The sequence below is a fragment of the Halobacillus sp. Cin3 genome, from assembly GCF_947311855.1.
GTDB lineage: Bacteria > Bacillota > Bacilli > Bacillales > Halobacillaceae > Halobacillus > Halobacillus kuroshimensis.
The window spans coordinates 1-57671 of the sequence record NZ_CAMZMV010000004.1 but is presented as its reverse complement, the minus strand read 5'-3'; the positions used below and the strand labels follow the sequence as shown (position 1 = coordinate 57671).

Genomic DNA, 57671 nt, shown 5'->3' with positions numbered 1-57671 from the left:
CGTTATTATGGTCTTTTCCATAACATCACCTCAACCATCAGTGTATAAGTATATGCTTATATTTGCAACATAAAATTACCCTCTTTCCTTTTCTTTATACTTCCATGGACGCCACAGATCCTCCATATACTTCGACCGTACAGGCCTTTCTGCGAAGCGCAGCAGCCAATAACCTCCAATCAGAATAGACCATAAAAACAACAGAGAATAAAAAGGAATCATCATGACCTCTCCATCCCATATCCCTTACAAGATTTTTGAGTAACCATACCCCCCCGAAATAGTTATATAAGTATATACTTATAAGTTAATGAGAATATGATAACTCAAATTAAATAGAAAGTAAATATTGAGTTAAGGAAAAGCTTCCATATAAAAAACCCCTTCGGCATTCATTATGTGCCGAAGGGATTGGTTTAGAACAAAAAAACATTCAAGGGAGCTGCTGCCTGGCGGTCGAAACTTTTTCTTCACTTTCCGGAAAAGTAACGGGAAGAGGTTCCGGAGGTCCGAAGATAGTATGAATCTTACAAATTATTTAGAAACCGTTCCCGCATCCGGCGCATGAACACCGTGACGGTAAAAGTCAGCATCGATCGGTTCAAGAGGCTGACGACCACGAATGAGATCCGCCGCTTTTTCTGCGAGCATCAATACAGGAGCGTGGATATTTCCGTTGGTCACATAAGGCATCGCAGAAGCATCCACAACCCGAAGGTTCTCCAGTCCATGTACTTTCATCGTGTCTGGATCAACAACAGCCATTGGATCGGATTCAGGACCCATTTTTGCCGTACAGGACGGGTGCAGCGCTGTTTCCGCGTCCTCCCTGACCCACTCGAGAATCTCTTCATCAGTCTGAACGGTCGGGCCCGGGGAGATTTCTCCAGCATTGTAAGGCTTCATTGCCGGCTGCGACATGATCTTACGGGTAACCCGGATCGCCTCCACCCATTCCCGCTTGTCCTGCTCCGTAGAAAGGTAGTTGTACACCATACTCGGGTGTTCTTTTGGATCTTTCGAGCGGATTTTCAGTGAGCCGCGGGCATCGGAATACATTGGTCCAATGTGTACCTGGAAGCCGTGATCTGTCGGTGCTTTCTGACCATCGTAACGGACGGCAAGCGGCAGGAAGTGGAACATCAGGTTCGGATATTCCACTTCATCATTGGAACGGACGAACCCTCCGCCCTCAAAATGGTTCGTTGCTGCCGGGCCTGTCCGACCCATCATCCACTGAAGGCCAATCCAAGGCATACGGGCCTTGTTCAAGTTTGGCTGCTGGGAAACGGGCTGAGGGCACGCGTGCTGCACGTACACTTCAAGGTGATCCTGAAGATTCTCTCCCACTCCCGGCAGGTTAACGACCGGCTTAATTCCGAGTGAGCGCAGGTGTTTTTCTTCCCCTACTCCTGATAACTGCAGAAGCTGTGGAGTATTGATCGCCCCACCGGACAAAACAATTTCTCCGGCCTCCACCTGATGGGTTTTGCCATTCCGCTGATACGTCAATCCTTTGGCTTTTGTTCCTTCGAAATTGATGTGTTTCACAAATGCGCGGGTTTTGATCGTTAAATTTTCACGATCGGATACCGGGTGAAGATACGCACGGGAGGCGGACATCCGCTGCCCCTTATAGACATGCTTGTCAAAAGGTCCAAAGCCCTCCTGACGGAAACCATTCACGTCCGGTGTACGGGAGTATCCAGCCTGGGCGCCGGAGTTAAAGAACGCCTGGAACAATGGATTCTCAGCCGGACCACGTTCCAGCTTAATGGGACCATCATGCCCGCGAAGATCATCATCCGGGGAACCAATAGCATTCTCCAGACGTTTGAAGTACGGAAGACAATGGGCAAAGTTCCACTTCTCCATTCCTTCGTCCGCTCCCCAGCGCTCATAGTCCATCGGATTTCCACGCTGATAAATCATCCCATTGATGGAACTTGATCCTCCAAGCACTTTTCCACGCGCATGCTTGATGCGGCGGCCGTTCATATGCGGTTCAGGATCGGATTCATACTTCCAGTCATACAAACTCTTTCCCGCTGGGAACGGCAGGGCTGCCGGCATTTGAATCAAAAGGTCCCAGGAGTAATCACTGCGTCCAGCCTCTAAAATCAACACACTTTTCTTTCCGTCTTCACTGAGGCGGTTTCCAAGTACAGATCCCGCACTTCCTCCACCGACAATGACAATATCATAGTATTCACTCATCGATTGTTCCTCCTCTATCTATCTGTTCTATAAAATTAAAAGGTATGATCAAAACCAGTGGATGGGTTCAGGCTTCAAGTTATGGAAAATATGCTTCGTTTCGGTATACTCTTCCAATCCTGGTCTGCCCAGTTCACGCCCGATACCGGACTGCTTGAATCCTCCCCATGGTGCGTGAGGGAAATAAAGGTTGAAATCGTTGATCCAGACCGTTCCCATACGCATTCTCGCCGCGCAGCGCTCTGCTTTTGCAATATCCATCGTCCAGACACCGCCGGCAAGGCCGTAAATCGAATCATTGGCAAGGGTGACCGCTTCTTTTTCACTGCGGAATTTCTCTACAGTTATAACAGGACCGAAGCCTTCCTCCTGAACGACTGTCATATCTGTCGTACAATTTGTGAAAATAGTAGGCAGGTAGAAAAAGCCCTGCTGAAGTTCCGGATCTTCCGGACGCCGTCCTCCGACAACGAGGGAAGCTCCTTCTTTCACGCCCGCTTCCACGTAAGCTTCAACTTTAGACAAGTGTTCAGCTGAGATGAGCGGCCCCATCTGAGTATCTTGTTCAAAACCGCTTCCAAGCTTAAAGTTTTTCACCCGCTCGACAAGCGCATTTACAAAATCGTCATGAATCGCTTCATCGACAATTAAACGCGTACCAGCTGAGCAGATCTGCCCGGCATGGAAAAACACCCCATTCAAAGCCTGGTCGACAGCTGTTTCAAAATCAGCATCAGCAAAAATGATATTCGGATTCTTGCCGCCCAGCTCCAAAGCCAGGTTTTTCACGTTGCCGCTGGCGGACTGCATAATTTTCTTCCCTGTGGCAATCCCGCCGGTAAAGGAAATGAGATCTACATCATCATGACTGGAAAGCTCAGCACCGACCGTTGCTCCTGACCCCAGGACAAGGTTGACGACGCTGGCAGGTATGCCCACTTCTTCCATCAGTTCAAATACTTTGATTGTGGTCAGCGGTGTGATCTCACTCGGCTTCATCACGAGAGTGTTTCCAGCAGCAAGCGCCGGGGCAAGCTTCCAGGACGCCTGTAAAAGAGGATAATTCCACGGCGTAATCTGACCGCAGACTCCTACGGGCTCGCGGACGACTTTGCTGATGGAATCCTTCACAGGCGCATCGATCAATTCTCCACCTTCTTTATCCGCAAGCTCTCCGTAATAGCGGAAGACTCCTGCAATATCCTCCATATCTCCGCGGCTCTCTTCCATCGTCTTTCCTGTATCCAGTGACTCGAGGTAAGCCAGTTCCTCTTGATCCCGTTCTATAAGATGACCAATTTTCGTAACCAGCTCTCCGCGCTCGGAAGCAGGCGTCCACGACCAGTCTCCTTCATCAAACGCTTCTCTTGCTGCAGCGATTGCGGCGCGGGCATCCTTCTCATCCCCTTCCGGAACCTCTGCAATGACCTCCTGATTGTACGGATTGATGATGCTGCGTTTCTTACCGGACTGTGCATCCACCCATTCTCCATTGATGTATTGCTGTTGTTTTAGATTCATATTGATTCACTCCATTTTCGGAAGTAAGTTAACTTTATTAAAAATTTATTTAACAAACTTAACGCTAACATTGTTCTTCTGAGGTGTCAAAACTCCACCAGAATAATATTGATAAAATTCCCCTAATACGTCTATAACTATAGAAGGGACAGACTTTCGGACAAATGTGAGCGTCCCAGTGCATTTGACATTTCAACTGAAGCCGTTAACATGAAGTTCATAAAGAAAATTTGATAAATATTTAACACGATTTACTTTAGAACGAAGGAGCGACCCGATGAGTGAATCAACGGATGGACCAAAACTTAAAATAGAAGAAGCCAAAGGGAAAGTGATCGGTGCTATTGCCGAAACGATGGATTTATACGGGGTGACCCCGGCTGCAGCAAACTTATATGCGACGATGTACTTCAAGGATCAAATGACCCTTGATGAAATGCGTACAGAACTTGGGATGAGCAAACCGAGCATGAGTACGAGTGTCCGTAAGCTCCAGGACATCGATATGGTGAAAAAAACCTTCACCAGAGGGTCCAGGAAGCATACGTATGCGGCTGAAAAAAACTTCTTCCGCTCGTTTATGTCGTTTTACTGCCAGATGTGGGAGCGGGAGGTCAAAATGAACCTCGACGCTATTGAAGAAGCGCAGGAAGACTTTATCAATGTCATCAAAGATGCCGCAAGCACCCCCGATATCGTAGCGGAAGCCAAGCAGTTCTATGATCAATTGGAGGAATCCAAAGCGTACTACCACTGGCTGAATGATTTGGTTGATAGTATTCGAAATGGGGAAATTTTCGAGTTTCTCCCGAAGGATAAAAAAGAATAATAAAGCAGGCAGTTGAAATTCAGACTGCCTGCTCCTATACATACCTCTCTTCAAAGAGGTCATTTGTTTCGTCTTTTTGTTAAATAAATTCTTAACAAATTTAATTAAGCGTATATTGGAATTCATATACAATACTTAAAAGAGGAGTTTTTAACATGAAAATGTGGACAAAGGGATTAAGTTTATTAGGCACCATGCTCTTCATTGCCTTCCTTTCTGCTTGCGGAAGTGCAGATGGAGAATCGACGGACAGCAGTGATCAGGAGATTTCCATCGGTCAGATCAACTGGGCGGAAAATATTGCTGTGACCAACATGTGGAAGGTGATTCTGGAGGACGAGGGCTATCAAGTTAAACTCAACAACCTGAACATGGGCAGTACAATGAAAGCATTGGAAAGCGGCGACCTTGATGCAAGCCTTGAAATCTGGCTGCCCGTCCAGGATGCGAACTACCTGGAAAAGTATAAAGATGATGTGAACTTTTCTGAAGCTGCATGGTTTGACAATGCGAAAGTTGGGCTCGTTGTTCCGAGTTATATGGAAGAAGTGAATAGTGTAGAGGACCTGAACGAACATAAAGACTTATTCAACAGCCAGATTACAGGCTTCGGACCGGGTGCAGGGACGATGGAAGTGACGGAACAGTTGATTGAAGACTATGATTTGAATTATGAACTACTGCCAAGCTCTGAATCTGCCATGCTCGCAGAAATCGGGAATGCCGTGAAAGAAGAAGAACCGATTGTCGCTCCGCTATGGAGCCCCCACTGGATTTTCTCCGAATATGATCTGAAGTTCCTTGAAGATCCTAAAAACACGTATGGCGGTGTTGAAAAAATCCACCATGCGACACGACTTGCATTTGATGAGGATTATCCGGAAGTGAGCGGATGGCTGAAAAACTGGAAAATGAATGACCAGCAGATCGGCAAGTTGATCACTTACGTGGAAGACAGCGAAGAACCTGCTGATGGAGCTGAAAAATGGGTGGAAGAAAACCAGGATTTGATTGATAAATGGATAAAATAAAACATACAAAAGCCGGTCTGCTGCTGCAAAGGCCGGCTTTTTTTTATGTATACACACTCTCCTCCTTTTCCTACTATGATGAAAACCATCAGACATCTCTATTAAAAATCTTCCTATTGTAACTCCATAGGAATGGTGATATCATACTATTCATAAATAGTATGACACATTAACTTAATTATGCTCATTAGTGTGTCATATTAAGTCGCAATCCTGAAAAGAACAGCGAAATAACTCCTACATCCACGGATACTGCGGCCATTAACCAAGCAGGGAGAGGTTTTGTGACTAAACAAATAACGGTATACATTGTCTCTGACTCCGCGGGGGAATCCGCCGATCTTATGATTAAGACAGTCATGAGTCAATTTACTGGGCAGGATATCATCATGAAACATTTTTCCTATGTGCAGAATCAGCAGGAAATGAATAATGTCATCACATTAGCCAAGTACAATCCTTCCATCATCGCCTATACGATCGTCACGCCCACTCTCAAACATTATCTTGACCAGCGTGCGGAAGAAGAAGGAATTACGGCTGTAGATATGATGAATCCGCTCATGGGTGTGTTTTCTCAAAAGTTTCAAATGGAACCCACCTGTGAACCAGGACAGATCAGAAAGCTGGACGAAGACTACTTCAAGAGAATTGAAGCGATTGAATTCGCTGTGAAATACGATGACGGGCAGGAAGCTAGAGGCCTGAACCAGGCAGACCTTGTTCTCGTCGGCGTTTCCCGGACATCCAAGACTCCTCTATCGATGTATTTAGCCAATAAGAAAATTAAAACGGCCAATGTCCCGCTGATTCCGGAGATTCCGCCACCACCAGAACTTTTTTCAATTCCGGGAATCAAATGCATCGGCCTGATCATTACTCCTGAGAAGTTGAACGACATCCGTAAAGAACGCTTGAAAAACCTCGGACTTACCGGTCCTGCTAATTATGCGTCTCTGAACCGGATCCTGACTGAACTGGAATACGCTCAAAATATTATGAAACGTATCGGCTGCCCAATTATCGATGTGTCTAATAAAGCCATCGAAGAAACGGCTGATATTATTTTAGATCTCTATAACAAGAGGGGGAGTTTTGCGTGATAGATAAGACGTTTGTTTTCATGTTCGATCAGCTTAAACATGCAGGGAAAGAGTTACTGGGAGGAAAAGGAGCCAATTTGGCCGAAATGACGAAGATCGGTCTGCCAGTGCCCTACGGGTTTACAATCACGACGGATACATGCCGCTCCTACTACGACTCCGGCCAGCAGCTCCCTGAAGAAGTCGAGGGACAGGTGCTTGATGCGCTGAAAAAACTGGAGGAGACCACAGGTAAGGAGTTGGGCAGTCCATCAAATCCCCTTCTCGTGTCTGTCCGTTCCGGCGCGGTTCATTCAATGCCCGGGATGATGGACACCGTTTTGAACCTGGGCATGAATGATGACACGGTCAAAGGGATGGCCGAACTGACCGGAAACCCCCGTTTCGCCTATGACTCTTACCGCCGCTTCATTCAAATGTTCAGTAATGTTGTGTTAAAAGTGGATCACTATCATTTTGAGCAGCGTCTCGAAAACGCACGGACTGAAAATGGATACACATCCGATACGCAAATCACTGCAGAGGATTGGAAAGGCATCATCGAAGATTTTAAATCCATCGTCAGCGCCCAGACCGACCGGACATTCCCGGAGGACCCGAAGGAACAGTTGTTTTTCACTATCCGGGCTGTCTTTGATTCCTGGAACAATCAGCGTGCCGTTTTATACCGCCGTCTTAACCAAATCCCAGGCCACCTCGGAACAGCCGTCAATGTCCAGAGTATGGTTTTCGGTAACATGGGCGAAGATTCCGGTACAGGTGTAGCGTTCACCCGCAATCCGTCCACCGGCGAAGCGAAGTTATACGGAGAATACCTGATAAATGCCCAGGGTGAAGACGTCGTTGCCGGCATCCGTACCCCTCAGCCCATCGCCAGCCTGGAAGACGACATGCCGGAGGTCTATCAACAGCTGGAGGACACGTGTAATCTGTTAGAAAATCACTATAAAGATATGCAGGATATCGAATTCACGGTGGAACGCGGAAATCTATATATTCTGCAGACCCGCACAGGAAAACGCACAGCTCAAGCCGCCATCCGGATTGCCGTTGAGATGGTACGGGAGCAGATTATGGACAACCGCGAGGCCCTGCTGCGCGTAGATCCGGATCAGCTTCACCAGCTCCTCCACCACCGCATTGACCCAGGACACGGGCGTCCTCAAATCGCTACAGGACTGCCGGCCTCCCCGGGTGCTGCCTCCGGACAGGTCGTTTTTGATGCGGATGAAGCCGAAGAACTGGCCGGAAAAGGAAAGAAGGTCATCCTCGTCCGCCCGGACACGACACCGGATGATATTCACGGAATTGTAGCAGCACAAGCTGTCGTCACAAGCCGCGGCGGAATGACAAGTCATGCGGCCGTTGTCGCCAGAGGCATGGGGAAAGCATGCATCTGCGGCTGTGATTCCATCAAGATTGATCTGGAAACCGAACAGTTCACCACAGGATCTGTAACGATCAAGCACGGCGATCTGATCACGATCGACGGAGGCACTGGTGAAATTTTCGACGGGGCCATCCCAATGATTGAGCCCGAACTATCCGATGAATTCCAGCTTCTCCTCCAATGGGCGGACGAGGAAGCTCAGATGGGGGTGCGGGCCAACGCCGACAATCCAGTCGATGCTGCCAAAGCCTTGGAGTTCGGGGCCGACGGAATCGGGTTGTGCCGGACCGAGCACATGTTCATGGATGCCTCCCGGCTGCCGACGGTGCAGGATATGATTTTGTCTGAAACGAACATGGAACGGAAAGAAGCATTGGATAAGCTGCTGCCGATGCAGCAGGAAGATTACGAGAAAATCTTTGAAGTGATGCAGGGACATCCAATTACGATCCGCTTGTTGGATCCACCGCTCCACGAATTCCTCCCTGATAAGGAAGAGCTGCTCGTAGATGTCACAAGACTTTCCTGCACGGACCCTGATGCAGAGGAACTGCAGACGAAGAAAAACATGCTGCGGAAAGTGCGGCTTCTGGAGGAATCCAATCCAATGCTCGGCCACCGCGGCTGTCGTCTTGGCATGATCCACCCTGAAATCTATGAAATGCAGGTCAGAGCCGTCTTCCAAGCTGCGGCCAATGTTATGAAAAAAGGAATCACGGTCACCCCCGAAATCATGATTCCTTTAGTAAGCCACGTCAACGAACTGAAAGACATGCGCCGACTCGTCCTGAACATCAGCCGGCAGGTGGAAGAGCAGGAAGGAGAGAAATTTCAATTCTTGATCGGAACAATGATTGAAACTCCGAGAGCCGCGTTAACGGCCGACCAGGTCGCACAAGAAGCCGACTTTTTCTCCTTTGGAACGAACGACTTGACCCAGACCACATTCGGGTTCAGCCGGGATGACGCAGAAGGGAAATTCCTTCACCATTACGTCGAAAACGATGTCCTTCCACAAAATCCGTTCGTATCACTGGATCAGGATGGCGTCGGAAAATTGGTAGAAAGCGGAGTGAAGCTGGGCCGGCAGACGAAGCCGTCTTTAAAAACCGGCATCTGCGGAGAACACGGTGGCGAAAAGACATCCATCCAGTTCTGCTTTAACCTGGGGATGGATTATGTAAGCTGCTCACCTTTCCGGGTCCCTTCCGCCCGGCTGGCAGCTGCTCAAGCATCCGTTCGTCATACACTCCAAGTTCCGCAGTATCAGTAATAGAAGAAACAGGATTTCCCCCACAAAAAAAGGACGCTGAACCGACCTCCAAGGTTTGTTCAGCGTCCTTTTTTCTATGAAATTACCAGGATACCTTTTTTCCGCTCAGCTTCTTCACGCCGATTTCTTTGGTTTGTTTTTTCTTCTGCTTGCTGAGCCAGTACTGCTCGATTTCTTCGAGCGTCTTCCCTTTCGTTTCCGGTACAAGCTTCCAGACGAAAGCAAAGGATAGCACACACATCAGGCCGTAGAGACCGTATGTGAAACCTGCTCCCATTTCAAGAAGCGTCGGGAACGTCGTTGAGACGAGCAGGTTACTTCCCCAGTTCACCGCCACAGTCAATGCCATGACCTGACCACGGATTTTATTCGGGAACAGTTCTGATGCGAGCACCCATGTAAGCGGACCGAAAGACAAGTTATAGAAGGCTACGAAGACAAGGATGGAAATCAGCGCACCAACGCCCATCGAGCCGGCGAAAGCTAAAGCAGCAATCCCGAACATCCCTACCGCCATTCCGACAGAACCGATGAGAAGCAGTCGTTTTCGTCCAACCTTTTCAACGAATAAAAGAGCGATCAGAACAAAAATGAAATTCACGACCCCGATCAAGATTGTCTGCAGCATGGAACTGTCCGTAGAGGCGCCCATATTAGAGAAAATCCGCGGTGCATAATATTGAATCACATTAATACCCACAAATTGCTGAGCGATTGCGAGCAACAGCCCTATCGACACGACCATTTTCCCATAGGAGAAAATGCTCGTTTTCGTTTTATCCATCTTGTCGACAGCCTGTCTGATATTTTTATAGATATCCTTGGCTGCCTTTTCCGAGCCATTCACTTTCTCAAGGATATTCATCGCTTTTTTATCCTTATTTTTCATGACCAGATAACGCGGAGTCTCTGGCACGAGGAATAACAGTCCGAAGAACAGCAGAGCCGGGATGGCTTCTGAAGCAAACATATACCTCCACCCAATATCGTTGATCCAGCTCATGCTTTGTCCCGAGACAATTCTCCAATTAATAATGTATACGACCAGCATCCCGAAAATAATAGCCAGGTTATATAAGGTTACCAATTTTCCTCGGATTTTCGCCGGAGCCGTCTCACTGATATATAACGGTCCCAGTCCGGATGCAAGCCCTACGCCGATACCACCAATAATTCTATAAATATTGAACATAATGAAAAGACCCATGGTCGGTTCACCTTTAGTAAAGAATAGAAACTCCGGTGAACTGGAAAGGAGTGCGGAAATGAAAAACAATACAGCTGCGACGATCAGCGAATTCCTTCGTCCAATCCGGTCGGACAGCATCCCGCTGATCAACCCACCTGCGATACAGCCAATCAACGCGCTGGAAACCGTCAACCCTTGAAATAATTTACTCAATCCTAAACTATCTATGAAGTAGACTTCCAGAGATTGTTCTGCACCAGAAATAACAGCTGTATCATAGCCGAACAGCAGCCCTCCCAATGCCGCAATGACTGATAAGAATATAATATACGTCCGACTTCGTTTCATCTGCTTGGAACATCCTCTCTTAAATTCGATGACTATAAAAGTCCGTTGCTTGAATGATATGGAATGCATTCCATATCGATTACCTCCTGAAAGCTTCTGCTCCCTCCTTCAGCCTTTGAACTTCTATAAATAGGTAAATGTGAAATCTTAGCTATACATTTCTCTGAATCCTGACTTTTAAAACATCACCCTCAAAATGAAAAGGTTTACAAAAGTATTCACTATACGCTGAATGTGCCCCACGCCTGGGATAGGCGATACTTAGAAAAAATTTACTATTGATTGTTATTTTGAAGTTTATAATAAGTTTATAACATTTATAAAAAGTTTAGTTCTTTATGGAGAACGAACGATTGTATGCGGTTACATAAATAAAAAAAGACGAACTCCCTTTGATTAGGAATCCGTCTTTTTTTCAGCTTTTGCATAGGTGGGAATCATAAGTGACCCTATGATGAACACAGCGTAGGAAAGGATCCGGATAACATCATAATAGTCTCCTGACTTGAAGTATACCAAGTTGATTATCATTGCGGCTGCGCTTGCCACGACAAATAGGATTCCCCATTTTTGTTTGGTCATAATCCCTCTCACTCCAATCATTTTCTACACCTTTCATTTTACCAAATTACGGTAGTCCAATTTCTTATTTACGGAGATTCACAAAATAAAATATGTGATCATGATTTCATGCTGGAATGTGTGCTTCGTTTACCGTTATCCCCCCAATCTCTATTGATCAAATTGTAATCAATACGAATTAACCTCATATTTCTATCATATACTTTTCTTGTATCTAGTATTGACAAAGTCTATGAAATTCCGGTTAATAGTATATGTGTATAATCGAAATCATTACGATTTATAAACCGAAATGTAAAGGAGGACTTTATTTGTACCAGGATCATTCTCCGCCATCCAGTATGATTTATTTTTTATTAGTGATTTTTTTCGCTCTTTTTTTATTTGGTGATACCATTCCTTTTGAAAACATGTTTTCCATCCCACCCTCTTTATTAGATTTAAACACGATGTTCATCAGCATTGTATTGGAAGCCATCCCCTTCGTACTTCTTGGTGTATTTATATCTGCAGTAATTCAAACATTTTTGAAAGAAGAAACACTTAAAAAATACATACCCGCCAACCCTTATCTGGCTCTGTTCCCTGCCGTTGCCATTGGCGCTGTCTTTCCGGTATGTGAATGCGCGATTGTTCCGATTGTACGAAGACTAATCCAAAAAGGGATGCCGCTTCATGTAGGGATTGTCATCCTTGTCTCTGCCCCTGTCCTTAATCCCATCGTCTTTTTGTCGACGTTTTATGCCTTTCAGACCGACCTCAGTATTGCCTGGGCAAGAATGGGACTGGCCTTCATCGTTTCCTTGCTTGTGGGGGCTGTCATTTATCAATTTTTCGGCAATCGCTGGCAGCTGAATAAAAAAACAACAGAAGCCGCGAAGCACCAGCATACCCATGACAACGACAACGATCGGTCAGGTAAAATTGCCGAAACGTTCCAGCATGCCAGTGATGAATTTTTCGATATGGGGAAGTTTCTCATAATTGGAGCCTTATTCGCCGGAATTGTTCAAACTTATGTTGCACGGGAAACATTAATGGATATTGGGAATGGAGCACTGGCCGGACCAGCGGTGATGATGGGACTTGCCTACATTCTATCCTTGTGCTCAGAGGCTGATGCCTTTGTCGCTTCTTCTTTTAAAGGACTCTTTTCTTCGACCTCTATTCTTGCCTTTCTCGTTTATGGACCCATGACCGACTTAAAAAACACGATTTTAATGCTGGCTTATTTCAAAAAAAGGTTTGTTCTTGCCTTTTTAGTGATCGTAACGGTTGTCGTATACGCCGTGAGCCTTTGGTATGACGCATTCTTTATATAAAGGAGGAGGATCATGAACCGACCTTCCCATCAATTTTTGAGAAGCATCATTTTATTCGGATTTGTATTATTTCTTATTAAGCTTATGATTTCAGGAGATATCCAAAAGTTTATTGCTCCCCGCATGATGCCTTACATGTATTTCACCTTAATCGTATTGGGGGTTCTCGGGAGTATTCAATTCTTTAAAAGTGGGTTTGAAGAGCAGGATCATGACTGTGGATGCGGGCACGACCATGATTACTCCAAATCCAGACTCCGATCCACTGTTATTTACTTATTATTCATTATCCCTGTGATGACCGGGATGATGTTTTCCGACCATGTGATTGGAAGTTCAGCAGCTTCCAATAAAGGATTCAAATATGAGATGCGCACAGCCGCTGATCCGTCCGATATGAATGATCCTTCTTCTATGAATGATACTGGCGAAGGAGAGGGTTTAAATCAGGAAGGTACAGGCGGAGAGGTTGAAAACGCGGCCATCCTGACTCCTGAGAAAAGATATCCCGAGTTATTTAAGGAGCTGCAGGAAACGAACCATCTTCACATGACTGCCGACAACTACATCGGAACAATTACATTGATGGAAGACGGCATGGACGATTACGTGGGGAAAAAACTGACGACCCATGGGTTTGTATTCCGGGATGACAAGTTCCCGGATGACCAGATTGTCGTAGGGCGGTTCGGAATCAGCTGCTGTGTAGCTGATGCAGGGATTTACGGCATTCTTGTTCAAGGGGAGGACCTTGGTCAGTACAAAAATGATACATGGGTGGAAGTGACAGGAACGCTTGAAAAAGTACAGATGAACCGATGGGAGCTTCCTCTCATTCAACCGGAAGCGATCAAACCAATTGAGACACCTCCGGAACCCTACGTCTATGAAGACTTAGAATTTGGCGGATAACAAAAAGTCACAGCCTCTGACGGCTGTGACTTTTTATATCAGGCAGACGTTACAATCCGCTCCGCTGATTTTCTCGCACCCGCTATATTTCTCGCTGCCGGTCCGATTTCCAGTTCTGCAAGAGCTCCTGCTACATATAACCCATTCTTCCATTCCAATGTAGTTGAAACAACAGGAAACCCGCAGGGCGCGCACGGCAGACCGACCTGTTCAATGAGGGGCTCCATCCATGCCTTACCCGGAAGGCACGTTTCCGCTCCGGTAGCCAGAACGATAGAGTCAGCGGATACAAGCTTTCCATCTTTTAATTGAAGGCCGACGCCGTTTTCCACCGTCACCGCTTTCTCCACTTCCCCTGTATGAATGTCCAGCCTGGAGGCGCGCATCTGCCGTTTCAGCTGCACATGCAGCTCTCTCGTAATAGAGCCTCTATGCCTCGCCTGATGAATAACCCGCCGGCGTTGGTCATAGCAGGTCAGTTTCTCATAGCCTTTTAAGAACTTCGGACCCAGCCACCCAGGGTCGCTGTCAAAATCCTCCACTCGGAATGGGTGGCGCTTCACTAAAGAAACCGATGAGATACCGTTTTTGTTCGACAACGTATGAGCAAGATGAGCCGCCGTCATGCCTCCTCCAACAACGATAACACGGCCTTCGTCAGGCACAGGGGTCTGCATATCAAATACATGGCTGACAGGCATCTCCTTTTTATTTGCCCACTCTGGATAATGGGGAATATGATTAACCCCCACAGCCAGGACGACCCTCTCACTTTGGACCTCAGTCCCGCCCTCAAGAGAGATGTTCCAATGATTGTGTCCTTTAGTCATTCCATTGACCGTTCCCTGCTTCCAGCTTTCCTCGAGATTTACTTCATCCATGACATCCAGGCTGTGTCGATTAAACAAATCCAATTGAGGTCTGGCATACTTCCCTCGGAAAGGCTGGGCAAAATCGTGTCCTTTGGAGTATTTACTCAGACTATAAGGATCTATATCCAGGTGATGGACAGAGGGGGATCGTAAATGAGACATCCCGATCTTTTTCGTTAACGTCTGCCACACGTGCATAGGTCCTGGAAATGGATCAATAATTAATAAATCTTCATTCCCTGCTTTCTCTTGAAGAAGCCGCCTCGCCACGCAGCACCCCTGTACACCACCGCCAATAATCACCCATTTGTACATAACCTTCAAGCTCCTTTATCTTACCAGCTGGATTTTTTCATGCCCAAGGACTGCTGGTGTTGATGTTGAATAACAACAGCCCCCCATCTTCTGACTTTAATTTATATATAAATAGCACCAAGAACAAAAAGTAATGATTACTATTTATTGAAGGGTGAATTTTTTTGATCCACCCTTTGATTCGCATTTATGCTTAAACCGTCCACTAGTTAAATAGTAATCGTTACTATTTAATGGTTTATTGATATTAAATCACAGGTTCAAAACGTTGGCAAGAAGAAAATGCAGGTTGGGTGCTCCCTACTCTTAATCAGTCCATACAAAAAGACCCGGTTATAAAAATAACCAGGTCTTTATTCATTTCCTCCGAATACCGATCGTACGACCGGCCTGCTTCGGATGCTCCTGATCCGCATGCATCTGAGAGACAGAACGAATTTTCTGCTCCACATCATCAGGAAAAGCAGACGGGCGGCCTGTCCTTTGATCCATACCCATCAGCATTTCTTCAAGCGTGGCAGTTATTTCACCATGTTGATTCTTCATCGTTAAAAACAAATGAATACGTTTGGAATCATAGTCCAGAACACGGGCGGTGATTTCAAATGGCTCGTCCTCATGCATTTCCTTCAGATAGCAGATATGCGTTTCCAATGTGAAGATCGTATACGCGTATTTGTCTCTCGCCGTTTCGTCCAGTCCGATATAATCGATAATTGCATCTGTCGCTAAGCTGAAGGCGCGGTTGTATTCAGCATCGTTCATGTGCCCGTTATAGTCCACCCACTCCGGCAGCACGCGGTCTTTATAATGAAAGGATTGTTCCATAAATCCTCCTCCTTTACCGTTTGACAGCGGTCTGTTCTTTCGGCCGGTATTCCTGTACAAGATCATACAGCTTCACTAAAAATTCGTTGCGGTTCTGATCCAGTTCAGACATCGACATGCCATTGGACTGATGCTCACACCCGGACACGACTTTGTCATACAATTCGTCCGTAAGTTCCGGTGCCTCAAGCTTCGTCCACGGCTTTTTCAAGGCTGGGCCGAACTGCTTCAGCATGTGACGCATACCACCTTCGCCTCCCGCCAGGTGGAACGTCAGGAATGGACCGTACTGGGCATAGCGCATGCCCGCACCGTGGGTGAAGGCTTTGTCGACTTCTTCCGTTGTCGCAATTCCTTCATTAACGATATGAAGAGACTCTCTCCAAATCGCTTCAATCAGGCGGTCTGCAATATGACCTTCAATTTCATGACGGACGAGCAGGACGCTCATATTCAAGCTTTCATAAAAAGCCTTCGCTTTATCTACATTCTCGCTTGTCGTCTGTTTTCCTGCTACTACTTCTACAAGAGGCAGGATATACACAGGATGGAACGGGTGTGCCACGACAAATCGTTCCGGATGCAGTAGATTCTCTTGAAGTTCAGAAGGCATAATGCCCGACGTACTTGAACCAATAATCGCATCCGGCTTGGCGTGTTTGTCAATCGTCTGCAGCACAGACTGCTTCAGTTCCTCCACTTCAGGCACATTTTCTTGAATAAAGTCCGCGTTTTTCACCGCTTCCTCTGTATCTTTTACGAATGTTAAACGATCTTTGGAAGCCCCCTCAGCAAGACCGAGTGCTTCCACATAAGGCCAGGACTGCTCAACAGCCCGGCGCATCCGTTCTTCTGCTCCTTCTGCTGGATCTGCTGCGATCACATCATATCCTTGAGCAAGCATACGAACGATCCAGCCGTTTCCGATAACTCCTGTTCCGACAATGGCAGCTTGTTTTATAGACAACATTATTTCCCTCCATGTGGGTTTCTTAGATTGAGATATTCACGCGCTTCCTGCGGGCTCATCGGCTCAAGATCCAGGCCGCGGAGCATACCTACAGCCTTGTCGACCAGCTGTTCATTCGTTGCAGGAACGCCTTTGGAAAGATAAATATTATCTTCCAGGCCGACACGGACGTTTCCACCGAGCATCGCTGATTGAGAAGCCATCGGCATCTGCATACGCCCGATTCCAAACGCTGACCAATGGGCATTCTCCGGAATACGGTTCTTCATATACATCATCGTTTCTGCATCAGCCGCCGCTCCCCACGGAATCCCAAGACAGAATTGGTACATCGGATCGCCGTCGATTAACCCTTCTTGCACCAATTGATTGGCAAAACGAATATGACCGGTATCAAAGCATTCCAGTTCCGGCTTCACACCACTCTCCTGGATCAATTCCGCCTGTTCACGAAGCCATTCTGTCGGACTCATATAAATCATGTCTCCGAAGTTCGTGCTGCCGCAGTCGAGCGTACACATTTCAGGAAGCAGTTCACCGACAGGCGCATGACGCTCAGACGGCGTCTGGATATCTGTACCGTCTCCGCCCGCGGCAGGTGTGCTCAAGCTCGGGATGAAATCCCCGCCTCCACCGGACGTAATATTGATAATGACATCCGTTTCTGATTCACGAATCCGGTCGACGATTTCACGATAGTGGTCCACATCATGACTGATGCCTCCCGTTTGCGGATCCCGGGCATGTACGTGGGCAACCGTAGCTCCCGCTTTAGCTGATTCAATCGCAGATGCTGCAATTTCCTTCGGTGTCACAGGGACGTGGGGGTTTTTCTTCATCGTATCTCCCGCTCCTGTGACCGCAGAAGTTAACAATACTTTATTTTTCATTCCAAAGGTCCTCCTTTGAATTGGTTTGTTTGATCATCCAGTTGAAACTATACCATCCGGACTGTTTAGTTTCAAATCTCTTTCAAGAATTCCCTTATCCACCAGGGATCAAAAATCCCTTTCCATCCCTTCTGTACCAATGATTCAATCGTACAAAAATTTCTTTATAAACTTTTAAAACTATTATCAAAGCACACACTAAATAAAAAACATCAAATAAACGGACCCAGATCCCCATTCCTTGAATATGTACGGACATTCTCCCTTATACGGCCCTATCCATCCATTGAAACAAAACCGTCCGGATTGTAAAGTTTACATCGGATTATCAAATTCATAACGGACTTTTTCTTAAGGAGGATTTCTATATGAAAAAACAAATCATGGATTGGAAAACGTTTGGAGGGGCCCTGGCACTACTGTTGTTCGTTTCACTGCCTCTTCTTATCTTTCCGGAACAAGGAAAGGAAATCGTCCTGGCTGCAAACGAAATCGTTACCCAGAGGCTCGGTTTCCTATTCTTATCCGTAGGCTTAGTCATGCTGCTCTTCCTCTTATTCATAGGAGTGAGCCGCTATGGTGATATCAAGCTGGGAGATGCGGATACAAAAACAGAATTCAAAACCGGCTCCTGGGCAGCGATGCTGTTCACGAGTGGAATTGGAACAGGGATTCTTTACTGGGGTGTCATTGAGTGGGCCTACTATTATCAGGGACCCCCATTCGGAATTGAAGCTGGATCCAGCGAAGCGATCCAGTGGGCATCGACCTATGGGTTTTTCCACTGGGGACCGATCGCCTGGGCAATGTTTGCCATACCAGCCCTTCCTATCGGCTACATGTTTTATGTCAAAAAAACCGATGTATTCAAAATCAGTGAAGCATGCCGTCCCGTTTTAGGAAAATATACAGATACATGGGTCGGCCGACTCGTGGATATTCTCTTCATGTTCGGACTGCTTGGTGGAGGCGGAACCGGTCTCGCTCTGTCAGCTCCTATCATTTCATCCGGACTGAATCATCTTGTAGGCCTGCCTGATACAATGATGACGAAATCCGTTGTACTAGTGATTTGCACACTGATCTTCGGACTCAGTGCCTATTCCGGGCTGCAGAAAGGAATCCGGGTATTAAGTGACATCAACTTATGGCTGGCGTTTCTACTTCTCCTATTCATTTTCATCGTTGGACCGACCACCTTCATCACAGAAACAACCGGCACCGCCCTCGGCCGCATGATGGATAACTTCTTCCTCATGAGCATGTGGTCGGAACCCTTTAACGACCTGGCCTCCTTTACACGGACCGGTTTTCCGGAAGGCTGGACGGTATTCTATTGGGCGTGGTGGATCGTTTATGCCCCATTCGTCGGCTTGTTCATCGCCCGGATTTCCAAAGGACGGACTATCCGTCAGGTCGCTTTTGGAACGGTCTTATTTGGAAGCCTGGGAACGATTCTCTTTTTCGGGATTCTAGGAAACTACTCGATGTACCTGGAGCTGAGTGGGCAATACCCTGTTATTGAAACATTAAATAATGAAGGGGCACCTGCAGCCATCATCGGAACATTAACCGAGCTTCCATTAGCCACATTTGCAATCATTGTGTTTATTTTACTGGCGACGATCTTTTTGTCGACAACCTATGATTCCGGTTCGTATGTCATTGCTTCTGTCGTTCAAAAACGGGTCGAAGGAGAACCACTTAAATGGAACCGCCTGTTCTGGGCTCTGGCATTGTCCATCCTTCCAATGATTTTCATGAATATGGGTGGATTGACGACACTACAGACCATCAGCATTGTCGGAGGCTTCCCACTGCTTGTCATCCTGCCGATTCTTGGATGGTCCTTCATCAAAATGGTCAACGAGGACCGGGCAGCGGAAGAAAAAGAAAACAAAAAGGCATCTTAAAAGGAGGGATTACGAACCGATGAAATCACGATATGAACAAGGATTGGAGATTTTAAGAGAATATACAGACGAAGAAAAAGGAACCAATCACTTTGAACTGATGAAAGCGTTGGAAGATATCTCCCCGGATCTCGGAAAATATATCATTGAGTTTGCTTACGGGGATATTTACAACCGGGATCACCTGGATAAGAAAGGGCGCGCACTTACAGTCTTATCCAGTCTTGTCACTCAAGGAAGCGGAAGTCTCCCCCAGCTCGAACTTCATATCAATACCGCCCTTAACGCAGGGCTTACGGAAAAAGAAATTGTAGAAGCGATGATGCAGTTGATTCCTTATGTTGGATTCCCCTCTGTAATCAATGCGCTGACACAGGCTCGACAAGTATTTCAGGAACGCGATAACAAACAAAAAACGTACGCATAAAAAAATCACCAGTCCCTTGTTGGGATCTGGTGATTTTTATTTAGGCCGGCTTTGTTCTTCCAACCGTTCAAGCACCTGCTCTCGAAGCGTCTGGGGTAAAACACCGAGGCCGAAAATTTCAGACAGCCATAATCCGTCTACAGCAAGACGCAGAATGGTGGCATCGACAGGATCGAGTCCATCATGTTCCATATGATACTGCCAGTCAGCATAGGTCTCCTGTAAAGGCTTCATGAGTTGAGGATTGATGCCTTGAGCGGCCAGCATCCCTCCACTGATCGTCTGGTTTTCTATACTTTTGTCGTGGAGCACTTTAATGAATGCCCGTGCCCACTTTCCGACTTCATCATCTTCTTCGTCCACAAAACTTTCCACGTTCTCTTTGTAGATGTCATTCATGTGCTGGACAAGCGCTTTCACTAGAGCTTCCTTTGTTGAAAAGTGATACAAAAGCCCGCCCTTGCTGACTTCCGCTTTTTTTGCAACGGCATCCAATGTCAATGCATCGCTTCCCTGCTCCTTCACAATCATTGCCGCTGCTTCCAGCAGTTTCTGCCGCTTCGATACCCTTGGCATATACGTCCCCTCATTTTTGTTCATTTTCCCATAATGTTATCAGTAGTCATACATTTTATCAATTTGGGATACATGGATGAATGGAAAGGCGCTGTCTGAACATGAGGCGTAATTCTCTTCCTCGTTCAATAAACTAGAATAACCAAGCAACGCATAGGAGCGATTCGTATGTTAAAAAAGTTCGTCGATCCCCTTCCCATCATGAAAACCATGCGTCCGGCAGGCTGTCTTCACGGTGTCCCCTATTTTTCAGTGACAATGAAGCAAACATTCCAGAAACTGCACCGAGACCTCCCTCCTACAAAAGTGTGGGGCTACAACGGGCAGTATCCAGGCCCGACATTTCACGTCTGGAAGCATCAGCCGATCCACGTCTTATGGAAAAATGAGCTTCCTGAGCGTCATTTTCTCCCGATTGATACGACGGTTCATGGGGCAGAAAAAAGCCAGCCGGAAGTACGGACAGTCGTACACCTGCATGGAGGAGTGACGCCGGATACCAGTGATGGCTACCCTGAAGCATGGTTCACCCGTCACTTTAAAAAAGCAGGCCCTTACTTTTCTCATCGAATGTACACCTACCCCAATCATCAAGACGCAGCCAACCTTTGGTACCACGACCATGCCATGGGGATTACCCGTCTCAACATTTACGCTGGTCTTTCAGGCATGTATATCGTCCATGATGAAAATGAAGCCCGATTGAACCTTCCCTGCGGTCCCTTCGATCTCCCATTGATCATCCAGGACCGTTCGTTCCGGGCGGATGGCAGCCTTTTCTATCCATCAAGGCCAGCCCAGCCTCAAACGGCGCCCACTCCCTCGGTCATCCCTGATTTTTACGGAGACACCATTTTAGTGAATGGGAAAGTCTGGCCCTATTTAAATGTCGAACCTAGAAAATACAGATTCCGGGTTCTGAACGGATCCAATGCCCGGATCTACCGCTTTTCCCTTTCCAACGGAGCACCTTTCATCCAAATCGGCACAGACCAGGGACTCCTTGAGACCCCGGTCCGCGTCCCCGCTCTCGTATTAGCACCTGCCGAAAGAGCGGATGTGATCATTGATTTCTCCACTTGTTATGGAAAAACCATTATTTTGGAGAACGATTTCGAAACCAAGGGTGAAAAAGCGGATCCTGAAACGACTGGAACGATTATGCAGTTCCGAGTCAACGAGAAGCTGTCATGCGGTGATCACAGCTCCATCCCTGGATGGCTCGCTCCTGTTCCAAAGTTTACACACGTGGACAGAACCCGATCACTGAAACTGAACATGCGGAAAGATTCATACGGACGGAATATTCACCTGTTGGATGACCACTTATGGTCGGATCCCGTTACTGAAGTTCCAAAGCTCGGACAGACGGAAGTGTGGAGCATCGTCAATGAAACAGAAGCGATCCACCCGATCCACCTTCACTTGGTCCGTTTCCAAATCCTTGACCGCCAGCCTTTCGATGTGGATGTTTTTAAACAGGAAGGAAAGATCATCCTTACAGGACCGCGTGCCGCTCCGGATTTGAATGAAAGAGGCTGGAAGGATACCGTTCGATCCCGTCCCGGAGAAGTAACAAGGATTATGATGCGCTTTGGCCCCTACCCTGGTTTATTTGTGTGGCACTGCCATATTTTAGAGCATGAGGACTATGAAATGATGCGTCCATACTTTATTCGGACATAAAAAAACGCATGGTTTCTTCCGCTTCAATAAAACGGGAGAAAACCATGCATCTTCCTTTACCAGCTGGCTTTTTTCACACCAGGGATCTGGCCTTTGTGAGCGTAGTCTCTGAAAGCAATACGGGACATATTGAACTTTCTCATATACCCCCGGGGCCGGCCGGTTATTTCGCAGCGGCCTTTCAAACGTGTAGGGGAAGAATCACGCGGCAGCTTTCGAAGGGCTTCATAGTCGCCCTTCTCTTTCAACTCTTTCCGCAAATCCGCGTATTTCGCTACCATCGCCTGTCTCTTTTTCTCTTTTGCTATCTTTGATGCTTTCGCCATGTTTTATATCTCCAATCTTTTATAGAAATGCTCGTCTATCCAAAAGTGTAATCATTACTATTTAATTTACATTAAATTTTTTTTTTGGGAATCTCCTGTTAAAGAGGATGCCCCAACAATTTAAAGCGTAACGATTACGCTTTAAATTGTGTAATCTTATTAAATCATAAGATCAGCCATTTGGCAAATGTCATGATCCCCCAGCCACTTCTCCTCTACGTCATCCCAAATTTCAGCACTTGGTCCGGTTACGAGACGAAAACAACCTCCATAAACTAATAGAAGCATCAAAGTCTATAATAAAAAGGAATGATCCTATGGAGAATCTATTTAATGGGAAAATCACCAAAAAGGACCTGGCCCCCTATGAGATGATCGGCGATGGAAAAGATGGGGAGATTTACAAGGTCGCCGACGACAAAGTCGTCAAATACTTCTTTAAAGAGGAAACATGGCAGCGCGAACTGGAAGCGATGAAAATCGGACAGACCTCGACCATTATGCCCCGCCTTTATGAATATGGAGAGCATTATATTGTCATGGAGTTTGTTCAGGGCATCTCTCTTGCCCGGCATATGAAGCGTCATGGATACATCGATGAAGAAATGACGGAAAAAATCCTGTTTGTGTTGGAAGAGTTCAAGCGGTTAGGGTTTAGCCGCTGGGATACAGAGGTCCGCCACATGCTGATGGATACCTCCGGCGATTTTAAAGTGATTGACCACAAACGTGCCTTCACATCGAACGCCCCTTATCCAACGAAGCTGATGAAGGGTATGAAGAAGTTTGATCTCTCCGGAGAATTCATGAAACATGTAAAAACACTCAGGCCGGATGTCTATCAAGCCTGGAAGAAAGCCAAATAAGTAAAAAAGCACTCGATACTCTTTTATAGCATCGAGTGCTTTCTACTTTATTTTCTATAAAAAAAGACTGGATCCATCCCAGTCTTTTTTCCGTTCAATTAGATTTTACGAACCGTAACATTATCAAGGTTCGTTGTGTTGATGTGGCCGTTATCATCAGCCCATACTAAGAAGTGATCGTCCGCATATACGTAGGAACCTTCATCCAGCTCTTCATCACCGGATAGAACTTCAATTTTATCACCCATGGACAAAATCTTGTTAAGGAACCCAGCCATGCTTTGGCCTTTATCTTTTTCTTTATCTTTATACATATCATTTCCCTCCTTTTCACTGTTTACTCTATTTCTATGCTGAGTCATGGAATGCGTACAGGCATATCGCTCAATTTGAGAATGTTTTCCTATTAGCCCTTGATAGATTTTCTGTTTCGGATGCCGGACAGGATATACGTTGATAGATAGATGACCACTTCTATGTGTATTCGTTCTTGTACGTATCAGAGGACAGGCCGGCTTCTGATTGTTCCTGCTCAATTTTGACGAAGTTCAAAAGCTCTTCATCCCGGCGTTCGGTGTCCTTTTTCTCACAAGTGTGGTTCCCCTTGTCCTTCCGCATGGAACATGGATCAGCCTGCTTTTTGGATATCCCCCGTTTTTTTCTGTCCCTTTTGATTTTCCTTACACTGACAGGTCCGCTTACATTGGTTACATTGATATGTCCCCTACGATCCACCCAGACGAGAACGTTGTGGAACGCTGTTATATAGGTACCTCCCCCTCCGAGCACTTGATCTCGGAAGAAGACTTCAAGATGGTCCCCCAGTTTAAACATGGACTTTAGAACATCATCCATGGCTGTGACATTTTTGTGCGGATTTCTGGAAGCATGATAATCCCGCTCCTTATCTTCAGGAACCTTTCCAGCGTTCGATGGACTGTGATTTTTTCTCATCGTCTCACCTTCTTTACATTAGAGCTATCGTTCCTAATCAATATATGATGCTGCAAAAAGGTTGTAGAGCCTATTTTCAGGGCAGCACCCGACTCCTCTCTCTATTTTTTTATTCTGAGGCTGCATTCCAATAGGGGAACAAACAGACAGGTGCCCTGTGCTCGTGTCTGTTTCGACTATCATTCGGAAGACATATAGTAACGTAATAGAGATTAGAATGAGGTGAAGAAAATGAAAGATACTGTATTGGTCATCGCTGCCCATCCGGACGACGAACTCCTTGGCACAGCAGGAACACTAAAGAGATTCACGGACCAGGGAAGTAGAGTCGTATCGATCATTACAGCAAACGGAAGAAAAGAAGAGGCTCATCACATTCAACATCTTGCCCGCAAGGCAAACCAAGAGATCGGAATTCAGGAAATGGTATTTTTAGAACACCCGAACTTGGAATTAGAAATGATGCCTCTCCATCTATTAACAAAGGAAATTGAAAAACTGATTGAGATTTACCAACCATCGATCGTATTCACCCACCACTACGGTGATGTGAATATCGATCATCTGATTACGTTCCAGGCTGTACTCACAGCCGTCCGCCCTCTCCCTGGTAAGCAGCCGATCGAGCTGATCACCTTCGAAACCGTATCATCGAGTGAGTGGAATGCACCGTCCAGTGATAAGCAGTTCAAGCCCAACTATTATGTGAATATATCTACAAAGATCGAAGAAAAGATAGCTTCCTTGAAACATTACGAAGTTGAAATGCGGGACTTTCCCCATCCGCGTTCCTATGAAGGGGTCAAACACCTGGCGAGTGTCCGCGGGATGACTATCGGTGTTCCGTACGCTGAAGCCTTTGAAGTGATCAGGAGGATATGGAAATGAAAGAATCCTATTTTCCATACCCCCATCTGATTGCCGCTCTAGATGAATATTATGGAATCAAATCAAAGCCGCTCAGCGCCTTCCTTGAAGGAAAAGATAAAAAACCACGACGGAAGAAGAAAACAAAACAGAAACCCGGACAGAAAAAATTGTCCATCCTCCTCACGACCTTTTGGGATTATCCACATACCGGCGGTCTTTCCAACTACATCACTACATTAAAAGCAGGCCTCGAATCTATGGGACATAAAGTCGATATCATCGCCCCCAGCCAATTTTCACCTAAAAAGGTACAAAAGCTCCGCGAAGCGATCGTTCCTGAATTAAAGACTTTCTTTGAACGGCGTTATGGCAGCAGTACAAGTAAAATCATCCAGAACTCACGTCTCCTCTATATCTATGAACAGATGATATCATCCGTCAAAGTGGAGAAATACGATATCCTCCACGCCCAGGATTTATTTACAGCCAACATCCTGGGAAGATTGAATGAAGGCATAGGAAAGCCGCTTCTTTTTACACCCCACGGCATGTTCACCTTCAGCAGGGTCAAATTCAACCGCATTGAAGCAGGATCCGTCGAAGAAGTGTATTACAGAAAAATGGAGGAAAAAGCCATCGACTACGCTACCCACATGGTCATTTTGAGTGACTCCTTCCGCGAACCATTGAGTTCTCTTGGGGCCAAACCGAAAAAACTGACCACGATTCATACCGGCATTGAGTTCAAAGAATTGAAGCGGAAGGACAGGAACGAGAAAGTTGTCATCGCCTGCATCGCAAGGCTGGGTCCCCGCAAAGGACATACACATCTCTTCAAGGCACTGTCGATGATCAAGCGGATTGGCCAGCAGGCAGAGGTGTGGATTGTCGGGGACGGGGAAATGCGGGAAACGCTTGAAACTGAGGCCAAATCGTTGAAACTCTCAAACGTGAAATTTCTAGGTAAACGAGAGGACATTCCTGCTATTTTGAGTAAAACCGATATTTTCGTCCTTCCTACCGTTAACGACAACCTTCCGATTTCCATTATAGAAGCGATGCACAGCGGGGCAGCTGTCTTGACTACCGACTGCGGCGGCATTAAGGAAATTGTTCATCACAATCAAACCGGTCTCGTGGTAGAACCGGGACATGTCGGCCAGTTAACCACCCAGCTCCAACGACTGCTTGGAGATGAAGCCTTACGAAAAAAGCTTGGCGGCGAGGCATATGACTATGCCAAGAAGCACCTGACACGGGAAGCAATGGTCGGCCGCGTGGAAGAACTCTACTATAACCTTCTTGATTCGGAGGGAGAATGATGTTCACACATCCAGCTGTCGTACTTGATTTAAGCGCTAACGGCGTCGGAATCATCCACACTCTTTCCCGAAAAGGGATTGATGTATATGCCTTCGATACAGAAGGGCCCTATTCCAAAGGAAAATCACGGCTCGCCCACTGCGCTGTCTGCCCAAGTCCCTTGACCCAGGAGGAAGAACTGCTTTCATTTTTAATCCAAACCTCCGAATCTCTCGATCATAAACCCGTTCTCTATGCCGGGGCGGATGATTATGTGGTGTTCATTTCCAAGTACCGCCGTGAACTATCCTGCTACTATTTGTTCTTATATCCCGATCATTCAACCATCATGGATCTGCTCGATAAAAAGAGAACGTATGAATTGGCCGTACAGCATCACGTACCGACAGCGAAAACTTTTTTTATAGAAGATGAACAGCAGCTGGATGAAGCCATCGCACAGTTGGAGTTCCCGTGTATCTTAAAGCCCGTATTCGGTCATGAATTCCGGAAACACGTCAACAAAAAGGCGATTCACATAGAGAATGCTGACATGCTGAAGGAAGTCTATCCGGCATACCGGGCCTTCGGAGAGCTGATCATACAGGAAATCATCCCCGGCGATAACCAATGCTTCTATAAAATCGCCACCTTTTTTGATGAGGACATGAGATTACTCGCCCTTTTCACCCTGCAGAAAAATCACCAGTTCCCGGCCCAGTTTGGAACAGGCGCCCATATTGTGAGCAGGAGAATTCCCGAGCTGGTGGAGGAAGGCCTGCCGCTGTTGAAAGCGTTGAACCTTAAAGGGATCGGGATGATCGAATACAAAAAAGACCCACGCGACGGCCGATACAAGCTCATTGAAATCAACCCTCGTTTCTGGCTCACCCACAGCTTAACCGGCGCTTCGGGCGTTGATTTTGCCTATTTTTACTACCTGCACCTGACAGGCCATCACCCCGCACCATCCTTACAGCAGACGGACGGTGTTCAGTGGATCTATCTTGTCCGCTATTTCCTGACCTTTCTTGAAAAAAGAAAGAACGGCGGGATGAGTGTCAAAGATTTCTTAGATGGGTTCAGGGGGAAAAAGGTTTTTGCTCTCCTTGCCCTCGATGACCCGATGCCTTTTATACGCAGCACCTTGTCCCATTTGAAGAATGCCTGGAAGAAGAACCGAAGGAGTGAGTAACCATGTATTCCGCCGCCGAACTGACGTCGATGTTTCATAAAAACCGTATTGAAGAGAAGCTCACTGCCTCTCTTGGAAAAAAAGTGTCGCTCATAGAGACTTCGATACAAAACCTGAAGTCCACGAAGCGAAGCAGCATCTATCAGCTCGACCTTCAAACACACAACCGAACCTTTCCGATCATTTTCAAAATCTATCACTCGACCAAATATAAAAATGAAATTGAGATCAATATCTACAGCAGGGCCTATCCTTTCCTGAAAGAATTTCTCCCTAACATCTATTTAGTGGAGAAACACGGGTCAGATACGTGGGTGTTTATGGAGTTTGTCCGGCAGATCCGGGGACAATTGACGTTCACCCCCGATCATTTCGATCTCATCATCCCTGCCCTTGCCAAGCTGCACGCCCACACGTACGAGGAAAAGTTCAGAAGGGAGTCCGCGGTTCTGCAGCCTTGGTTTCCCATGTACGACTCCCCCGAAATGAGAAAAGACCGGGAAAAATTCATGTCCAATACACTAACCATGCTGACGAAGGCCAAAAAGGAAAAACAGTGGAAGGATGTCATCAAACCTCATTACAAATCATTGAAAAACATGTATAAGCAGGGCCCTGATTTTTTCCCTGAACTTCTGGAAAGCGGGTTCTCCATCACCCACGGTGACCTTCACATGCAGAATATCTGTTCAAAGGATGTCCAGAGACCTACCGCCTGGCCCATTCAATTCATTGACTGGGAATCAGCGAAATTCGCCCCGTCCTGGTTCGATATGATTGTCATGGTCGAGATTTTGATCGCCTTCCGCAAAGACTGGCAGAACGACGCTGACAACATCCGCACTCGAGTCGTGGATGTTTATACAAAGGAAATGAAAAAGCATGGCATTGAGTTCCAAACGCCGCCCATGAAGCTTTATAAAATGGCCTATCTGCAGCGGACCCTTGAAAAAGGACTGCACACCCAGCTGAGGCGCATCCTTGAAAACCGTGGCGGGGAACTCCTGCCCTACCATCTGGAGAAAATAGCTGCATGGGGGAAAGAGCTGGGAATTTACAAATAGATAAGAAAGGACGAGGAAACGTGTGTGAGATGCCACCCTTCCGCATTCATCCTGCTCTTACTGCTGTGATGGATCAGTATTTTTTAAAGAATAAAGACGCCGCTCCCAACTCCCCCCCTTCCTTCCACCAGCAGCAAATGGAAGGCCGGCCACTGAAGCCTTTGACCATCTTATATGTAACGTTTCTTCGATATCCCAATACCGGCGGGCTGTCCCATTACATCACCTCATTAAAAAACGGCATGGAGGCAGCAGGGCATCACGTCGATGTACTGGCCCCCGGGCACATGTCTTCCGTGCAGCTGGAGGAGTGGATTCCGGAAGCCGCCGCCGCCGCCCGGGCGTTCATGATGGAACGCTACGGATCCACAAACGAAAAAATCATTAAGAACCTCAGCTTTCTTCATGTGTTTTCAGCGTTTCTCAAAACCCAAAACCTTGAGAAGTATGACGTTATCCACGCCCAGGACCTGTTTGCCCTTTTCCTTCTTGGAGATTTGAATCAAACGTACCAACAACCACTTTTTTTCACCCCCCACGGTTTTTTTACGAAAAGCCGTCTGACATTCAACAAAATCCAGAAAGGGTCCCTTGAAGAAGCCTATTTTACGTGTATTGAGAAAAACGGAATAGCAGCAAGTACAAAAATTATCATGATCGCTGATTCCTTCCGCCCCAATCTGATGGATCTTGGAGCTGCGGAAGAAAAGCTGGTGACCGTTCATACCGGCATCGATTTTAAACCTCTCCCCCTCCGCTCCCGTGAAAAACTCACCATGACCTGCGTTTCCCGACTGGCCCCACGTAAAGGTCATGGTTATCTGTTGGAAGCGCTGGCAAGTCTGCGGGAGTATAGGAATCATGTAGACGTATGGATTGTCGGAGATGGCGTCATGAAAGAAATCCTGATGAAACAAGCGGAAGAATGGGAGCTGGATAACGTCACCTTTTGGGGAAGACGAGACGATATCCCGTCCATCCTCTCCCAGTCAGACATCTATGTTCTGCCTACGATCAATGACAACTTCCCTTTATCCATCATCGAAGCTATGCATTCGAAGCAGGCGGTCATCTCCACCACATGTGGGGGCATACCGGAAATGGTCCACCCTGAAAAAACCGGAATTCTCTGCGAACCGGGGAATGTAGAAGAACTGGCCCGAGCACTCAAGCGTTTCATAACCAGCAAAGAAGAGCGCAGGCGGTTTGCCGAGGCCGCCGAGTCTTACGCGCGCAAGCACCTTACCAGCGATATCATGACTAAAAAAATTGAAGCCGTTTACCAGAATCATTTATATAGAAAGGAGGGTTTTCAGTGAAAGTATTAGTGACCGGTGGAGCGGGATTCATCGGCTCCCGGATTGTCCACCTGCTATTGTCAGAAGGTCACATTCCCATTGTTTTAGACGATTTCTCCAACGGACGGAAAGAAAACCTTCCATGTGGAGTGAAGGTTTTCAAAAGAAAGCTTTCATCAAAAAAAGTGAAGGATATATTCGAAAGGGAGAGGCCCGACATCGTGATGCACCTCGCTGCTCAAGTGAATGTGACGGAATCCCTTATAAAACCGGCGGAAGACGCTGCCGTTAACATTTCAGGCACCGTAAAGCTGTTGGAATACAGCAGCCGTTATGGAGTGAAAAAATTCATCTTCTCCTCCTCCAGCGCCGTTTATGGGGAGACCCGTGACACCCTCCACGAGGAGAATCCAACCAGCCCCCTATCCTTTTATGGAGCCTCAAAATCAGCAGCCGAAACGTATATCCGATTGTTCCACACGCTTCACGGCCTTCCCTACACCATCTTCCGCTATGCGAATGTCTATGGTCCCGGGCAGCGCTCCGACGGGGAAGGCGGTGTAATCAGCATCTTTGTTGAGCAGCTCTTACAGAACCAACCCCCGGTCATTTTCGGGGATGGCAGCCAGACCCGCGACTTTGTCTACGTCGATGATGTCGCGCGGGCCAACCTGCTTGCCATGACGAAGGCGGATAACCAAATCCTCAACATCGGAAGTGATACACAAACGTCGATCAACGATCTCTATTCCCACCTTTCCGAGAAGTGCGGGTTATCGATGGAGCCTGTTTATCATGAAAAACGGGAAGGTGACATCCGGCACAGCCGACTTTCCAATGAGAAGGCACGGAGCGAACTCACCTGGACTCCAGCGTATGACTTGGATGAGGGATTAGCGGAAACGGTCGATTATTTTAAAAGAATATAGGAATAACAGAAGCCTCCCCAGCACAGGGGAGGCTTCTGTTATTCCACAGGTTACAGGTTATCCTATTATTAATAGCATAAAAGGAGACTCTGCTTCTCGAATACCGAAAGGATTTAACGCTCCAATCCAGCCACGCCAAATCCTCCGGGACCTGAATGAGTGGAAATCATGGCCCCCGCCTGTATCCATGTTGTATGGTGGAACCCATACTCTTCAGCGATTACCTCCATCCGTTGCTTCACCTTTTCATCAAGACCGATGGAATAGATCATATAAAGCTGACGAGTATCCAAGTCGAATGCACTCAGGTAATCTCTCAGGAGCTTTTCAGCCGCTCCCATCACTTTTCCTCTGTACTTTTTAGTGGAAATGAGGTTTCCATCTTTCAACTCTATGCAGGGCTTTATTTTCAACAACGTGCCTACAAGAGATGCGGTATTGCTTACCCGGCCTCCAGCTTTCAAAAATTCAAGGCTGCCGGGAATGAAGGCCAGCCTTGTTTTCGGAACCACTTCCTCGATTTCCTGCAATAACTGCTTTGCATTCACGTCAGGGTCCCGGTCTAATAACTCTGCGGCATACAGGACGATCGCGGCTAATCCACCAGTCACATTCAGAGCATCAATGAGATATAGGTCCTCGAATTCTTCAGATGCGATGACGGCATGTTGAAAAGAAGAAGACGCTTTTGATGTGTAACCAATATGAATGATCGTACAGCCAGGGTACTGCTTTCTTATCTTTGTAAAGAATTGCTCATATTCATAAACATTGGTGGAGGTCGTCGTGGGAATTTGTTTCGTGCGGGTGTAATAATCATAAATCTCCTGAACAGGCAGAGAGCCATCTAAATAATCCCTGCCGTCCATAATAATGTGCATAGGAACCACTTGGATCTTGTGCTTTTCCGCTAAATCAGAGGGGATATCGGCCCCGCTTTCTGTCGATAAGATGATTTGTCCCATACTACTGCCTCCTGAATGATTAGAGATTCTTACTATCTTCTCTCCACACATTCCCTCCCCTTTCCAATTCTAAAAGCCATTGCTTTCTCGCGCTTCCTCCCCCATATCCGCCGACTGTACCATCACTGAGAATGACGCGGTGGCACGGAACAATAAGGGCGAGCTGATTAGCCCCGTTCGCTCCAGCAACGGCACGGACAGCCGCAGGTTTCCCAATGGCATGGGCAATCTCTGCATATGTGCGGGTTTCCCCTACAGGAATTCCCCTTAGTTCGTCCCATACCCTCGTATGAAAAGGAGTGCCTGTGAATGCCACAGGTGTTGTGAATTTGATTAAATTCCCAAAAAAAATACAGATGCAGTTCTTCCTCAATGGTTTGCATAGGCGGCGTTTTCCCTGGGATGATGGCGGCCTTCTTTTTTCTCCTGAGCACTTCCACTTCTTTTTCCAATCCACGCCGATCTACAAACTCCAATAGGTACAGATGCGTTTCATCTGCAACAGCAATCATCGGTCCCATCCTGGTGTCCACCCACGATGCTTTCAACAGTTGGTTTTCCTGAGCAGAGGCCGGGGACTCCCCCATGATCCGAGAAAAAGCGTCCCTAAACCCGCTGCTGGATTCGTATCCGCTGTTCAACTGCGCATCAATGACTGATTTCCCTGACCGGATTTCCTTCATCGCAAGGCCCATTCTTCGGGCCCGGGCATACTGCACAAAGGTCATGCCGAAACGTTTTTTAAACTGACGGCGAGCGGTGGACTCATCGATGGAAAGTTCGCGGAAGTCCTTTTCCCTCCATTTCTTCTCCGGGTTTTCCTCCACCGCCTGGACCAGTTTCTGCACAAGCTCAGAGACTTGATCAGGGTGGGAAAGCGGGGTACATCTTTTGCAGGGACGAAACGATGCAAGAAGCGCTTCCTGCGGGGTAAGGAAGAACTCACAATTCTCATACTTCGGCTTCCTCGCCGGACAGGTGGGACGGCAGAATACTCCCGTGCTTGTGACCCCTGCAAAGAAAAGCCCTTCATACGCTGCATTTCTTTCGAGTAAGGCTTGACAGAATTCTTTTTTCTTATCACCACTTATCATAAGAACACCTCTTTACGATTGATCAAAACCAGGATGCTTCTCTTTATTATAGAGGGAATTCCACCATCCGCAGCCGAAAATCAGGCATCGATTTGTTCTTCAAAGGCTCCTATCTTTTTATATTCGGCTCCAGAACAGCCACGTCCTGTCTATCCCATGAAAAAAAGCCTCTCAAGAGGACGGTAACTCCTGAAAGGCTTTTAGTAATGAGGACCGATATCCACGCCTACTCTTCTTCATTCACTCCAAGCGTCATGCCACCATCCACAACAATTTCCGTTCCGGTACAATAGGAACTTTCATCTGAGGCTAGAAAAGCAGCCACACGGGCAATTTCAACCGGCTGGCCGATACGCCCAAGAGGGACCGAATCATAAAACGAGGGAACACCCTGCCCCTGGGTAGCCATTTCCGTCTCAATACCGCCGGGATGGATCATATTCACCCGGATTCCCTTCTTACCGAGCTCAATCGCTGCCGCTTTGGACATCGCGACCACCGATGCTTTCGTCGCGGCATACGCCGATGACTTGGCAATCGGAGAAAACGAGGAAATAGATAAATTGTTGATGATGGAACCTTTTCTCTGTTTTTCCATTTGAGGCGTAACAGCCTTCATTCCTCGAAAGACACCAAGCTGATTCACATCAATCATTTGCTGATATTCAGCCATCGTAATCTCTTCAAATGGTTTGCGGATCAAGACACCTGCGTTATTGATGAGAACGTCAATGGCTCCGAACTTCTCTACAATTTCTTCTACGGCCCCGTCCCAATCCGGATCTTTCGTAACATCCAGTTTTACGGGATAGGTCTCATCGATTTCGTTTGCTGTTGCTTGAGCATCTTCCCATTTCCTTGCGCCTACAATCACCTTTGCCCCAAGAGAGGCAAGGTGCTCCGCCATCGCTTTTCCCTGTCCGCGATTGGCTCCCGTGATCAAAATGACTTGGTTCGTTAAGTCAGCCATGTATATACCTCCATGTGTTCTTTTATGATTCAGGCTTTAACTCCAGCTTTATTCTTATACGTAAAAACCTGATTATACGGAAAGAAGTGGTTCTTGTCTAATCACCTATTCTCATTCAAGAATTATTGCCCCTGTGGCTTAATCATTTCCCACACTCCAGAGGCATACCAATCAAAAATAAGCTGGAGACGGTCATATCCGTCCCCAGCTTATCCTCGCATATATATTTATCGTGAACAATGATGATCAATGCGCCATCATTTCATGAGCGATCTCCTGGCCATCCAGGTCTGATGGATAATACGTCGGCCAGTTTGTCACTTCGTCCAATAGAGCTTCACGGTCATCTCCCCAGTAGAGGTGGTAGTGGTCCGCATCAGTTGGAGTGATACTGTGATCGCTGAATTGGATGTATTGAGGAAGATCCCCATCCTCTTCCGTTAACTCATAAATATAACGGACCCCTCTATTGCCAGCTTCATAGGTAAGGATTTCATAACCATCATAGGTATATGTCCCCGACGACTTTTCTCCATTTTCGAAGAACGTTACGTCATTTCCCTCAAAAATAATGCGTTCCACATCGGTTTCGTAACCGATCTTATAGTACTCTTTATATTCTTCTGCTGTCATATCACCGTCATTCTCAGCCTTATGAGCAAACACTTCATCAAGTGTTCCGTCCTGAAGGTATGGATATACAGACTGCCAGTCTCCTTCCCAGTCTGTCAGTTCACGATCCTTCACCTGCTCATCTTCAAAGTACCCATCATAAATCTGCTGGGCTTCTTCGTCATCCGCATGGCCATGGTTATGGTTGTGTTCGCTGTGTTTTTCTGATTCAGAAGATTCCTCTGAATCAGATGGTTCTCCGGATAACCCTTCTGTCAATACTTCTAAATTCCGCTTCATGAGAGTGAAATAATCTTCTTCATTGTTTATATCTTCTTCCGTCAACACAGACAAATTATGAAGACGCAGAGCTTCTGCCCCAATTTCTTTTCTAACGATGTCCGCAACTTTAGGCGTGACATTCTGCTCAAAGAATACGTGTTTGATGTTATGCTGTTCAGCCGTTTTAATGATTTCTTCCAAATCTTTTTGAGAAGGTTCATTGGTTGGACTTAAACCAGAAACAGAAACCTGCTCGACGCCGTAGGATTGTTCCCAATATCCATAAGCGGCATGAGACACGATGAATTTATTCTTTGGTGCTGTTTCCAGCTGATCGTGAAATTCCTGATCCAGACCTTCAAGGTTGCTTTTTAGTTCCTGGAAGTTTTCATTATAGGTATCTTCCTGCTCAGGATTCAGTTCAACCAGTGTATCTTTAATATTCTCAGCCACCTGAATAGAAAGGATAGGATCAAGCCAGACGTGCGGGTCCTGGTCCCCGTGGTTATGTCCAGCGTGTTCATCTTCATGGCTGCTTCCTTCTTCCTCCTCATGAGCATGTTCGCCCTCATGATTTTCTTCTTCTTCATGAGCATGTTCATCCTCGTGAGTTCCTTCTTCTTCCTCATGGTTATGAGCATGCTCTTTTAATTCAATCCCCTTGGATGCTTCCAGAATTTTCACATCTTCAGATTTAATAGAATCTGAGATTTTTTCTGCATAGGGTTCTAACCCGGCACCGTTGTAAATAAATGCGTCTGCTTCTGCCATTTCAATCATTTCTTTTGATGTTGGTTCATATGTGTGAGGGTCTGAACCCGGAGGCAGAATCGATTGCACATCCGCCTGCTCCCCTGTAATCTGCTCGGCAAAATACTGAAGAGGGTAAACCGTCGTATAAATACTCAACGCTTCACTTGAACCATCGGACTGTTCCCCTTCTTCACTATTGCTTGATTCTTCTTCTCCACATGCTGTAAGTAATAAAATGAATGCAAAAATGCTAACTGCACCAATCATTTTTTTCATTGTTTCTCCTCCTCCTAATGTACCTCAATTATTCTATCGTAATGATTACTATTTGTAAATGGTAATCATTACGATTAATTAACAAAATACTGGTCTTCCTAATGTGTTCATGGTTAAGGACTGAGTATTGAACGCATTTTCACTTTTTCAGAAAAATTTGATAGTATCTGTAGTACATCACAAAGGAGGGAAAGTCATGAAAGTTATATCAAAAGAAGAGATTACGAGTAATTTTTCTATGAAGGAAACGATGGACAGCATCGAGTCTTTTTACGCCAACAAAGAGAGCGAATTCATATCGCCGGACCGGATGCATATAGAGGATGGGGAGAATACGGCTTTGCTTATGCCGGCCTTCTATGAAGACTATTACTCAACGAAACTTGCAGGCGTTGCTCCTGAAAACAAAAATGCTGGAAAGGACACAATCCACGGCTTGATGGTTCTGAATGACCGCAAGACGATGGAGCCCCTTTTCTTGTGTGATGCCATTGCCATTACGGCCCTGCGTACAGGCGCTCTGGGAGGACTCGGAATCAAATACCTGGCTAAACCAGACGCGGAAACGTTAGGCATTATCGGAACCGGCACACAAGGATGGAGTCACTTAGAATCAGCCCTCGCTGCCAGAGATATCAAACATGTACATATTTATAACCGCACCGAAGAGAAAGCCCATCAGTTTAAAGCAAAAGCAGAGACCCGCTTTCCGCAAGTCACGTTTACCGTTTCCTCTGTCGAAGAATTAGCCGTAAAGTCAGACATTATCGTAACAACTACGACCTCCACCACACCTGTACTTCCTGAATTACACGATTCAGATTGGAAAGGCAAACTCATTGTAGGAGTCGGCTCCTTCCGCCCTTCCATGCAGGAAATCTCTGATCAAGTTTTGAGAATCGCTGATGAAGTATTTGTAGATGCCAGATCAGCCCTGCATGAATCCGGGGATATGATCCAGGCCGGGCATTTACGTTCGGACTTAGAGAACTCCTGGGACCTCGAAAAAATCATCACCGAAAATGATTCGCCGCGGGATTCAGAAGAAAAGACGATCGTTTACAAATCTGTAGGGGCTGCCATATTTGATTTAGTTGTCGTTCAATCGATTTATGAAAAGCTTTATAAGTAAGGAAGAAAGGTAGGAGCATGGGGCTTATCGTATGATCCGATCGAGGCCTTCTCGTTAAATAAAAATTAAAAGACCGCTAATTGCGGTCTTTGGTCTATACCGTCACACAGCATAATCGGGAAGAAACATTACTTTAACAAAAGAACCATCTTGATTATTCAGACTTGCAAACGCAGCCGGTCCATCTTTTAATGACAATCGATGAGAAATCAGCGGTTGGATGGTTAACTGTCCATTATTCATATAATGAAGTGTTGATTCCCATTCCTTACCCGGAAATGGAGAAGATATAGCATTCCAGGAACCGATTACTTTTAGTTCATTACGGACAATTCTCTCAAAGTAAAATCGTTCAAATTTTATGTTTGCATATGGAATTCCCATATAGAGAACCTCCCCTCCCTTTTTTGGAAGCGCAAGAATTTGTTCTGAAGTAACTGGGGAACCAGCACATTCTACCGCTAAATCGACACCTAACTGATCTGTGACTTCAGCTACGTGGTTCTGTAATGGATGAATAGTTGGGTTGATTATCACATCAGCTCCTACTTCCTTGGCTATTTCCAGTTTCTTGTCATCGATATCAATGGCTATTACTTGTGCAGCCCCAAAGATTTTAGCCCACTGTACCGCTAGTAAACCAATACTTCCACACCCCATAATGGCTACAGTAGATCCCGGGGATACACTTGTACGATAAAATCCGTGAGCTACTACTGAAGATGGTTCGACCATGGCTGCCGATTCATAATCAACATTCTCGGGGAGTTGAAGGACATGGGATGCAGGGAGGGTTACAAATTCAGCATAGGCACCAGGGTAGCGAGCGCCAATAAGAGTCAATTTCTCGCATTGGGATAAGTTTCCTTTTAAACAACTATGACATTCGCCACAGTAGAAAGTTGGGCATCCAGCCACACGGTCTCCCACTTTAATACGACCTGCCTTGGGGCCTGTCTCCACTACCTCCCCCGAGAACTCATGGCCAAAGGTCATCCCTTTTACATAAGGACCAAGCTTTTTATATCGGGAAACATCGGATCCACAAATACCTACCGCCTTCACCTTAATAACAACCTCGTCTTCCAGTGTTAATACAGGGTTAGGTTTTTCTTCATATCTTAAATCCTGGGCTCCATAAAGATTTAATGTCTTCATGTATCTCACTTCCTATATTTTATACATTTTCCGTTTCTTCCTTAGATACGGAATGGGAAGATCTCTTCTTCATCAACTTCCAACAAGCGCTGCCTACAATCAAGGAATTAAAAATCAGTTGGTTCTCAAAATAGACGTCTCCTATTGACTGCATCGGTCCTAGCATAAACTCAAGAAATGCATGTACCATGTAAAACCCTCATTTCCTTTTCTATTCATCTACCGGCGTCAATAAAACTTTAATAGCTTCACCACTCTTTATAACTTGGTATGCCTGATCCCACTCTGTAATCGGAAATTCGTGGGTCACAAGTGACCGAGCGTTCACTCGACCGCTGTTCATCAAATGTAGACTCGGCTCCCAATCAGCAGATTTCTGACTTCTACTTCCGATGATTTGAATTTCTTTTTGAATAATTTTCTCTAAGTTAAATTCGATTTCCGGCTTAGCGAATATACCTACTTGCCCGTATTGTCCTTTTTTCCTTAGTAGATTCAAGGCTAGGCTTGCAGCTGGTACAGCACCGGAACATTCAAAGACTACATCTGCTCCATATCCATCCGTCAGTCCGTAGACGAATTCTTGTAAATCCTGCTTCTGTATATCCAGGGCGTAGTCAATCCCAAGCTCTTCTGCTTTACTCAATCGAACTTGATCGTGGGATAAGCCAGCAATAATAACTTTTGCTCCTCTACTCTTGGCAACTTGCGCAGTAAATAACCCTATGGGACCTGGACCAATAACAACAACGAGATCGCCCTGATTAATGACTGTTTTGTCCACGGCATGAAGCGTGCATGCAAGCGGTTCTGTCATGGCGCCAGACCTGTAATCTACTTCAGGTGGGAGATGATGAACGCTTTCCTTCCTGGCAATTACATATTTGGCAAAACCACCATCTTGTTGTGTTCCGAGCCCTTTCCGATAATTGCAAAGGTTATAATCCCCATTTCTACAATATTCACATTCGCCGCATACGTAAAAAGTTGTTTCCGAAGTCACTCGATCCCCAACCTTGAATTCTGTAACGTCTTCGCCAACATCGACAATGACTCCTGAAAATTCATGACCAAGCGTTACTGGAACTTTCACTTTATAGTGGCCTTCATAGGTGTGAATGTCGGATCCACAAACACCGGTATATTTCACCTCAATCTTCACCTGACCCTTACTCACTTCCGGCTCCTGTCTATCTTGGATTACTAAATTCCCGAATCCAAGTTCTGTCTTCACAAGTGCTTTCAATCTTATCCCTCCAGTTAATTGAACAAGCTGAATACTTTATAGATGATCCAATTGACTAAATTACCGCCTTGGTCAATGCTCGAGATTTTCGCTGATCCATCCGGCATGTTGAAGTCAGCATTTACAGCCATTTCTGTGAATAAAGGAGCAACGTCAGTCGCCATGTAAAGAGATAAAGCGATCATAACTGTTCCAACGATGACGGAATGGACGATATTTCCTCTCGCGGCTCCAACAATGAAGGCTACTACGAATGGTATAGTAGCTAAGTCACCAAACGGAAGAAGCGCATTCCCTGGTAAAACGACCGCTAAAACAACAGTTATTGGTACTAGAATGAGAGCTGTAGAGATTACAGCAGGGTGACCTAATGCAACCGCTGCGTCTAATCCAATATAAATTTCCCGATCACCGAAGCGCTTAGATAGCCATTCACGGGCAGACTCAGAAACTGGCATGAGCCCTTCCATCAGAATCTTCACCATTCTAGGCATCAGCACCATAACTGCTGCCATTGCCATACCTATTTCAATAACATCCCCTACACTGTAGCCAGCAAGGATGCCAATCGCTGCTCCTAAGAACAATCCGATGAAAATCGATTCTCCGAAAATGCCGAATCGTTTCTGGATCGTCTCTGGATCTGCATTCCAATCCTTAATAACAGGGATTTTGTTCAACAACTGAACTAAGAAAATCCCAGGGGCATAAGAAATGGTACTTCCTGTAGCAATGGAAACCCCCGGAAGATCATAGAACTTACTGACCATCGGTGCTGTCCAATCTGCTACTTTAAGACAGACTACCTGGAATATCACAGCAGCAATCAAGCCCTGAACGATACTTCCAGATACTGCGTAAATCAATGCAGCCATAAATGTATAGTGCCAAAAATTCCAAATATCAACATTCATCGTCTTAGTCGTCTTTGTCACGAGCATGACGACATTCACAACAAGTCCAAGCGGGATGATGAATGCTGCTACCACAGACGCCCAAGCGATTGATGATGATGCCGGCCATCCAACATCAATGACGTTCAGTTCTACGCCTAAACGATCAACCATCCCTTGTGCAGCTGGTCCTAAGTTATTGACTAGCAAGTCAACCACTAAGAAGATCCCTACAAACGCTACTCCAATAGTCAGACCGGATCGGAAGGCTTTCCCTGGTTTCTGACCGAATAGCAGGCCTAATAAGAAGATAGCGACAGGCAAAATGACCGTTGCGCCTAAGTCTAAAAATCCTTGTACGATATTGACGAAACCCTGCATGTTTACTCCTCCCTAGTTCTAACAAGTTACAAAGAGCAATAATTTACTTTTTAAGCTCCTGTAGAATTTCTTTTTTTGTCTCTTCCGTACCAATTCCAGTCAAGAATGTCCTGGCATTGATAACAGGAAACGGATAGTCTTTTTGGGTCATCGCCGTTGTCACCAACAAATCTGCCGTATCTACATAACCCCCTACTTCTGCAATTTTAATCTGTACCAGGTCAACGTTCAGGTTGTTCTCTTTGACCATCTCTTCAATCGCTCCGTTGACAACGGTTGATGTTGCGATACCTGCTCCACATGCTACCAATACTTGTTTTTTTGCCATGATTATTTCTCTCCTTTTGAGTTATTATTTTTGAAGCGCTGTCAAAATCTCTTCTTTTGTAGCAGCTGTTCCTATACCAGTAAGGAAGGATCTTGCGTTAATGACAGGGAATGGGTATTCCTTCTGCGTCATTGCTGTAGTCACCAGTAAATCAGCCGAATCCACATATCCGCCTACTTCAGTAATCTTGATCTGCACGAGGTCAACGTCCAAGTTGTTTTCTTTTGCCATCTCTTCAATCGCTCCATTCACAACGGTTGATGTTGCGATACCTGCTCCACATGCTACCAATACTTGTTTCTTTGCCATGATTATTTCTCTCCTTCAAGAACACCAAAGTCCAGTTTTTCTTCTAATAGACTTCTAATATTCGTTTTATTTTTTTCATTAAGAATAGACATAAGTGCTTCTTCCGTTTGAAAAACACCCATTAACTGTTGTAATAATGACAGCTGCGAATGAGATTCATCCATCGCCAGTAGAAAGACAATGCGCACTGGGATCGTTTCCTTATCATCACCCATCACACCAAACTCGACCGCATCTTTCAGTACACCTACACTGATTGCTTTACGCTCGACATGATCCACGTCTGTATGAGGAATCGCCACAGCTACTCCTGCAGTTGGCAGTCCAGTGGCGTATTCTTCTTCCCTTGCGATGATAGCGGGAGTGAAGCTTTCCTTAACTAAGTTATAAGAGAGTAAATTATCTCCCATTATTTTCAGTACTTCTTCTTTGGAAGCTGCCTCCAGATTAAGTAGAATGACAGATTCATTAAAATAGATATTGCTCACCGTTTTCACCACTCTATATTAAATATTTTTCAACTTTTTATTCGTTAGAATAAGCTTGAATCAGATGATGGACATCTTTTACTTCGTCCGCTTGAATAAGCCTGGTTCGATCTCGTTCTGATCCTGCTAAGTTCATCAATTGCATTAATCCATTCATATGCTTTTTCTTATCCTCAGCAGCGATTACAACAATGACGTGGACCGTTTCTTCCTCATTAAAAGATACACCTTGTTCCACTTTCAATAGACTCATCCCTGTTTTTATCACTCCATCCTCAGGGGCTGCATGGGGAATAGCAAAATGGGGTGCAATAATGATATAAGGATCCCTTTCTATGTGATGAACCATTTTATCCACATACCTGCGTTCCACATAACCTTCCTCAATCAAAGGTTCGGAAGCGATCTCTACAGCCTGTTCCCAAGAGCTTACAGCGCTTCTCAAATTAATATGATGAATGGGAATCAGTTGATCTAAGTGAAGGATTCTTTGTTCTAAGCTTTGTTTAATAGAAGATTCCTCATTACTGTAGATATAAGAGTTCAGCTCATCCACCAACACTCTTTCATTATGAATAGTCGTGTAGTTTCGAATGATATCCATAAGATGATCCACATGAATGTCGTTTAAGACATACCCTTGAACTTTCATCATGACTTGTTTCCTCAAGCGCAGACGGTCATCGTGGTTCAGGAAGGTTTGGCACACGATCACTTTTTCACTTTCCTTGCTATCTAAAGGAATCGTGGAGAAGACTAAATCACAATCTAATTCGTATTCCATATACTCTCGTTTGGACAAAGAATCTAAGAATACAAACTCTGGAAACAGCTCGGTCAGCTGATTAAACAGCAATCTCGAAACGGAAATCCCCTGTGGACAAACCACTATTGCCTTAATCTTTTCCTCAATGCTTTCTCCTTGCCTTGTCATCCACCCACCAATCAGCATCGTCAAATAGGCTGCTTCATTGTCTGGAATTTCGGTTCCAATGAACCGTTCTAACGGCCAAACGGCGCGTTTGAGGAGATGATGAATCTCCTTAAGTTCATCCGTAATCGAATCTTGGATGAGTTGTGTCTCTGTTAATCCATATTTGATTCGGTAATAGGCAGGGCGTATATGTTGGTAAAGTTTATCCACCAGATGCTCTCTGTTTTGAAAATGGATACAGGCACTTTTCTCAAATAGTTGAAGCACTTGTGCAATAACCGGAATCAAATCAGTCGTCGCATCAATATCCGCCAGCTCCTCAGATCGATATACATTTGTCGTCAATAGATGGAGTGTCATGAATAATCGCTCTTCTTCCGGAACATCGACTGATTTAAAAATTTGACCTACAAGCTTATATGCCTTAGTGCTCGAGACATCATCATGTTTCAATGGGAAGTTCGTAATGACCAAACCTCTTTCAATTCTCCTCAGAACCAAAGCCAGTATATAAGGCATGATCTCTATTTTTTCGTCAGTGAATTGAATTTTAAGTTCGTGTTCAAGCTCCCCAATTTGATTTTTGAATTGAGATAACTGTTCTGTGGAAAGCGCGGCCAATTCTTTCACTTTGCTTTCCCCGGTATGTATCATCAATTCGTAAATCGCCTTAATCAGTACGCGACGAATTTGAAACTCTTTACCTTCCAGCAAATACCCCGTCTTCCTGGAGTATTTAATCGACACACGATAGGGTTCCAAGAAGTACTGAGCCTGCTTCAAGTCATTCAAAATGGTATTCTTACTAAAGTCCAACTCGTAAGTAAAATGATTCAAAGACAATTCTTTTCTACTTAAAAGCATCAGTATTATTAAGTGAACTCTTTGTCTCTCTGATAAAACCGACGTTTCAAACGTCGGCTTGTGCTCACCGTTAACTCGAGCAAAGATAGAACGATCTATGATGAACTGCCCCTGCCTAGTTCGCTCAATTTCCGGTAGGTTGTGAGACTCCAACCAATCATTGATTTTGGTGAAACTATATCCAAGTTGTCTCCTCGTCAAATCATACTTCTTTTCCAGTGTTGTACTTGTAATCTTCGGGTTAACAACTAACTCGCGAAGAATTTTATTACTTCTTTCGTTAAGTTTCACTCCGTCTGTCCCCCTTCCACAATTTCATTCTAGCACCTATATCAGATTAAATGTATACGCTTTCATCACAAGATAATGGAGTTAGAATGTACATCGTAGTGATTTACTTTTGTAATATTCAATTATTTAGAAGTGACGTATAGGTCCTCAGCAACCTACTAAACGTATGTTTCTATTGTATTATGATTTTAAATAAAATCTAAATTGACTCGTAATTCGTTTTTCGTCTTGATCCACAAGTTATTTCCATTTTTTGTTATGATGTAATTCTTATTTTTGAAGCAAAAAAAGCTTACCCCCTCATTAAGGGAGTAAGCTTTTTCATTTTGTAGCATTGTCACATCAGGAGGTTAGGTAAGGAAACCCTTACATCATGCCGCCCATTCCGCCCATGCCACCCATATCCGGCATACCGCCACCGGAGTTATCTTCTTCTGGGTGATCCGCTACAACTGCTTCAGTCGTCAAGAACATAGCGGCTACGGAAGCTGCGTTTTGAAGCGCAGAACGAGTTACTTTAGTTGGGTCAACGATACCCTGCTCAACCATGTTTACCCATTCGCCTGTGGCTGCGTTGAAGCCGACGCCGACTTCTTCGCCTTTCAGACGCTCAACGATGATGGATCCTTCAAGACCTGCGTTGTGGACGATCTGGCGGACCGGCTCTTCAAGCGCACGTAGAACGATGCTTGCACCTGTCGCTTCGTCGTCGACAAGGCCAAGGCCTTCGACAGAGGTAATGATGTTGACAAGCGCTGTACCACCACCGGCTACGATGCCTTCTTCTACAGCTGCTCGAGTAGAGTTCAAGGCGTCTTCGATGCGTAGTTTACGCTCTTTCAATTCTGTTTCTGTAGCAGCGCCGACTTTGATGACAGCTACGCCGCCGGAAAGTTTAGCAAGGCGCTCCTGCAGTTTTTCCTTGTCGAATTCAGAAGTCGTTTCTTCTGCCTGGGCACGGATTTGAGCGACACGGGAAGAGATCTGCTCAGGGTTTCCGGCACCTTCGACAACCGTTGTGTTTTCTTTTGTGATGACTGCTTTGGACGCGCGTCCAAGCTGATCGATTGTTGTATTCTTCAATTCAAGACCAAGATCTTCTGTGATGACCTGGCCGCCCGTAAGTGTCGCAATATCTTCAAGCATCGCTTTACGACGATCACCGAAACCTGGAGCCTTAACAGCTACCGCGTTGAATGTACCGCGCAGCTTGTTCACTACAAGTGTAGCAAGTGCTTCGCCTTCAACGTCTTCAGAGATCAATAGAAGCGGCTTGGACTGCTGAACCACTTGCTCAAGAACAGGAAGAACTTCCTGGATGTTGTTGATCTTCTTATCTGTAATGAGGATGTAAGGATCTTCAAGAACCGCTTCCATCTTATCCTGGTCTGTGACCATGTAAGGAGAAGCATAGCCGCGGTCGAACTGCATACCTTCAACCACTTCAAGCTCAGTGTTGAAGCCTTTGGATTCTTCAATCGTGATAACACCGTCGTTACCTACGCGCTCCATAGCTTCAGCAATCAACTGGCCGACTTCGTTGTCAGCAGCAGAGATGCTTGCGACCTGCGCGATGGAATCGCGGCCTTCGATCGGCTTGGAGATTTTGCGAAGCTCTTCCGTTGCTACAGCTGTCGCTTTCTCGATTCCTTTACGGATACCGACAGGGTTCGCACCGGATGTTACGTTTTTAAGACCTTCACGGATCATCGCCTGAGCAAGAACCGTCGCTGTCGTCGTACCGTCACCGGCCACGTCGTTGGTTTTGGAAGCAACTTCAGATACAAGCTGAGCACCCATGTTTTCGAAGTGGTCTTCCAGCTCGATCTCTTTTGCGATCGTTACACCATCATTAGTAATGAGTGGAGAACCGAATTTTTTATCAAGAACGACGTTACGTCCTTTTGGTCCGAGTGTAACTTTAACAGCATTTGCTAATGTATCTACACCACGCAGCATAGAGCGGCGTGCGTCTTCACTAAATTTGATTTCTTTAGCCATTTAAAATGCCCTCCTCATTAATATCGTATGTTTAAGTATTTTTGAAGAATTTACTGAATGACAGCAAGTACGTCGGATTCGCGGAGAATCAAGTATTCACTGCCTTCATACTTCACTTCGGTACCTGCGAATTTGGAGTAGATCACACGGTCGCCGGTTGCGACTTCAAGTGCTACTTTCTCGCCGTGTTCGGTTACGCGGCCGTTACCGACAGCAACAACTTTACCTTCCAGCGGCTTTTCCTTCGCAGAATCCGGAAGTACGATTCCGCTTGCAGTAGTCTGCTCTTCTTCAACTAGTTCAATGACAATACGATCACCAAGTGGCTTTAACAATTAGGACACCCTCCTTGATATGGTTGTTCAGATTTTAGTCGTTTATTAGCACTCGACATAGGTGAGTGCTAACACAATTCTTATCATAATCAATTCACTACTGTTTTTCAAGTAGAAACTCTAGAAATTTATCCAAGTTTTTCGACAAAAATCGCACGTTCCTGCGTATCGCTTACGTGTGGTTTTGAAACTGTGATAAAATACATAAAGTATGTAGTGCAGGAAGTGTTCCTGCTGCTGAATAAAAGGAGTCGTAAACGTATGCCCAAACGATATTGGTATATCATTTTAATTTATGTAGTGACACAGCTTTCCACGCTTGTCTTCGCTCCTCTTCTGATCGCTGCAGGATTTGAGCGGTTTGATGCGGTGGCTGTCTCGTCTGTCATCAGCTTTACGATCGCGACATTGATCATTCTGCTGCTGCTTCGTCCGGAAAGAAAGGATGCGTACGCGCGCGATGAAAAAGCCGGTGCCGGAAAAGTCATTCTCTGGTCGATCGCCGGTGTGTTTCTCGCTTTGTTTGCACAGGCGATCGCCGCCACCATTGAACGTGAGGTGTTCGGTGTGCCGGCCGGTTCGGAAAATACGATGGGCTTGATGGAAATTGCCCGGGAAGCCCCGCTTTTCATTCTACTCCCTGTTGTATTCGCTCCGATTACAGAAGAGATTATTTTTCGTAAAATTATTTTTGGAGAAATTTACAAACGCACGAACTTCCTGCTTGCAGTGCTGGTTTCCGCGCTTGTATTCGGTGCGTTCCACTTCGACTTTAAGCACATGTTAGTCTACTTCTCCATGGGTGTGGTATTCGCCTTCCTTTACGTCAAAACAAAACGAATTATTACACCAATCGTGGCTCATATGGCGATGAACTCGTTTGTTGTCGCCACCCAGTACTTTTTGACAGAGGAAGATATCCGCCGCATGCAGGAGCAGGTCGAGACGATCTTTATTGGAGGGTTATTCTAAACTTATGAAAACATCTCCACTATTCATGGCCCTGCTGTATTTTTCCTTAGGGATTGCTTTTACGTATATTGCCGCTCAGGCAGCGGTTGAAACGATCTGGAATGCAACGACGATCATTTTGTCGCTTGTCGCCACCTTCAACATTGCCGTGGCCGTTCGTTTATACAACCTTCATAACAAAATTAAGAATACGAAAAAATAAGAAAAACGCAGGCGCGATGCCTGCGTTTTTTATGTTTATTAAGGTGGCCGTTCCACCGATAAGTGGAACACGACCATCCACATACTTTCCAGGCGAGAACAAGCCCTTTACTTATGCTTGTTTTTCGTCCTCATCCGGAACGCCTTTCAAAATAAAGGAAAACGGCAGCGCAATCAGCAGCACAACAGCCGACACAAGGAAAGCTTCATTTAATGTCTGCAGGGTGGCTGCCTGCATATCAATATCTCCTCCTGCGGAAATCTGCGCGCGGCGGACTTCATAATAAATAGAGAAAAAGACGATACCGAGCGAGGAGGAAATCTGCCGGATGATGTTGTTCATCGCACTTCCCTGTGCGACCAGATGCTCAGGAATGGCATTCATTCCGGACGTCGTCGCCGGCATGTTCCCCATCCCCATGCCGAGACCGCGCACCGTATTCAAGGCGAGAATCATCCAGTATGGGGTGGAAAGCTCCAGCATCCCAAAACCGAGCGTCGCCAGGGCCATAATCGCAAGACCCGGCGGAACGACGTACTTCGGCCCCTTTTTATCAAGGATCCGTCCGCCGATCGACATGAACACTCCGCTCGCCGCGGCTGCCGGCAGGAACAACAGCCCTGTCATGACTTCATTCAAGCCGTAGACATTTTGAATGAGCAGCGGCAGCAGGAAAATCCCTGAGAACAATCCGATCGACGCAGCCGAAGTCACCACGATCGACACAGAATACGTCGGTACCTTGAAGACCGATAGATTGAGAAGCGGATCGTCCTGACGGTTTTCGTAAAAGACGAACAAGACGATTGCCAATAAGCCGACCACCACGAGCGTCAGGTTCAGCGGATCCATCAATTTATCCAGTGTCCTTCCGCGTCCGAGCGCGAACAACACGGATCCGATACCTAAGGTAATGATAAGAAACCCGACAAGGTCGAACTTTTTCTCCGGATGCGTTTCCGTCCGCTCCAGAAACTTCGCAGATAAAATCAGACCTGTCAGTCCAAACGGAATGTTAAAGGCAAACAGCCACGGCCAGTCCACATACTGGATCAACAGTCCCCCGACGGTCGGACCGATTGCCGGAGCGACCATCGCCGCAACCCCGTAAACTCCGACCGCCAGTCCCCGCTCATGTCTCGGGAACGAGTTGAAAATGAGTGCCATGGCGATCGGCAGCATCAAGCCCCCGGCCATTCCCTGAATCGCCCGGGAGATGATCACCATACTGAGCGTGGAGGAAAAGAATCCGGACAACGACCCAAGGATAAAAATAAACAAACCGGTCAGGTAGACTTTCTTTTTCCCGAACCGGTCTCCGAAATACCCCGTCAGCGGCATCGTCATCCCCATGGCGACCATAAAGATCGTTAAAATCCACCCGACGGCTACGGCATTGGAATCAAAAATTTCAATGAACCGCGGTAAAATCGGGTTCAGCATACTATTATTTAAGATGACGGTAAACGTTCCAAACAGAACCGATATGACGACAAGCCATTTATTCGGCAGCTTACTCATAGATGTCCCTCACTTTCTGTCGATTCGTACACTAATATCTACTATACCACCTCGGAAACGGATTAACCCTTCCATCGGCCGTTCCAGTTTATTTTTGGTCAAATGAGCGGTGTAAGCGTTCCCTTATGTTTCCAGTCTATAACCCCTGGGTAGTATACAACCAGATGAATAAAGGAGGAAGATCATATGGGACGTTTAGACAATAAAACGGCAGTCGTGACAGGAGCCGCGACAGGAATCGGTAAAGCGACCGTGAAGCTTTTCGCACAGGAAGGCGCCCGCGTCATCTGTGCTGACGTCGATGAAGAGGATGTCCGAAAAACTGTGGAAGGAATCAACACCAACGGCGGGCAGGCGGAATCCTACGCCCTGGATGTGTCCGAGCAGGAAAGTGTCCGCGTTTTTGCCAATTATGTAGAGGAAACGTACGGAACGATTGATGTGCTGTTCAACAACGCCGGTGTGGATGAAGAAGGCGGCAAGGTGCACGAATATCCGGTCGATTTGTTCGACCAGATCATTTCCGTCGATTTGCGCGGCACCTTTTTAGTCAGTAAATATCTGCTTCCGCTCATGTTTGAAAATGGTGGTTCGATCATCAATACATCATCCATGTCCGGACAGGCGGCTGATCTGGACCGTTCCGGCTACAACGCAGCCAAGGGCGGAATCACCAATTTCACCCGGGCGATGGCGATTGATTACGCACGTCAGGGCATCCGTGTGAATGCGGTATCCCCCGGAACGATTGAAACGCCGCTCGTTGATGAACTGGCCGGTACGAAAAAAGAAGAGGAAGGTCGTGAATTCCGGGAAGCGCAGAAATGGGTGACACCGATGGGCCGGTTAGGAAAGCCGGAGGAAATCGCCTCCGCCGCCCTCTTCCTCGCTTCTGATGAAAGTTCGTTCATTACCGGTGAGGATCTTACTGTGGACGGCGGACTGACCGCCTACACGTGGCCGGGTAAAATGCTGATGGACAACAGCTGGAAAGAAACGACGAAGTAATAAAAAGACTTAGAGCAGACAACGCTCTAAGTCTTTTTTATGCTTCATCCAGCGGCCCATCCTCCATCAGCGGATAATGCTTCAGGAAATAGACAAGGGCCTGCAGTTCAATCGCAAGGTCGATATGGTGCACACGAACGTGCGATGGTACGCTGATCCGCGCCGGCGTGAAATTGAGAATCCCGCTCACGCCCGCTTCTACAAGGCGTTCTGCAATGCCCTGGGCGGCGGATGCCGGTACCGTTAAGATGGCAACCTCAAGGTCACCGAGCTGATTTTCCAATTCGTCGATGTGGTGCACTTCGACACCGCCGACTTCCGTACCGACCCGCTCCTCGTTGGCATCAAAGGCCATTTCGATTTTCGTATTGTTGTTTTTCGTGAAATTGTAATTCAGAAAAGCCGTTCCCAGATTCCCTACACCAATCAGGGCGACCTTCGTCGTTTCATCCTGATCGAGCGTCTTTCTGAAGAAGGACAGCAGGTATTCCACGTTATAGCCGTAGCCCTTCTTCCCGAGTGCTCCGAAGTAGGAAAAGTCCCGGCGGATCGTAGCGGAGTCGACTTTCACCGCCTCACTCAGCTCTTTCGATGATACACGCAGCTTTCCCTGACTGTGCAGGTTATTCAAGAAGCGGTAATACAGCGGCAGCCGCTTGGCTGTCGCCTGTGGAATTTTTGCTTGTTCCATATCCATGGCTCCGACCTCCTTTACCGATCCGTTCGTTTATAGTCGCCATTTTTGCCACCGGTCTTCTCCGACAAATACGTCGGCCCGATGACCATCCCTTTATCTACGGCTTTACACATGTCATACACCGTAAGCGCAGCAGCGGACGCAGCCGTGAGCGCTTCCATTTCCACACCTGTGCTTCCCTTCGTCCTGGCGGAAACCTCGATGATCAAACGCGGTTTCTCTCCATCAAGCTCCCAGTCGAAGGAAATATCGACACCCTTCAACGGTAGAGGGTGACACATCGGAATCCAGTTCGGGGTTTTTTTAGCAGCCATGATACCGGCCACCTGGGCTACAGACAGAACGTCCCCTTTTTCCATCGTCCGTTCTGTAATTTTATGATAAATCTCTTTGTTCACTTCTACACTTGTGAAGGCGACCGCCGTCCTTACGGTATCTTCCTTGCCGGATATATCCACCATCCGGGCACGGCCTTCTTCATTGAAATGACTAAATTCCGTCATTGGCACGTTCCCCTTTTTCTACATGGTTCTGATTGAAACACTACTCTTATTCTACCAAAAAATCAAACCGGAGTCGTCAACGTTCGCTTTTCACACGGGGGATTCTGTTGCTAGTGGGCATCCGTATAAGATACACTTAGTTCATCGAGGTGAAACGACATGATTCTCATGCAGCTGAATCAACTGACGAAGCGTTTCGGCGCCGAGTTGATTTTAACGAATATTAAATTGGAAGTACAAAAGAATGACCGGATCGCCATCGTCGGCCGGAACGGGGCAGGAAAATCGACCCTGTTGAAGATTATGGCCGGAGAGATGAGCTACGATTCTGGAGATATGTTCAAACCGAAAGATGCATCGGTCGGATACCTGGAGCAGCATACAGGTCTGCAGTCCGAAAAGTCGATCTGGGATGAGATGGAGCAGGTTTTTGACCACTTAAAATCATTGGAAAAAGAACTCCGCTCCATGGAAGTGCAGATGGCCGATCCCGCGCTGATGGAAGATCAGACCCGCTATCAGCAGCTGCTGAAGGACTACGACCGGAAGCAGGAGCAGTTCAAGACCGCCGGCGGCTACCACTATGAAGCCGATATCCGGGCCGTCTTGAACGGACTTAACTTCAAGGATTTTGACTGGACTACACCGATTTCTACATTAAGTGGAGGTCAGAAAACACGGCTGGCGCTCGGGAAGCTGCTGTTAACCAGTCCCGATCTATTGATTCTTGATGAGCCGACCAACCACCTGGACATCGATACGCTGAGCTGGCTGGAAAACTACCTCCAGGGCTATCCCGGTGCCGTTGTCATTGTTTCGCACGACCGTTACTTCCTGGATAAAATCGTCGATACCGTATACGAGATCGCTTTTCAATCATCGAAGAAGTATCATGGCAACTACAGCAACTATTTAAAGAAAAAGGAAGCCGACTTCGAACAGGAAATGAAGCGCTTTGAAAAGCAGCAGGAAGAAATCAAACGGATGGAGGACTTCATCCAGAAGAACCTTGTCCGGGCGACAACGAGTAAGCGGGCGCAGAGCCGCCGCAAGCAGCTCGAGAAAATGGATAAGCTGGACAAGCCCAAGGAAGACAACCTGTCAGCGAAGTTCAGTTTCCAGGCTGCGAGAAGAAGCGGCAATGATGTGCTGAAGCTGAGAGACTATGCCTTCCGCTATTCGGACAGCTCGTCCTATTTATTCGATAACCTGACGCTTGATCTGAACCGTGGGGACTCTGTAGCGCTCGTCGGGCCAAACGGTGTTGGAAAAACGACCCTCCTGAAGACGCTTGTCGGTGAACTGGAAGGGACAAAAGGGAAAAAGCTCCTCGGCACAAACGTCCAGATCGGCTATTATGACCAGGAACAACTCAAGCTTCAGTCTAAGAAAACGGTGCTGAACGAGCTGTGGGATGATTACCCAATGAAAAATGAAAGAGATATCCGGACGATTCTCGGCAACTTCCTGTTTTCAGGGGAGGACGTGCTGAAACCGGTCTCTGCATTGAGCGGCGGGGAAAAAGCACGATTGTCCCTCGCCAAGCTGATGATGCAGGAAGCCAATTTCCTCATTCTCGATGAACCGACCAACCACCTGGACCTGGACAGTAAAGAAGTGCTGGAAGCCGCACTCGTCGACTACCCGGGCACCCTGCTGTTCGTTTCCCACGACCGTTACTTCATCAACAAGATTGCCGATCAAGTCGTGGAAATGAAGCCGGAGAACACACGCCTGTTCCTCGGGGACTATGACTATTATGTGGAGAAGAAGCAGGAAGAATACGAACTGCAGCAGTTGGAAGAAGCCGAACGCGCCCAGGAAAAACCTGCGGAAAAGCAGACGCCTCCGAAAAACAGCTTTGAAGAGGATAAAGCCGCGAAGCGTGAGGAACGCCGGAAAAACCGCCGGATTGCTGAAATCGAAAAGGAAATCGAGGAAGTAGAAGCTGTACTGGAAGAAAACGAAGAACTGCTCTGTGATCCGGATATTTACCAGGATCACGAACGCTCTCTTGAAATTACGGAAGACAATAAAGAAAAGAATGCTCGTTTAGAAGCTTTAATGGAAGAATGGGAAGCTCTTCATGAGTAAACAAGAAAGCCGGCGCTCATACGCCGGCTTTTTTAGATTGTAGAAAAAGGAACGGTCTTTTTTGTGAAGCTGTCCCTTTTACGTGAATATTCACATTCTGCTTATCGGTGGATGCTTCCCGCAGGCATCACTTCTGAACACTCCTCGTAAGCTCAATAGATCAGAGGCCTAAAAGGGGTCCTTCTTATACCCCTGTGAACCACTATTCAATATCCACAAAGTTTTCAACAGATCCACACGCGTATTTACAGTTCTCAACAGGGTTATACACATTATCCACAGAAAAACCCATACTTATCCACGCAAAATGGTAACGTTTTCTTTCCATTATCTACTTGCCCACAGCCTTTTACTGGAAAAACAACTTATGCACATGTGGATAACTAAAAAAGAAAGCTCCCCTTTAGGAAGGAGAGCCTGTTTTCCTTGCTCCGTACCTTTCAAGATCGAGCCCGGGGTTGGCATTTAAATCCCAGCCGGAACGATGGCCTTGATTGAAAGCTACAGCACCAGCTGCAGCAATCATGGCTGCATTATCCGTACACAAATGAAGTGGTGGGATCAGCAGTTCTGCCTCACTGTTTTGGAATTTTTCCTCCAACGCTTTTCTTAATCCTTTATTGGCGGCCACCCCACCAGCAACAATCATCTGTTTCACACCGTATTCCTCTGCAGCACGGAGGGCTTTCGTAGATAAAACATCGACAACACTCGCCTGGAAGCTGGCCGCAACGTCCTCAGCCTTTAACTCTTCCCCACGCTGCTTCGCCTTATGAAGACGGTTGATGACGGCTGACTTCAATCCACTGAAGCTGAAGTCGTAGGAACCGTCCTCGAGCCATGCCCGTGGAAACTCGATCGTTTCTTCCCCTTCATGAGCCAGACGATCGATATGGGGACCACCTGGATAGGGAAGTTTCAGCGTCCGGGCGACTTTGTCATAGGCTTCTCCTGCAGCATCATCGCGTGTTTCCCCGATAATCTCAAACGAGCCGTGCTCGCGCATCAGTACGAGCTCCGTGTGACCACCGGAAACGACGAGCGCCAACAGTGGAAACTGAAATTCTTTTTCCAGACGGTTCGCATAGATATGGCCTGCGATATGATGCACGCCAACGAGTGGCTTCTGCTTGGCAAAAGCTATCGACTTCGCGGCGTTTACACCGACTAACAACGCGCCGACCAGCCCCGGTCCTTCTGTCACAGCAATCGCATCCATATCATCAATCGTCATGCCCGAGTCATCCAGTGCCTGCTGAAGCGTGAGGGTCATCTGCTCAATATGATGCCTTGACGCGATTTCCGGGACGACGCCGCCAAAGCGCTTATGACTTTCTATTTGTGAGGCAACGACGTTTGTAATCAGTTCGGTTTCGTTTTTCACGACAGCAACGGCTGTTTCATCACAACTCGTTTCAATTGCAAGAATGTATTGATCTTCATTCATTTTAATCCCACCCACATAACGAGCGCATCTTCTCCATTGTCTGTATAATACCTCTTCCGTACACCACCGGGGACAAGACCGAATTTCCGGTATAGATGCTGGGCAGCCATGTTGGAGACACGGACTTCAAGGGAAAGCTGTACAGCTCCCCGCTCGACGGCTTCCCGGCACGTATGTCCGAAGAGCAGCTCCCCATACTTGTATCCACGGTACTCAGGAAGAATGGCAATGTTGGTTATATGCGCTTCATCGATAATTAACCACAACCCACAATATCCGATGATTTTCTCATCCTCTTCCACAACATAGTAGAAGGAGTATGGATTGTCGGTCATTTCTTTTTCAAATGTTTCCTGTGACCACGGCACAGCAAAAGATGCTTTTTCCACCTGCATCACAGCTTCGACATCGTCAATGGTCATTCGCCGGACGGACGCCATTTTACTTGTTCTCCTGCTGGGCCAGCCATTTGGCCTCTGCTTCAGGAAGGCGGAGATAATTCGGGACAAGGTCATGCAGCGGCCCCGGTTCCTTGTCAGCTCCAGCAGCTGCGACTAGGGAAGGTCTAGCGAACTGGTAAGGTGCGGCCGGAATGACAGCCTGGTCACCGAGCACTTCAAGGATTCGTTCCTTATGCACAGCTGTATCTTGACTGATAAACAGCACCTTTTCTCCCTGCTCTTTCAGCTCCTGAAGCCAGTCCTCCATCAGCAGGTTGCGCTCCTCTTTCACTAGGTTCATCTCTCTGTCATACAACCCGGTATACACTAAACCGCGCCGGGCATCGAAAAACGGGCTGATATATCCTTGGAAAAAGGCTCCCTGACGTGCAGCCGCCTCCAGGCTGGATACACCGACAACAGGAATTCCAAGAGACCATGCCATCGTTTTCGCCGTCGTCAGTCCGATGCGGACACCTGTATAGGATCCAGGTCCGTGAGCGACAGCGATCCTGTCCAGTTCTTCCGGTTTCATTCCTGTGTCCTTCATCACCTGGTCAATCGCAGGCATCAGCCGGATGGAATGGTTCTTTTTCATATGGGTCACGTATTCCCCGGCGACTTCACCGTCTCTAAGAACCGCGACTCCCATTACGTAATTCGAAGTATCGATCGCTAAAATATTCATGACAAAATCTCCTTACATACCTGTTCCAATCGAGGAGAGGCTGTTTCAAAGTGAAAGACGCGTACGGTATCATCCAGGTACCGGATGGTGATCTCCAGTCGCTCTTCTGGAAGGTATTCCTCAATGAACTGGGCCCACTCCACAACGGTAACCCCGCCGCCGTCCAAATACTCATCGAAGCCGAGGTCCTCATCACTGTCCTCCAGACGATAAACGTCCATATGATAAAAAGGCACTCGCCCCTGATATTCCTTAATAATCGTAAAAGTCGGGCTGTTAATGGTCCGTTTCACACCAAGACCCTTTCCTAATCCCTTCGTAAACGTCGTCTTCCCCGCTCCGAGATCTCCTTCAAGGGTGAGTACATCACCCGCAGTCAGCTTCTCTCCAAGCCGGACAGCCATATCGTTTGTCTCTTGTACTGAACTGCTTTTCCATTCGAATGCAGTCATTTACTCACCCTCTTCCTTTAAATGTGTATACCCGGAGGCGTCAAGTCTCTCCCGCCCTCCATCTTTGGCGAGCCATACAGAGGGACTGTCAGACCTCATATGCTCCACATATCCAATCCGGGTCACACGGACACCCACGGACTCTGCCGTTTTTTCAACGACAGCCCAATCCTTCTCCGGAACTGTGCCAAGCAGCTCAAAGTCTTCACCACCGGAAAACATCCATGCTTGATAATGACCAGGATAACACCTCTCTAGAGCTTTGGAATAAGGAACCACCTCCGGATCAATGATGAGATCCATGTGTGAAGCGGCTGCGATTTCATTGGCTTCACTGGCAATCCCATCACTCACATCATTGAGCGCCATGCGGTTCAAAGAAGCCAGAGAAGAAGCGAAGGTGATTCTCGGCTCCGGCGTACGGTGACGCTGGATCAAATAATCAAGACCGTCGGACGATGCTGTACTTCCTGTGAGCAGGTATTCCAAGCCCCCTCTGGAATCTCCTAGCGTACCGGTAACAAAGAGAAGATCGCCGGCTTGAGCGTGAGAGCGGTACCGGGCTTTATCCTTGGATACAGACCCGATCACGGTCACAGTGAGCGACAGCTCCTGCCCGGAAACCGTATCTCCACCGATTAAGTCGACATCATAAAGATCAGCAAGCCGTTTCATGCCTTGATAGACCGCCTGCAGTTCCTGTTCCGACCAACTTTTTGGAATCGTAATCGAAACCATGTAGAAGCGGGGCGTGCTCCCCATCGCAGCCAGATCGCTCAGGTTAGCAGCAAGCACCCGCCATCCGATATGCTCAGGATCCATGGTTTCTCTTGTGAAATGGACCCCTTCCACCATCGTGTCGACAGCCGTGACGAAATCACCGTCCAACGGACGGATAACAGCTGCATCATCGCTGATCCCCTTCATGACTGAGGCCTGGCGGTAAAATTTCGGTTGTATGGAACGTATAAATGAAAACTCATCCATCATTCTAACCCTTTCCGTACGTTATGAATACTCCTAGTATACCAGGACACGCCCTCTAATAAAAAAATCCATAATAAAAGCCTTAGGAAAGCATCCTAAGGCTGTATGTATAACATTTAAAAGTTTAAAATAGTGGCGGTCCGGACGGGACTCGAACCCGCGACCTCCTGCGTGACAGGCAGGCATTCTAACCAACTGAACTACCGGACCATGATTTGGAAAATCATTTTAGACAAAAAAATTTTTGGAAGCGCCTGTGAAGCACGACCAAGAAATAATTTGGTTGCGGGGACAGGATTTGAACCTGTGACCTCCGGGTTATGAGCCCGACGAGCTACCAGACTGCTCTA

General features: G+C 46.6%; 54 protein-coding genes, 1 tRNA gene and 1 pseudogene (1 of these 56 running past the window's edge). 21 read left to right on the top strand and 35 right to left on the bottom strand.

The window, feature by feature from the left end; translation table 11 throughout:
* The 3 genes from QMA39_RS13385 to betB all read right to left on the bottom strand — a co-directional run.
* A protein-coding gene (locus QMA39_RS13385) for a metalloregulator ArsR/SmtB family transcription factor (protein WP_027955617.1) crosses the window boundary here: on the bottom strand, positions 1-21 show its beginning. 324 nt of this gene lie to the left of the window's left edge; the window shows 21 of its 345 coding nt (coding positions 1-21); the start codon lies at positions 19-21; the stop codon falls past the left edge of the window.
* A 513-nt stretch (positions 22-534) separates the two neighbouring features.
* Positions 535-2217, bottom strand: a complete 1683-nt coding sequence (gene betA, locus QMA39_RS13380; protein ID WP_027955616.1) for a choline dehydrogenase — start codon at positions 2215-2217, stop codon at positions 535-537.
* Positions 2218-2265: 48 nt separating this feature from the next.
* A complete protein-coding gene (gene betB, locus QMA39_RS13375; protein WP_281659019.1) occupies positions 2266-3738 on the bottom strand; it encodes a betaine-aldehyde dehydrogenase in 1473 nt (490 codons plus the stop codon).
* Positions 3739-4015: 277 nt separating this feature from the next.
* Here betB and QMA39_RS13370 point away from each other — a divergent pair, with 277 nt between their 5' ends.
* The 4 genes from QMA39_RS13370 (at position 4016) to ppdK (ending at position 9364) form a co-directional block, all read left to right on the top strand.
* On the top strand, positions 4016-4567 hold the full coding sequence (locus QMA39_RS13370) for a GbsR/MarR family transcriptional regulator (RefSeq protein ID WP_027955614.1): 552 nt from the start codon (positions 4016-4018) through the stop codon (positions 4565-4567).
* 155 nt (positions 4568-4722) lie between these two features.
* Positions 4723-5598 (top strand): glycine betaine ABC transporter substrate-binding protein, encoded by an 876-nt coding sequence (locus tag QMA39_RS13365; protein ID WP_281659018.1) that lies wholly within the window; start codon positions 4723-4725, stop codon positions 5596-5598.
* A gap of 284 nt (positions 5599-5882) precedes the next feature.
* Complete coding sequence (locus QMA39_RS13360; RefSeq protein WP_206933752.1) at positions 5883-6701, top strand: pyruvate, water dikinase regulatory protein; 819 nt, start codon at positions 5883-5885, stop codon at positions 6699-6701.
* 20 nt (positions 6702-6721) lie between these two features.
* A complete protein-coding gene (ppdK, locus tag QMA39_RS13355) occupies positions 6722-9364 on the top strand; it encodes a pyruvate, phosphate dikinase (RefSeq protein WP_281659241.1) in 2643 nt (880 codons plus the stop codon).
* Positions 9365-9446: 82 nt separating this feature from the next.
* Here the strand turns inward: ppdK and xylE are convergent, their stop codons facing one another.
* Complete coding sequence (xylE, locus tag QMA39_RS13350; RefSeq protein ID WP_035532302.1) at positions 9447-10901, bottom strand: D-xylose transporter XylE; 1455 nt, start codon at positions 10899-10901, stop codon at positions 9447-9449.
* A gap of 396 nt (positions 10902-11297) precedes the next feature.
* On the bottom strand, positions 11298-11483 hold the full coding sequence (locus QMA39_RS13345; protein WP_206933749.1) for a hypothetical protein: 186 nt from the start codon (positions 11481-11483) through the stop codon (positions 11298-11300).
* 311 nt (positions 11484-11794) lie between these two features.
* Here QMA39_RS13345 and QMA39_RS13340 point away from each other — a divergent pair, with 311 nt between their 5' ends.
* Both QMA39_RS13340 and QMA39_RS13335 read left to right on the top strand, forming a co-directional pair.
* Entirely contained in the window at positions 11795-12805 is a 1011-nt protein-coding gene (locus tag QMA39_RS13340) for a permease (protein ID WP_035532225.1), read from the top strand.
* Positions 12806-12817: 12 nt separating this feature from the next.
* Positions 12818-13717 carry a TIGR03943 family protein gene (locus tag QMA39_RS13335; RefSeq protein WP_281659017.1) on the top strand — a complete coding sequence of 300 codons (900 nt, stop codon included), beginning with the start codon at positions 12818-12820 and terminating at the stop codon, positions 13715-13717.
* A 38-nt stretch (positions 13718-13755) separates the two neighbouring features.
* Here QMA39_RS13335 and QMA39_RS13330 read toward each other — a convergent pair whose 3' ends face one another.
* From QMA39_RS13330 to QMA39_RS13315, 4 genes are all read right to left on the bottom strand, one after another.
* Complete coding sequence (locus tag QMA39_RS13330; protein WP_281659016.1) at positions 13756-14904, bottom strand: FAD/NAD(P)-binding protein; 1149 nt, start codon at positions 14902-14904, stop codon at positions 13756-13758.
* Positions 14905-15261: 357 nt separating this feature from the next.
* Positions 15262-15732, bottom strand: coding sequence for a thioesterase family protein (locus QMA39_RS13325; protein ID WP_281659015.1), 471 nt, complete (start codon positions 15730-15732; stop codon positions 15262-15264).
* Between the two features lie 13 nt (positions 15733-15745).
* Positions 15746-16693, bottom strand: a complete 948-nt coding sequence (locus QMA39_RS13320; protein ID WP_281659240.1) for a 3-hydroxyacyl-CoA dehydrogenase NAD-binding domain-containing protein — start codon at positions 16691-16693, stop codon at positions 15746-15748.
* Positions 16694-16701: 8 nt separating this feature from the next.
* Positions 16702-17592, bottom strand: a complete 891-nt coding sequence (locus QMA39_RS13315; protein WP_027955599.1) for a 3-keto-5-aminohexanoate cleavage protein — start codon at positions 17590-17592, stop codon at positions 16702-16704.
* A 368-nt stretch (positions 17593-17960) separates the two neighbouring features.
* Here QMA39_RS13315 and QMA39_RS13310 point away from each other — a divergent pair, with 368 nt between their 5' ends.
* Entirely contained in the window at positions 17961-19505 is a 1545-nt protein-coding gene (locus QMA39_RS13310) for a BCCT family transporter (protein ID WP_051254705.1), read from the top strand.
* 19 nt (positions 19506-19524) lie between these two features.
* Positions 19525-19932 carry a carboxymuconolactone decarboxylase family protein gene (locus QMA39_RS13305; protein WP_027955598.1) on the top strand — a complete coding sequence of 136 codons (408 nt, stop codon included), beginning with the start codon at positions 19525-19527 and terminating at the stop codon, positions 19930-19932.
* A gap of 36 nt (positions 19933-19968) precedes the next feature.
* Here QMA39_RS13305 and QMA39_RS13300 read toward each other — a convergent pair whose 3' ends face one another.
* Positions 19969-20508: a TetR/AcrR family transcriptional regulator gene (locus QMA39_RS13300; RefSeq protein WP_027955597.1), complete on the bottom strand. Its 540-nt coding sequence runs from the start codon at positions 20506-20508 to the stop codon at positions 19969-19971.
* A 168-nt stretch (positions 20509-20676) separates the two neighbouring features.
* Between QMA39_RS13300 and QMA39_RS13295 the strand changes: the two genes are divergently transcribed.
* Positions 20677-22194, top strand: coding sequence for a multicopper oxidase (locus QMA39_RS13295; protein ID WP_281659014.1), 1518 nt, complete (start codon positions 20677-20679; stop codon positions 22192-22194).
* A 56-nt stretch (positions 22195-22250) separates the two neighbouring features.
* Here the strand turns inward: QMA39_RS13295 and rpsN are convergent, their stop codons facing one another.
* Positions 22251-22520 (bottom strand): 30S ribosomal protein S14, encoded by a 270-nt coding sequence (gene rpsN, locus QMA39_RS13290; RefSeq protein ID WP_027955595.1) that lies wholly within the window; start codon positions 22518-22520, stop codon positions 22251-22253.
* 317 nt (positions 22521-22837) lie between these two features.
* On the opposite strand from rpsN, the gene QMA39_RS13285 reads away from it, so the two are divergent.
* Entirely contained in the window at positions 22838-23386 is a 549-nt protein-coding gene (locus QMA39_RS13285) for a kinase (RefSeq protein ID WP_281659013.1), read from the top strand.
* A 98-nt stretch (positions 23387-23484) separates the two neighbouring features.
* Here the strand turns inward: QMA39_RS13285 and QMA39_RS13280 are convergent, their stop codons facing one another.
* Together QMA39_RS13280 and QMA39_RS13275 are read right to left on the bottom strand one after the other, a co-directional pair.
* Positions 23485-23700: a hypothetical protein gene (locus tag QMA39_RS13280; protein ID WP_035532206.1), complete on the bottom strand. Its 216-nt coding sequence runs from the start codon at positions 23698-23700 to the stop codon at positions 23485-23487.
* 160 nt (positions 23701-23860) lie between these two features.
* Positions 23861-24340, bottom strand: a complete 480-nt coding sequence (locus tag QMA39_RS13275) for a hypothetical protein (protein WP_281659012.1) — start codon at positions 24338-24340, stop codon at positions 23861-23863.
* Positions 24341-24571: 231 nt separating this feature from the next.
* On the opposite strand from QMA39_RS13275, the gene QMA39_RS13270 reads away from it, so the two are divergent.
* The 6 genes from QMA39_RS13270 to QMA39_RS13245 are packed head-to-tail and all read left to right on the top strand — an operon-like array spanning position 24572 to position 30998.
* Positions 24572-25228, top strand: a complete 657-nt coding sequence (locus tag QMA39_RS13270; protein WP_281659011.1) for a PIG-L deacetylase family protein — start codon at positions 24572-24574, stop codon at positions 25226-25228.
* Entirely contained in the window at positions 25225-26532 is a 1308-nt protein-coding gene (locus QMA39_RS13265; protein WP_281659010.1) for a glycosyltransferase family 4 protein, read from the top strand. The genes QMA39_RS13270 and QMA39_RS13265 overlap by 4 nt, the downstream gene beginning before the upstream one ends.
* Positions 26529-27707: a carbamoyl-phosphate synthase gene (locus QMA39_RS13260; protein ID WP_281659009.1), complete on the top strand. Its 1179-nt coding sequence runs from the start codon at positions 26529-26531 to the stop codon at positions 27705-27707. The genes QMA39_RS13265 and QMA39_RS13260 overlap by 4 nt, the downstream gene beginning before the upstream one ends.
* Positions 27708-27709: 2 nt before the next feature.
* Positions 27710-28771 (top strand): phosphotransferase, encoded by a 1062-nt coding sequence (locus QMA39_RS13255; protein ID WP_281659008.1) that lies wholly within the window; start codon positions 27710-27712, stop codon positions 28769-28771.
* Positions 28772-28800: 29 nt separating this feature from the next.
* A complete protein-coding gene (locus QMA39_RS13250) occupies positions 28801-30090 on the top strand; it encodes a glycosyltransferase family 4 protein (RefSeq protein ID WP_281659239.1) in 1290 nt (429 codons plus the stop codon).
* A complete protein-coding gene (locus QMA39_RS13245) occupies positions 30087-30998 on the top strand; it encodes an NAD-dependent epimerase/dehydratase family protein (RefSeq protein ID WP_281659007.1) in 912 nt (303 codons plus the stop codon). The genes QMA39_RS13250 and QMA39_RS13245 overlap by 4 nt, the downstream gene beginning before the upstream one ends.
* A gap of 113 nt (positions 30999-31111) precedes the next feature.
* Here the strand turns inward: QMA39_RS13245 and QMA39_RS13240 are convergent, their stop codons facing one another.
* The 4 genes and pseudogenes from QMA39_RS13240 to QMA39_RS13225 form a co-directional block, all read right to left on the bottom strand.
* Positions 31112-31963, bottom strand: coding sequence for a DegV family protein (locus tag QMA39_RS13240; protein ID WP_281659006.1), 852 nt, complete (start codon positions 31961-31963; stop codon positions 31112-31114).
* Between the two features lie 19 nt (positions 31964-31982).
* Positions 31983-33057: pseudogene (locus QMA39_RS13235) on the bottom strand (trifunctional transcriptional activator/DNA repair protein Ada/methylated-DNA--[protein]-cysteine S-methyltransferase).
* A gap of 226 nt (positions 33058-33283) precedes the next feature.
* Positions 33284-34027: an SDR family NAD(P)-dependent oxidoreductase gene (locus QMA39_RS13230; RefSeq protein ID WP_281659005.1), complete on the bottom strand. Its 744-nt coding sequence runs from the start codon at positions 34025-34027 to the stop codon at positions 33284-33286.
* A 246-nt stretch (positions 34028-34273) separates the two neighbouring features.
* Entirely contained in the window at positions 34274-35950 is a 1677-nt protein-coding gene (locus QMA39_RS13225) for a ZinT/AdcA family metal-binding protein (protein WP_281659004.1), read from the bottom strand.
* 196 nt (positions 35951-36146) lie between these two features.
* Here QMA39_RS13225 and QMA39_RS13220 point away from each other — a divergent pair, with 196 nt between their 5' ends.
* Positions 36147-37082: an NAD(P)-binding domain-containing protein gene (locus tag QMA39_RS13220; RefSeq protein WP_281659003.1), complete on the top strand. Its 936-nt coding sequence runs from the start codon at positions 36147-36149 to the stop codon at positions 37080-37082.
* 102 nt (positions 37083-37184) lie between these two features.
* Here QMA39_RS13220 and QMA39_RS13215 read toward each other — a convergent pair whose 3' ends face one another.
* The 9 genes from QMA39_RS13215 to groES form a co-directional block, all read right to left on the bottom strand.
* On the bottom strand, positions 37185-38240 hold the full coding sequence (locus tag QMA39_RS13215) for a galactitol-1-phosphate 5-dehydrogenase (RefSeq protein ID WP_281659002.1): 1056 nt from the start codon (positions 38238-38240) through the stop codon (positions 37185-37187).
* Between the two features lie 211 nt (positions 38241-38451).
* A complete protein-coding gene (locus tag QMA39_RS13210; protein ID WP_281659001.1) occupies positions 38452-39486 on the bottom strand; it encodes a zinc-binding dehydrogenase in 1035 nt (344 codons plus the stop codon).
* Positions 39487-39500: 14 nt separating this feature from the next.
* Positions 39501-40760: a galactitol-specific PTS transporter subunit IIC gene (locus tag QMA39_RS13205; RefSeq protein WP_160841209.1), complete on the bottom strand. Its 1260-nt coding sequence runs from the start codon at positions 40758-40760 to the stop codon at positions 39501-39503.
* A 43-nt stretch (positions 40761-40803) separates the two neighbouring features.
* Complete coding sequence (locus QMA39_RS13200) at positions 40804-41088, bottom strand: PTS sugar transporter subunit IIB (RefSeq protein WP_079478516.1); 285 nt, start codon at positions 41086-41088, stop codon at positions 40804-40806.
* 24 nt (positions 41089-41112) lie between these two features.
* Positions 41113-41397: a PTS sugar transporter subunit IIB gene (locus tag QMA39_RS13195; protein WP_281659000.1), complete on the bottom strand. Its 285-nt coding sequence runs from the start codon at positions 41395-41397 to the stop codon at positions 41113-41115.
* A 2-nt stretch (positions 41398-41399) separates the two neighbouring features.
* On the bottom strand, positions 41400-41885 hold the full coding sequence (locus QMA39_RS13190; protein WP_281658999.1) for a PTS sugar transporter subunit IIA: 486 nt from the start codon (positions 41883-41885) through the stop codon (positions 41400-41402).
* Between the two features lie 37 nt (positions 41886-41922).
* Positions 41923-43974: a BglG family transcription antiterminator gene (locus QMA39_RS13185; protein WP_281658998.1), complete on the bottom strand. Its 2052-nt coding sequence runs from the start codon at positions 43972-43974 to the stop codon at positions 41923-41925.
* 366 nt (positions 43975-44340) lie between these two features.
* On the bottom strand, positions 44341-45975 hold the full coding sequence (gene groL / locus QMA39_RS13180) for a chaperonin GroEL (protein ID WP_281658997.1): 1635 nt from the start codon (positions 45973-45975) through the stop codon (positions 44341-44343).
* A gap of 50 nt (positions 45976-46025) precedes the next feature.
* Positions 46026-46310 carry a co-chaperone GroES gene (gene groES / locus QMA39_RS13175; RefSeq protein ID WP_027955522.1) on the bottom strand — a complete coding sequence of 95 codons (285 nt, stop codon included), beginning with the start codon at positions 46308-46310 and terminating at the stop codon, positions 46026-46028.
* 261 nt (positions 46311-46571) lie between these two features.
* Between groES and QMA39_RS13170 the strand changes: the two genes are divergently transcribed.
* Together QMA39_RS13170 and QMA39_RS13165 are read left to right on the top strand one after the other, a co-directional pair.
* The gene (locus QMA39_RS13170) at positions 46572-47282 is read left to right on the top strand and encodes a type II CAAX endopeptidase family protein (RefSeq protein WP_281658996.1); all 711 of its coding nucleotides are present in this window, start codon (positions 46572-46574) and stop codon (positions 47280-47282) included.
* Between the two features lie 4 nt (positions 47283-47286).
* On the top strand, positions 47287-47484 hold the full coding sequence (locus tag QMA39_RS13165) for a YdiK family protein (RefSeq protein ID WP_027955520.1): 198 nt from the start codon (positions 47287-47289) through the stop codon (positions 47482-47484).
* Positions 47485-47595: 111 nt separating this feature from the next.
* Here QMA39_RS13165 and QMA39_RS13160 read toward each other — a convergent pair whose 3' ends face one another.
* Positions 47596-49005: an MDR family MFS transporter gene (locus tag QMA39_RS13160; RefSeq protein WP_281658995.1), complete on the bottom strand. Its 1410-nt coding sequence runs from the start codon at positions 49003-49005 to the stop codon at positions 47596-47598.
* Between the two features lie 186 nt (positions 49006-49191).
* Here QMA39_RS13160 and QMA39_RS13155 point away from each other — a divergent pair, with 186 nt between their 5' ends.
* Positions 49192-50013: an SDR family oxidoreductase gene (locus QMA39_RS13155; protein ID WP_027955518.1), complete on the top strand. Its 822-nt coding sequence runs from the start codon at positions 49192-49194 to the stop codon at positions 50011-50013.
* A gap of 37 nt (positions 50014-50050) precedes the next feature.
* On the opposite strand, the gene QMA39_RS13150 is transcribed toward QMA39_RS13155, so the two are convergent.
* Positions 50051-50710 carry a redox-sensing transcriptional repressor Rex gene (locus tag QMA39_RS13150; RefSeq protein ID WP_281658994.1) on the bottom strand — a complete coding sequence of 220 codons (660 nt, stop codon included), beginning with the start codon at positions 50708-50710 and terminating at the stop codon, positions 50051-50053.
* Positions 50711-50724: 14 nt separating this feature from the next.
* Positions 50725-51213 (bottom strand): cyclic pyranopterin monophosphate synthase MoaC, encoded by a 489-nt coding sequence (gene moaC / locus QMA39_RS13145; RefSeq protein WP_206933692.1) that lies wholly within the window; start codon positions 51211-51213, stop codon positions 50725-50727.
* Between the two features lie 159 nt (positions 51214-51372).
* Here moaC and QMA39_RS13140 point away from each other — a divergent pair, with 159 nt between their 5' ends.
* Positions 51373-53307, top strand: coding sequence for an ABC-F family ATP-binding cassette domain-containing protein (locus tag QMA39_RS13140; protein WP_027955515.1), 1935 nt, complete (start codon positions 51373-51375; stop codon positions 53305-53307).
* 403 nt (positions 53308-53710) lie between these two features.
* On the opposite strand, the gene tsaD is transcribed toward QMA39_RS13140, so the two are convergent.
* From tsaD to QMA39_RS13110, 6 genes are all read right to left on the bottom strand, one after another.
* A complete protein-coding gene (gene tsaD, locus QMA39_RS13135) occupies positions 53711-54754 on the bottom strand; it encodes a tRNA (adenosine(37)-N6)-threonylcarbamoyltransferase complex transferase subunit TsaD (protein ID WP_206933687.1) in 1044 nt (347 codons plus the stop codon).
* Positions 54751-55194, bottom strand: a complete 444-nt coding sequence (rimI, locus tag QMA39_RS13130) for a ribosomal protein S18-alanine N-acetyltransferase (protein WP_027955823.1) — start codon at positions 55192-55194, stop codon at positions 54751-54753. The genes tsaD and rimI overlap by 4 nt, the downstream gene beginning before the upstream one ends.
* A 1-nt stretch (position 55195) precedes the next feature.
* Positions 55196-55882, bottom strand: a complete 687-nt coding sequence (gene tsaB, locus QMA39_RS13125) for a tRNA (adenosine(37)-N6)-threonylcarbamoyltransferase complex dimerization subunit type 1 TsaB (protein ID WP_206933684.1) — start codon at positions 55880-55882, stop codon at positions 55196-55198.
* A complete protein-coding gene (tsaE, locus tag QMA39_RS13120) occupies positions 55879-56334 on the bottom strand; it encodes a tRNA (adenosine(37)-N6)-threonylcarbamoyltransferase complex ATPase subunit type 1 TsaE (protein ID WP_281658993.1) in 456 nt (151 codons plus the stop codon). The genes tsaB and tsaE overlap by 4 nt, the downstream gene beginning before the upstream one ends.
* Complete coding sequence (gene thiL / locus QMA39_RS13115) at positions 56335-57321, bottom strand: thiamine-phosphate kinase (protein ID WP_281658992.1); 987 nt, start codon at positions 57319-57321, stop codon at positions 56335-56337. It abuts the gene before it with no gap.
* A gap of 133 nt (positions 57322-57454) precedes the next feature.
* Positions 57455-57531, bottom strand: a tRNA-Asp gene (locus QMA39_RS13110).
* Between the last annotated feature and the right edge of the window lie 140 nt (positions 57532-57671).

Coding starts and splice junctions, on each gene's coding strand:
- QMA39_RS13140 (WP_027955515.1), top strand. CDS start 51,373: ATGATTCTCATGCAGCTGAATCAACTGACGAAGCGTTTCGGCGCCGAG.
- QMA39_RS13295 (WP_281659014.1), top strand. CDS start 20,677: ATGTTAAAAAAGTTCGTCGATCCCCTTCCCATCATGAAAACCATGCGT.
- QMA39_RS13165 (WP_027955520.1), top strand. CDS start 47,287: ATGAAAACATCTCCACTATTCATGGCCCTGCTGTATTTTTCCTTAGGG.
- QMA39_RS13370 (WP_027955614.1), top strand. CDS start 4,016: ATGAGTGAATCAACGGATGGACCAAAACTTAAAATAGAAGAAGCCAAA.
- xylE (WP_035532302.1), bottom strand. CDS start 10,901: ATGAAACGAAGTCGGACGTATATTATATTCTTATCAGTCATTGCGGCA.
- moaC (WP_206933692.1), bottom strand. CDS start 51,213: ATGACGGAATTTAGTCATTTCAATGAAGAAGGCCGTGCCCGGATGGTG.
- QMA39_RS13315 (WP_027955599.1), bottom strand. CDS start 17,592: ATGAAAAATAAAGTATTGTTAACTTCTGCGGTCACAGGAGCGGGAGAT.
- betB (WP_281659019.1), bottom strand. CDS start 3,738: ATGAATCTAAAACAACAGCAATACATCAATGGAGAATGGGTGGATGCA.
- QMA39_RS13325 (WP_281659015.1), bottom strand. CDS start 15,732: ATGGAACAATCCTTTCATTATAAAGACCGCGTGCTGCCGGAGTGGGTG.
- QMA39_RS13230 (WP_281659005.1), bottom strand. CDS start 34,027: ATGGCTGACTTAACGAACCAAGTCATTTTGATCACGGGAGCCAATCGC.
- tsaD (WP_206933687.1), bottom strand. CDS start 54,754: ATGAATGAAGATCAATACATTCTTGCAATTGAAACGAGTTGTGATGAA.
- QMA39_RS13310 (WP_051254705.1), top strand. CDS start 17,961: ATGAAAAAACAAATCATGGATTGGAAAACGTTTGGAGGGGCCCTGGCA.
- rimI (WP_027955823.1), bottom strand. CDS start 55,194: ATGGCGTCCGTCCGGCGAATGACCATTGACGATGTCGAAGCTGTGATG.
- QMA39_RS13215 (WP_281659002.1), bottom strand. CDS start 38,240: ATGAAGACATTAAATCTTTATGGAGCCCAGGATTTAAGATATGAAGAA.
- QMA39_RS13250 (WP_281659239.1), top strand. CDS start 28,801: ATGCCACCCTTCCGCATTCATCCTGCTCTTACTGCTGTGATGGATCAG.
- QMA39_RS13365 (WP_281659018.1), top strand. CDS start 4,723: ATGAAAATGTGGACAAAGGGATTAAGTTTATTAGGCACCATGCTCTTC.
- QMA39_RS13225 (WP_281659004.1), bottom strand. CDS start 35,950: ATGAAAAAAATGATTGGTGCAGTTAGCATTTTTGCATTCATTTTATTA.
- thiL (WP_281658992.1), bottom strand. CDS start 57,321: ATGGATGAGTTTTCATTTATACGTTCCATACAACCGAAATTTTACCGC.
- groL (WP_281658997.1), bottom strand. CDS start 45,975: ATGGCTAAAGAAATCAAATTTAGTGAAGACGCACGCCGCTCTATGCTG.
- rpsN (WP_027955595.1), bottom strand. CDS start 22,520: ATGGCGAAAGCATCAAAGATAGCAAAAGAGAAAAAGAGACAGGCGATG.
- QMA39_RS13270 (WP_281659011.1), top strand. CDS start 24,572: ATGAAAGATACTGTATTGGTCATCGCTGCCCATCCGGACGACGAACTC.
- betA (WP_027955616.1), bottom strand. CDS start 2,217: ATGAGTGAATACTATGATATTGTCATTGTCGGTGGAGGAAGTGCGGGA.
- QMA39_RS13195 (WP_281659000.1), bottom strand. CDS start 41,397: ATGGCAAAGAAACAAGTATTGGTAGCATGTGGAGCAGGTATCGCAACA.
- QMA39_RS13265 (WP_281659010.1), top strand. CDS start 25,225: ATGAAAGAATCCTATTTTCCATACCCCCATCTGATTGCCGCTCTAGAT.
- QMA39_RS13200 (WP_079478516.1), bottom strand. CDS start 41,088: ATGGCAAAAAAACAAGTATTGGTAGCATGTGGAGCAGGTATCGCAACA.
- ppdK (WP_281659241.1), top strand. CDS start 6,722: ATGTTCGATCAGCTTAAACATGCAGGGAAAGAGTTACTGGGAGGAAAA.
- QMA39_RS13160 (WP_281658995.1), bottom strand. CDS start 49,005: ATGAGTAAGCTGCCGAATAAATGGCTTGTCGTCATATCGGTTCTGTTT.
- QMA39_RS13260 (WP_281659009.1), top strand. CDS start 26,529: ATGATGTTCACACATCCAGCTGTCGTACTTGATTTAAGCGCTAACGGC.
- QMA39_RS13170 (WP_281658996.1), top strand. CDS start 46,572: ATGCCCAAACGATATTGGTATATCATTTTAATTTATGTAGTGACACAG.
- QMA39_RS13205 (WP_160841209.1), bottom strand. CDS start 40,760: ATGCAGGGTTTCGTCAATATCGTACAAGGATTTTTAGACTTAGGCGCA.
- QMA39_RS13155 (WP_027955518.1), top strand. CDS start 49,192: ATGGGACGTTTAGACAATAAAACGGCAGTCGTGACAGGAGCCGCGACA.
- tsaE (WP_281658993.1), bottom strand. CDS start 56,334: ATGACTGCATTCGAATGGAAAAGCAGTTCAGTACAAGAGACAAACGAT.
- QMA39_RS13300 (WP_027955597.1), bottom strand. CDS start 20,508: ATGCCAAGGGTATCGAAGCGGCAGAAACTGCTGGAAGCAGCGGCAATG.
- QMA39_RS13220 (WP_281659003.1), top strand. CDS start 36,147: ATGAAAGTTATATCAAAAGAAGAGATTACGAGTAATTTTTCTATGAAG.
- QMA39_RS13255 (WP_281659008.1), top strand. CDS start 27,710: ATGTATTCCGCCGCCGAACTGACGTCGATGTTTCATAAAAACCGTATT.
- tsaB (WP_206933684.1), bottom strand. CDS start 55,882: ATGAATATTTTAGCGATCGATACTTCGAATTACGTAATGGGAGTCGCG.
- QMA39_RS13240 (WP_281659006.1), bottom strand. CDS start 31,963: ATGGGACAAATCATCTTATCGACAGAAAGCGGGGCCGATATCCCCTCT.
- QMA39_RS13285 (WP_281659013.1), top strand. CDS start 22,838: ATGGAGAATCTATTTAATGGGAAAATCACCAAAAAGGACCTGGCCCCC.
- QMA39_RS13280 (WP_035532206.1), bottom strand. CDS start 23,700: ATGTATAAAGATAAAGAAAAAGATAAAGGCCAAAGCATGGCTGGGTTC.
- QMA39_RS13305 (WP_027955598.1), top strand. CDS start 19,525: ATGAAATCACGATATGAACAAGGATTGGAGATTTTAAGAGAATATACA.
- QMA39_RS13330 (WP_281659016.1), bottom strand. CDS start 14,904: ATGTACAAATGGGTGATTATTGGCGGTGGTGTACAGGGGTGCTGCGTG.
- QMA39_RS13345 (WP_206933749.1), bottom strand. CDS start 11,483: ATGACCAAACAAAAATGGGGAATCCTATTTGTCGTGGCAAGCGCAGCC.
- QMA39_RS13335 (WP_281659017.1), top strand. CDS start 12,818: ATGAACCGACCTTCCCATCAATTTTTGAGAAGCATCATTTTATTCGGA.
- QMA39_RS13275 (WP_281659012.1), bottom strand. CDS start 24,340: ATGAGAAAAAATCACAGTCCATCGAACGCTGGAAAGGTTCCTGAAGAT.
- QMA39_RS13150 (WP_281658994.1), bottom strand. CDS start 50,710: ATGGATATGGAACAAGCAAAAATTCCACAGGCGACAGCCAAGCGGCTG.